Annotated in this window: 43 protein-coding genes and 4 tRNA genes (2 of these 47 cut by a window edge); 11 read left to right on the forward strand and 36 right to left on the reverse strand. The window is 39.5% G+C overall.

Translation table 11 applies throughout. The features are described 5' to 3' along the window. The 3 genes in view from M9949_01115 to M9949_01125 are tightly spaced (at most 25 nt apart) and all read left to right on the forward strand, a layout consistent with a single transcriptional unit that may run on beyond the window. Positions 1 to 244, forward strand: the 3' portion of a protein-coding gene (locus M9949_01115) for a sugar phosphate nucleotidyltransferase (GenBank protein MCO5250004.1). It extends 737 nt beyond the left edge of the window; 244 of the gene's 981 nt are visible here — the last part of the coding sequence; its start codon lies off the left edge, out of view; the stop codon is at positions 242 to 244. A gap of 24 nt (positions 245 to 268) precedes the next feature. Next, complete coding sequence (gene metK, locus M9949_01120; protein ID MCO5250005.1) at positions 269 to 1414, forward strand: methionine adenosyltransferase; 1146 nt, start codon at positions 269 to 271, stop codon at positions 1412 to 1414. Between the two features lie 25 nt (positions 1415 to 1439). After that, entirely contained in the window at positions 1440 to 2753 is a 1314-nt protein-coding gene (locus M9949_01125) for an adenosylhomocysteinase (GenBank protein MCO5250006.1), read from the forward strand. A gap of 63 nt (positions 2754 to 2816) precedes the next feature. On the opposite strand, the gene M9949_01130 is transcribed toward M9949_01125, so the two are convergent. The 7 genes from M9949_01130 to M9949_01160 form a co-directional block, all read right to left on the reverse strand. Next, positions 2817 to 3779, reverse strand: coding sequence for a DNA-processing protein DprA (locus M9949_01130; protein MCO5250007.1), 963 nt, complete (start codon positions 3777 to 3779; stop codon positions 2817 to 2819). Position 3780: 1 nt separating this feature from the next. Continuing rightward, on the reverse strand, positions 3781 to 5802 hold the full coding sequence (locus tag M9949_01135) for a RecQ family ATP-dependent DNA helicase (GenBank protein ID MCO5250008.1): 2022 nt from the start codon (positions 5800 to 5802) through the stop codon (positions 3781 to 3783). Between the two features lie 168 nt (positions 5803 to 5970). Then, entirely contained in the window at positions 5971 to 9063 is a 3093-nt protein-coding gene (locus tag M9949_01140) for an efflux RND transporter permease subunit (GenBank protein ID MCO5250009.1), read from the reverse strand. Between the two features lie 27 nt (positions 9064 to 9090). After that, positions 9091 to 9450 carry a four helix bundle protein gene (locus M9949_01145; GenBank protein ID MCO5250010.1) on the reverse strand — a complete coding sequence of 120 codons (360 nt, stop codon included), beginning with the start codon at positions 9448 to 9450 and terminating at the stop codon, positions 9091 to 9093. A 151-nt stretch (positions 9451 to 9601) separates the two neighbouring features. Then, the gene (locus M9949_01150) at positions 9602 to 10660 is read right to left on the reverse strand and encodes an efflux RND transporter periplasmic adaptor subunit (GenBank protein MCO5250011.1); all 1059 of its coding nucleotides are present in this window, start codon (positions 10658 to 10660) and stop codon (positions 9602 to 9604) included. A 210-nt stretch (positions 10661 to 10870) separates the two neighbouring features. After that, positions 10871 to 12205, reverse strand: a complete 1335-nt coding sequence (locus M9949_01155) for a TolC family protein (GenBank protein MCO5250012.1) — start codon at positions 12203 to 12205, stop codon at positions 10871 to 10873. Positions 12206 to 12319: 114 nt separating this feature from the next. After that, positions 12320 to 12904, reverse strand: coding sequence for a TetR/AcrR family transcriptional regulator (locus M9949_01160; GenBank protein MCO5250013.1), 585 nt, complete (start codon positions 12902 to 12904; stop codon positions 12320 to 12322). A gap of 193 nt (positions 12905 to 13097) precedes the next feature. On the opposite strand from M9949_01160, the gene M9949_01165 reads away from it, so the two are divergent. Further along, complete coding sequence (locus M9949_01165) at positions 13098 to 13859, forward strand: Fic family protein (protein ID MCO5250014.1); 762 nt, start codon at positions 13098 to 13100, stop codon at positions 13857 to 13859. 6 nt (positions 13860 to 13865) lie between these two features. Here M9949_01165 and rsmH read toward each other — a convergent pair whose 3' ends face one another. The 3 genes from rsmH to M9949_01180 all read right to left on the reverse strand — a co-directional run bounded on the left by rsmH (position 13866) and on the right by M9949_01180 (position 18227). Further along, positions 13866 to 14816, reverse strand: a complete 951-nt coding sequence (gene rsmH / locus M9949_01170; GenBank protein MCO5250015.1) for a 16S rRNA (cytosine(1402)-N(4))-methyltransferase RsmH — start codon at positions 14814 to 14816, stop codon at positions 13866 to 13868. After that, on the reverse strand, positions 14817 to 15260 hold the full coding sequence (gene mraZ, locus M9949_01175; protein ID MCO5250016.1) for a division/cell wall cluster transcriptional repressor MraZ: 444 nt from the start codon (positions 15258 to 15260) through the stop codon (positions 14817 to 14819). It abuts the gene before it with no gap. A 174-nt stretch (positions 15261 to 15434) separates the two neighbouring features. Continuing rightward, a complete protein-coding gene (locus tag M9949_01180; GenBank protein ID MCO5250017.1) occupies positions 15435 to 18227 on the reverse strand; it encodes a choice-of-anchor D domain-containing protein in 2793 nt (930 codons plus the stop codon). A 485-nt stretch (positions 18228 to 18712) separates the two neighbouring features. Between M9949_01180 and nifJ the strand changes: the two genes are divergently transcribed. The 4 genes from nifJ (at position 18713) to M9949_01200 (ending at position 26403) form a co-directional block, all read left to right on the forward strand. Beyond that, entirely contained in the window at positions 18713 to 22294 is a 3582-nt protein-coding gene (gene nifJ / locus M9949_01185; GenBank protein ID MCO5250018.1) for a pyruvate:ferredoxin (flavodoxin) oxidoreductase, read from the forward strand. Positions 22295 to 22361: 67 nt separating this feature from the next. Further along, on the forward strand, positions 22362 to 23360 hold the full coding sequence (locus M9949_01190) for a dihydroorotate dehydrogenase-like protein (protein ID MCO5250019.1): 999 nt from the start codon (positions 22362 to 22364) through the stop codon (positions 23358 to 23360). Between the two features lie 149 nt (positions 23361 to 23509). Continuing rightward, positions 23510 to 25357: a 2-oxoacid:acceptor oxidoreductase subunit alpha gene (locus tag M9949_01195; GenBank protein MCO5250020.1), complete on the forward strand. Its 1848-nt coding sequence runs from the start codon at positions 23510 to 23512 to the stop codon at positions 25355 to 25357. After that, positions 25354 to 26403 carry a 2-oxoacid:ferredoxin oxidoreductase subunit beta gene (locus M9949_01200; GenBank protein ID MCO5250021.1) on the forward strand — a complete coding sequence of 350 codons (1050 nt, stop codon included), beginning with the start codon at positions 25354 to 25356 and terminating at the stop codon, positions 26401 to 26403. The genes M9949_01195 and M9949_01200 overlap by 4 nt, the downstream gene beginning before the upstream one ends. A 433-nt stretch (positions 26404 to 26836) precedes the next feature. On the opposite strand, the gene M9949_01205 is transcribed toward M9949_01200, so the two are convergent. The 16 genes from M9949_01205 to rpmI form a co-directional block, all read right to left on the reverse strand. Beyond that, entirely contained in the window at positions 26837 to 28453 is a 1617-nt protein-coding gene (locus M9949_01205; GenBank protein MCO5250022.1) for a T9SS type A sorting domain-containing protein, read from the reverse strand. A gap of 451 nt (positions 28454 to 28904) precedes the next feature. Continuing rightward, a complete protein-coding gene (locus M9949_01210) occupies positions 28905 to 29534 on the reverse strand; it encodes a hypothetical protein (GenBank protein ID MCO5250023.1) in 630 nt (209 codons plus the stop codon). A 94-nt stretch (positions 29535 to 29628) separates the two neighbouring features. Then, a complete protein-coding gene (gene rpoC, locus M9949_01215) occupies positions 29629 to 33909 on the reverse strand; it encodes a DNA-directed RNA polymerase subunit beta' (protein MCO5250024.1) in 4281 nt (1426 codons plus the stop codon). Positions 33910 to 33958: 49 nt separating this feature from the next. Beyond that, positions 33959 to 37744 carry a DNA-directed RNA polymerase subunit beta gene (gene rpoB / locus M9949_01220; protein ID MCO5250025.1) on the reverse strand — a complete coding sequence of 1262 codons (3786 nt, stop codon included), beginning with the start codon at positions 37742 to 37744 and terminating at the stop codon, positions 33959 to 33961. A gap of 333 nt (positions 37745 to 38077) precedes the next feature. Next, the gene (gene rplL, locus M9949_01225) at positions 38078 to 38461 is read right to left on the reverse strand and encodes a 50S ribosomal protein L7/L12 (GenBank protein ID MCO5250026.1); all 384 of its coding nucleotides are present in this window, start codon (positions 38459 to 38461) and stop codon (positions 38078 to 38080) included. A 41-nt stretch (positions 38462 to 38502) separates the two neighbouring features. Then, positions 38503 to 39033 (reverse strand): 50S ribosomal protein L10, encoded by a 531-nt coding sequence (rplJ, locus tag M9949_01230; protein ID MCO5250027.1) that lies wholly within the window; start codon positions 39031 to 39033, stop codon positions 38503 to 38505. A gap of 87 nt (positions 39034 to 39120) precedes the next feature. Beyond that, positions 39121 to 39819 (reverse strand): 50S ribosomal protein L1, encoded by a 699-nt coding sequence (gene rplA, locus M9949_01235; protein MCO5250028.1) that lies wholly within the window; start codon positions 39817 to 39819, stop codon positions 39121 to 39123. A 27-nt stretch (positions 39820 to 39846) separates the two neighbouring features. Further along, the gene (rplK, locus tag M9949_01240) at positions 39847 to 40272 is read right to left on the reverse strand and encodes a 50S ribosomal protein L11 (protein ID MCO5250029.1); all 426 of its coding nucleotides are present in this window, start codon (positions 40270 to 40272) and stop codon (positions 39847 to 39849) included. A 31-nt stretch (positions 40273 to 40303) separates the two neighbouring features. Then, complete coding sequence (nusG, locus tag M9949_01245; GenBank protein MCO5250030.1) at positions 40304 to 40873, reverse strand: transcription termination/antitermination protein NusG; 570 nt, start codon at positions 40871 to 40873, stop codon at positions 40304 to 40306. Between the two features lie 15 nt (positions 40874 to 40888). Further along, a complete protein-coding gene (gene secE, locus M9949_01250; protein MCO5250031.1) occupies positions 40889 to 41071 on the reverse strand; it encodes a preprotein translocase subunit SecE in 183 nt (60 codons plus the stop codon). A 65-nt stretch (positions 41072 to 41136) separates the two neighbouring features. Then, a tRNA-Trp gene (locus tag M9949_01255) sits at positions 41137 to 41209 on the reverse strand. A 9-nt stretch (positions 41210 to 41218) separates the two neighbouring features. Continuing rightward, positions 41219 to 41291 (reverse strand) — tRNA-Thr (locus tag M9949_01260). A gap of 66 nt (positions 41292 to 41357) precedes the next feature. Further along, a tRNA-Gly gene (locus M9949_01265) sits at positions 41358 to 41430 on the reverse strand. Positions 41431 to 41455: 25 nt separating this feature from the next. Further along, positions 41456 to 41542: transfer RNA gene (locus M9949_01270), tRNA-Tyr, on the reverse strand. A 56-nt stretch (positions 41543 to 41598) separates the two neighbouring features. Then, on the reverse strand, positions 41599 to 41946 hold the full coding sequence (gene rplT / locus M9949_01275; protein MCO5250032.1) for a 50S ribosomal protein L20: 348 nt from the start codon (positions 41944 to 41946) through the stop codon (positions 41599 to 41601). A gap of 67 nt (positions 41947 to 42013) precedes the next feature. Then, complete coding sequence (rpmI, locus tag M9949_01280) at positions 42014 to 42211, reverse strand: 50S ribosomal protein L35 (GenBank protein ID MCO5250033.1); 198 nt, start codon at positions 42209 to 42211, stop codon at positions 42014 to 42016. A 200-nt stretch (positions 42212 to 42411) separates the two neighbouring features. Between rpmI and M9949_01285 the strand changes: the two genes are divergently transcribed. Next, the gene (locus M9949_01285) at positions 42412 to 42708 is read left to right on the forward strand and encodes a cell division protein FtsL (protein ID MCO5250034.1); all 297 of its coding nucleotides are present in this window, start codon (positions 42412 to 42414) and stop codon (positions 42706 to 42708) included. A gap of 6 nt (positions 42709 to 42714) precedes the next feature. Then, positions 42715 to 44811 (forward strand): penicillin-binding transpeptidase domain-containing protein, encoded by a 2097-nt coding sequence (locus M9949_01290; protein MCO5250035.1) that lies wholly within the window; start codon positions 42715 to 42717, stop codon positions 44809 to 44811. A gap of 8 nt (positions 44812 to 44819) precedes the next feature. Here M9949_01290 and M9949_01295 read toward each other — a convergent pair whose 3' ends face one another. From M9949_01295 to M9949_01320, 6 genes are all read right to left on the reverse strand, one after another. Further along, positions 44820 to 45938, reverse strand: coding sequence for a DegT/DnrJ/EryC1/StrS aminotransferase family protein (locus tag M9949_01295; protein MCO5250036.1), 1119 nt, complete (start codon positions 45936 to 45938; stop codon positions 44820 to 44822). 238 nt (positions 45939 to 46176) lie between these two features. Continuing rightward, entirely contained in the window at positions 46177 to 48255 is a 2079-nt protein-coding gene (locus tag M9949_01300; protein MCO5250037.1) for a T9SS type A sorting domain-containing protein, read from the reverse strand. A gap of 199 nt (positions 48256 to 48454) precedes the next feature. Further along, complete coding sequence (locus M9949_01305; GenBank protein ID MCO5250038.1) at positions 48455 to 49225, reverse strand: hypothetical protein; 771 nt, start codon at positions 49223 to 49225, stop codon at positions 48455 to 48457. 98 nt (positions 49226 to 49323) lie between these two features. Continuing rightward, positions 49324 to 50724 (reverse strand): glycosyltransferase family 2 protein, encoded by a 1401-nt coding sequence (locus M9949_01310; GenBank protein ID MCO5250039.1) that lies wholly within the window; start codon positions 50722 to 50724, stop codon positions 49324 to 49326. A 104-nt stretch (positions 50725 to 50828) separates the two neighbouring features. Beyond that, complete coding sequence (lptE, locus tag M9949_01315) at positions 50829 to 51317, reverse strand: LPS assembly lipoprotein LptE (GenBank protein ID MCO5250040.1); 489 nt, start codon at positions 51315 to 51317, stop codon at positions 50829 to 50831. A 48-nt stretch (positions 51318 to 51365) separates the two neighbouring features. After that, positions 51366 to 51995: an MBL fold metallo-hydrolase gene (locus tag M9949_01320; GenBank protein ID MCO5250041.1), complete on the reverse strand. Its 630-nt coding sequence runs from the start codon at positions 51993 to 51995 to the stop codon at positions 51366 to 51368. Between the two features lie 155 nt (positions 51996 to 52150). On the opposite strand from M9949_01320, the gene M9949_01325 reads away from it, so the two are divergent. Continuing rightward, positions 52151 to 53323: a thiolase family protein gene (locus M9949_01325; protein MCO5250042.1), complete on the forward strand. Its 1173-nt coding sequence runs from the start codon at positions 52151 to 52153 to the stop codon at positions 53321 to 53323. A 221-nt stretch (positions 53324 to 53544) separates the two neighbouring features. Here the strand turns inward: M9949_01325 and M9949_01330 are convergent, their stop codons facing one another. From M9949_01330 to M9949_01345, 4 genes are all read right to left on the reverse strand, one after another. After that, positions 53545 to 55569, reverse strand: coding sequence for a TonB-dependent receptor (locus M9949_01330; protein MCO5250043.1), 2025 nt, complete (start codon positions 55567 to 55569; stop codon positions 53545 to 53547). Positions 55570 to 55610: 41 nt separating this feature from the next. After that, entirely contained in the window at positions 55611 to 55883 is a 273-nt protein-coding gene (locus tag M9949_01335) for a carboxypeptidase-like regulatory domain-containing protein (GenBank protein ID MCO5250044.1), read from the reverse strand. Between the two features lie 58 nt (positions 55884 to 55941). Continuing rightward, positions 55942 to 56307: a hypothetical protein gene (locus M9949_01340; GenBank protein ID MCO5250045.1), complete on the reverse strand. Its 366-nt coding sequence runs from the start codon at positions 56305 to 56307 to the stop codon at positions 55942 to 55944. A 131-nt stretch (positions 56308 to 56438) separates the two neighbouring features. Then, positions 56439 to 57671 carry the 3' portion of an alginate export family protein gene (locus M9949_01345; protein MCO5250046.1) on the reverse strand. 21 nt of this gene lie beyond the right edge of the window, so 1233 of the gene's 1254 nt are visible here — the last part of the coding sequence; the start codon falls outside the window, past its right edge; it ends in the stop codon at positions 56439 to 56441.

A 57671-nucleotide genomic window follows, 5' to 3' on the forward strand; every position in this document is an offset into this window, starting at 1 on the left:
TATCATTCCGCCATCATTTGTTGCAGCAACAGCTGTTATCGAACGTTCGGTAATCGGACCCTATGCGTCAGTCGCAGATGGTGCAGTTGTCAAAGATAGCATAGTGCGTGATTCGATTATCAGTAACTACGCCAAAGTTCAATCCTCTTTGCTCGAACAATCAATAATTGGGAATGAAGCCGAAGTAAAAGGTCATTTTAATCGTCTAAATGTTGGCGATTCGAGCCAAATATCAGAAACTTAAAATTATTATAAAAAGGTCTTTATAATGTCAAAAAAAACGTATTTATTTACTTCTGAATCAGTTTCCGAAGGACATCCCGATAAAATTTGCGACCAAGTATCCGATGCGGTTCTTGATGCTATGCTTAGAGATGACCCCGAAAGCCGTGTAGCATGTGAATGTTTCGCATCAACCGGATTAATTGTTGTCGGTGGTGAAGTTAGAACAGACACTTACATAGATTTACAACAACTCGTTCGTGATGTAATTAAAGATATTGGCTACAACAAATACGGATTAAGATTCGATGCAGAATCTGCCGCTGTAGTGAATGTGATTAATCATCAATCTCATGATATCGCTCTTGGAGTTGATGTGGGTGGAGCCGGAGACCAAGGGATGATGTTCGGCTATGCAAATACCGAAACACCAGAATTGATGCCTGCTCCGATAATGTTCTCGCATCAATTAGTACGCAAGTTGGCTGATATCAGGAAAAATTCCAATTTAATGCCATATCTACGCCCTGATTCCAAATCACAAGTCACAATCGAATATAGCGATACTGACGAAATTATTCGTGTTGACACAGTTGTAGTTTCGACTCAACACGACCCCGACGTCGAACAAAGCAAAATCAGAGAAGATGTAATTGAAAAATTGATTTATAAAGTCATTCCAAACGAATTGCTCGACGAAAATACAAAATTCCACATCAACCCAACGGGGAAATTTGAGATTGGTGGACCACATGGCGATACCGGTTTGACCGGACGCAAAATCATCGTGGATACATACGGTGGTAGAGCGCCTCACGGTGGTGGAGCTTTCTCAGGTAAAGATGCTACAAAAGTTGACCGCTCGGCTGCATATGCAGCAAGACATTTGGCGAAAAACATCGTAGCTGCCGAAATCGCAAAAGAATGTACGATACAATTATCATATGCAATCGGTGTAGCCCAACCTGTCTCAATCAACGTCAAAACACATGGCACTTCGATGGTGGACGAAACTGAATTAGCATCATTCATACTGAAGAACATAGATTTATCGCCGAGAGCCATAATCGAAAGATTAGACCTCAAAAAACCGATATTCCGCAACACAGCTGCTTATGGGCATTTCGGACGAAATGAATTCCCTTGGGAACAATTAAGCTTTGTAGAATTGTTCAAGAAAAATTTTAATTAGAATTTTAATAATATAGGATTTATAAATGTCAAATATACCATCAAAAGCCGCAACCGGCAACTTCTCCGAAGTTTTAGGGCAATATTGCGTTCGCAATATCGAACTTGCCGATGAAGGCAGAAAATTAATTGATTGGGCAGAAGCAAATATGCCTGTTTTAATGGGATTGCGTAAAAAATACAGCGAAACTAAGCCTTTTGCAGGTTATACTATCGCAGGCTGTTTGCACGTAACCAAAGAAACTGCTGTTCTAATCAAAACACTCAGAGATGCCGGAGCCGAAGTGCTTTGGTCAGGATGCAACCCACTTTCGACAAGTGACGCAGTAGCTGCCGCTTTGGCTGCTGACGGAATCAAGATTTACGCTTGGTACAACAACAAGGAAGATTTTTACTGGTGCATAGAACGTACGATTGACGGAAAGCCACATCTGACACTTGATGACGGTTGCGATTTGATTGATACAGTTCATGAAAAATATAAAGAACTCGCAACTCAGCACATAGTCGGTGGCTCGGAAGAAACTACAACCGGTGTAAGCCGTTTAAGAGCTCGCGAATTAGCCGGACAATTGCTCTATCCCGTTTTTGCCGTCAATGACGCTGAAACAAAATGGGACTTTGACAATGTTTATGGTACAGGTCAATCCACTATTGACGGTATCATCCGCGCAACTTCGGTAATGCTTGCCGGCAAGAATTTTGTCGTTGCAGGTCACGGACATTGTGGCTCGGGTGTTGCCAAAAGAGCGAAAGGAATGGGCTCGAACACTATCATCACCGAAGTAAAAGCAACTGCTGCACTCAAAGGTTACCTCGAAGGACACACTGTAATGACAATGGAAGATGCAGCCAAAGTTGGCGATATTTTCTGTACGGCAACAGGTGTCAAAGATGTAATCCGCAAAGAGCATTTTGAAGTAATGAAAGACGGTGCAATCGTTTGCAACACCGGACATTATGACGCTGAAATCAATATTCCCGAATTGGAAGAAATTGCTGTAAGCAAGCGTACTATCCGCGCCAATTGCGAAGAATACACTATGAAAGACGGCAGAAAGATTTATCTTTTGGCTCAAGGCAGATTGATTAACTTAGCCGCAGCCGAAGGTCACCCTTCAGAAGTTATGGACATGTCATTTGCGAATCAATTCATGGCACATCTCAACCTCGTCACTATGCACAAATCAGGCGACCCGATTCCTGTCAAAGTTATCACTCCTGACCCGGCTCAAGACGAATACGTAGCCGAAACAAAATTAGCTATGATGCACATGAAAATTGACCAACTCACTCCAGAGCAAATCGTTTACATGAACGATTACAACGCCGGCACATAATAGTTCACGGCAAAAATCTTAAAAAGAGGCTCTCGAGCCTCTTTTTTTTTTGTGTGGGGTGTGTTATTCAAACAATATCGTTTGTTTTGTTTCTTTCAACGATTCACTATCATTTGGAGCATTATTTGATTGGTCGTCACTCTTGGGCAATTCAGCCCCATTGAAGTCCACAGCAATTGCACCTTTTTGAATCAGGAGATTATTCGCATTATTTTCGTCCGTGTCGGGTTGGCGGACATAGATTTTTCTGTCCTTGCGTAATCCATCAACCACACCCGACCAAGTCCCGCTATTTTCGGCTGATTCGGCTACATAAATTTCGTCGGCAAGCCCGTAAATAATTGGATTACGAGCCATTGCTAATCCGGCATTCCAAGGTGCTTTCGGGAAGAATGTGCTCAAAACTAAGACATTTCCCTCGATTATTTGCTTGTAATATTTGTTGAATCCCGAACCGAATGTCATAATGCCTTGCGGAAGCACGATTATACTTTGACCGTTGTAGTTAATGGCTGAATCAAGCGCTTGTTTGTCAACGCCTTTGGCAAAGCCACTAACTACCACTTTATATTCCACACTTGCAAGTTTCGCAATGTTGTCCGTGAACTTCAAGGCTGTTTCAGATGCGTTCCTCGAACCTACGATGGCGATTGATTTTTCCTCGAGAATTTTCTTATTCCCTTTGACATAAAGCACAGCAGGGGAATAGGCTGTTTTCAAATTATTTTTTAAAGTCTTGGAATATTCGGGCGAAGTAATAGGGATAATTTCAAATCCTTGACTAATAAAGGACTCGGCTAAAAAAGCGTTACTCGCTATTTCCGATTTTGCTTGGTTTAAGTCTGAAATTTGCTTTTCATCTAACTGGTATTGATTTTTCCAATCACTTTCACTTAACTGAAAAAACTCCTCTATTGAAATCTTGTTCTCGTGAAAAAACTCAATGATAAGGTTGTTTATTTTCAAATGCCCCCATCGTGGCAGGTGCGCCAATGCTAACCAATAAGGTGTTTCCTCATTTCTCATATTATACTATATCTCCTCCTACTGTTTTAGCAATGACTATTGGGGCAATTTTTATTGCTCCCAGCTCCGTTAAATATTTACCAATTTCTTTTACCGTTGCACCGCTATCAAATATATCGTCAATTAGTAGAACGCTTTTGCCGCGTACTTCATTTGGATGCGGCAAAAAGAAAGCTCCTTTTACATTTTCAGACTTTAGATAATTGTTCTCGAATACTTTTTGCTTTTCTGTTTCCCTGCTTTTTATCAATTCGTGAGAGATTGGGAACTTCAAAACCTGAGCAATTTTTGTGGCAAAGTTCTTCACCAAATCGCCCGATTGCGTTGGTGGAACATGAATCACCAAATCAAATCTCTCTTGCCCGAATTTATTCCTGAATGCTTTCAGCACCAATTTCAAAAGAAAGTCGGGATAATCACCGCCGCTTTCATATTTTGAAGCATGCAAAGCAGCACCGACATTCGAAACGCCATAATAGGAGGCTGCCACTCCATTTACGATATTTGAACCTTTTGTTTCGACTTCTAAGACAGGGAAATAATTTTCCCAAAAATTCTGCAATTTCTCCGACCATTCGGGAGTGACCGTCACTGTAATTCGCTTTTCGCCCGTGTTGTCACAATTGGTGAAGGTATGATTAGAAGTATCGCCCAGATAATCACAGAGAAATTTCATTCGTGATTTATCAGTTTCAACATATTCAATCATACTATCCAAGTCATCAAATTTAGCTTTTCGCAAATCTTCGAATGCTGCAGTATTTAATGGTTGAGAATTTCGCACGTACTCATATTTCTTACTCCGTCCAATCATTACTTCCCTGATTATTCCTTGCTCCATCAGGTCAGCTTTGATTACTCTGATTTGATTTTGCTTTAAGTTGCTGCGTTTCATTATGTCTTTTTCGCCGAGTAACTCAGATTTAACGACTTCAATCACTTTTTCATATTTTTTAATTGAGGGTCTGCCGCCTTCAATAAATGCTTCGGGCAATTTTTTATCATCGGGATTGTAGAACAAAACAATATAGCAGGGCTCACCATCTCTGCCTGCTCTGCCAATTTCTTGGTAATAGTGAATTGGTGATTGGGGAATTTGAGTATGAATTATAAATCGGATGTCGGGCTTGTCTATTCCCATGCCTAATGCGTTGGTAGAAATTATGCACTTCCATTGGTTCGACATCAATCCATTTTCTATGGCAATTCTTGAATTCGGGTCTAATCCTGCATTGTAGGCAGTAGATGATATATTCAGATGCTCAAACCATTTCGAGAAAATTTCGGTATCAACCCTTGTACCGGTGTAAAGAATTCCGGTGCCGGGAATCTTGTTCATGTACCTACCGAGCCAAATCATCTTTTCCTCTTGGGACGAAACTTTAATAACGTACAATTTGAAATTGTCTCGCATTAAATTTCCGCGAATTGTCTGAATGTTGTTTCCGATTTGTTGGGCAACGTCAAGTTCAACTCTTTTTGTGGCTGTTGCCGTGGTTGCAAGTACGGGAAGTCCTGTTGGCAGCAGCTTAACGAGATTAATTATTCTCTTGAAAGCAGGTCTGAAGTCGTGCCCCCAAACCGAAATACAGTGCGCCTCATCAACCACAACCATTGATAAATTTATTTGGCGTGTGGCTTCAATCCAATCACTATTTTCTTGCCTTTCGGGAGCAATATAAAGGATTTGAATTCTGCCCTGTTTGGCGTCGCTGATTATTTGAGCGTTTTCTTCTGGAGTTTGCTCGCTATTGATACATTTTGCTTCTATCCCAAGTGCTGTTAATTTGCTGACTTGGTCTCTCATCAGTGCAATTAACGGAGAAAATATTACAGTTGTCCCTTTGAAAATCGTCGCCGGAAATTGGAAACAGAGCGACTTCCCAAAGCCCGTCTTTTCAATGAGCAATACTCTTTCTCCTTTCAAAATTTTATCAATAGTGAGCCATTGCTCATCATAAAATCTTGAAAGCCTAAATGTCCGCTGCAAAATTATTTCTGCTTCTTCTCTGGTCATATTCATAATTAGAATATTATTGAATAAACAAAATTAGCAAAAAAAATTAAATAAATACAAATCAATTTTCTGAACAGGATTATCAAGATTACAGCATGGACAGGAGTAATTTCATCCCGTCTTTGTAACAACTGACGGAACAGAAAGTGTAGAGATGCTAATTTGCAAATGTTTCTATTTGTTTTTGCTAAATTTTTCTTTCGCAGTGTCAACCCAATAATAAACCATTGGTACTAAAAACACTGTCAAAATTAGCGAGGAAAGCAGACCTCCAATAATGACCCATGCTAAACCGTTTTTCCATTCCGCTGCGGTACCTGTTGCCAATGCAATCGGTAGCATTCCAAAAACCATCGAAAGTGTTGTCATCAGTATGGGTCTCATTCGCTCTTTTCCTGCAATAATTAAAGCGTCTCTAAAGTGTTTGCCTCCGGCTTTTAATTGATTGGTAAAATCAACAATTAGAATGGCGTTCTTGGTCACTAAGCCCATCAACATTATCAGCCCCAATAGGGCAAATAGACTTAAATTGCTCAATGTTAGGTTTAATGCTAAGAAAGCACCAATGGCAGCCACAGGAATGGAGAACAAAACCACAAAAGGATAAATGAAGTTGTCATATAAGGCAACTAAAATAAGATAAATCAACAAAAATGAAATAAGCAATACTGAACCTAATGCACCGAAACTATCATTTTGTCTTTTGATGTCGCCACCCCAAGTCATTTCCACTTCTTTAGGCAAAGGATTATCTTTCAGATAAGCTACTACATCGTCGGCAACAGTTCCGGAGGGTCTGCCCAATGCGTCAGAAGTCAGAGTAACAGCCGGTTGGCGGTCTTTTCTTTCTAATAATGATGGGGAATTGTCATGCTGAACGCTCGCAAATTGTGAGATTTTCACAGGGATACCCATTTGATTCGTTATGGTTAGTTGTTGTACATCTTCAAAATTTTGCCTACTGAACTCATTTAAGCGAATTCTAATGGGATATTCTATACCTACTTCAGTTAAAGTAGCGTCATCATTACCTGTATAAGCGGCTCTAAGATTTAATCCAACATAAGCGGTATTCAACCCCAGCCGTTGCATCTTATCTTTATCGGGGATTATTTTGAATTCGGGACTTCCCTCTTCGACCGATAAGCGAACATTATCGGCACCGGGAATAGTTTCAATTACAGACTTTAATTCTTTGGCATGGTGCATAACCAGATTTGAATTAATTCCACTCAATGTAATTTCGATTGGTGCAGAGCGAGGAACTAACCCCAAAGCTGCCATTGAATAATTTATACCCGGGAAATTCATTTGCAAATCACTTCGCAATCGTCGCATGAATTCTTCGGTTCTAATATTATTTCTTTCTTTCTTAGTTTTTAATTGAATGGTAAATTCAGTCTTATTGGGCGAACCAACTCCCAAACTTCCAATTCCGGTGCTAGGACCACCTATGTTGCTGAAAACCGTTGATACTTCCGGTTGAGATATTATGAATTGCTCAATTTCGGAGGATACTAAATTATTTTGTTCGATAGATATATACTTATCATATTCCAATGCTAACCTGAATTTTCCTTGGTCACCCGTAGAAATCAATTCTTTTCCAATTATACCTTGCTTAAGTATACCAAATGTCATCACAAAAAGTAGCAGGACAATTCCCGAAAAAATAAGTTTATGACTCAGAACCCATTCCAATTTTCTACCGTACCAATTGATAAAGACTTCCAATTGCTTTTCGAACCAAAGTAAGAAGCGATTAAAGAGATTTGTCGCTTGCAAATCTTCTTTTTTCCCAATTCGTGAAGCCATCCAGGGCGTAAGAGTGAATCCCACTAATAAGCTGGTAAGAGTAGAGGTTACAACTACTACCGAAAATTGTTTGAGCATATCTGCCACGAATACCTGTAGAAACAAAATGGGTATAAACACTACAACATCAACTAAAGTGATGGAGACTGCCGAGAATCCAATTTCCATTCTGCCCTCCATAGCAGCTGTTCTTTTCTTTTTACCCATATCTAAGTGACGCTGGATATTTTCCAAAACTACGGTGGCATCATCAACCAATATGCCAATGATTAATGACATGGCTAAAAGCGTCATTAGGTTCAAGGTGTATCCCAATATCCACATTACAGCAAATGCAGTAACCAAGGAAGTTGGGATTGCCACAAGAACTATGATTGAATTTCTCAGACTTCGCAAAAATAGTAGCATTACAAGCGACACTAAAAATACTGCCAAAATTAAGTCTATAATCACAGAATTTACTGCGGCAATTGTGTTATCTGTACTGTCGTCGGCAATGATGAATTGTAATTCCGAATCAGGATTCTGTGACTCTATTGCTGCAAATTTTTCTCTTACCAATTCCGAAACGTCAACAGCGTTGGCATCACCTTGCTTTTTCAGAAGAAGACCAATACCACCTATGCCATTGTATCGGCTTATGGATGTGGTTTCTTTTATACCGTCAATGATATCAGCCACATCTTTTACATAAATAGGGCTACCCTGAATAGGCATTGCAATCTGTACATTTTCAATGTCTTTTAGTTTTGTGAATTTCCCTGTTAATCGAACTGAATTGCTTTCTTTATCAGTTTGAACCTTTCCGGCAGGCAAATCTAATCCCGAACGATTAATCGCTTCAACCACCTGATACAATGAAATTCTGTACAATTCCAGTTTGTCCTGATTCACTTGCACTTGTATTTCTCTTTCTTCCCCACCTAAAACCGTTATCTCTGCCACACCCTTAATTTGTTGAATTTGAGGCAGATAATCATCAATCATTTTTTGATAAAACTCTGTGGCAGGCAAATTACTTGTTGCACTGATAGACATTATTGGTAAATCGTTAGGCGAAACTTTGCTCATAACAGGGCTTAAAATTTCATTCGGCAAATCTTTGCGAATATTGTCAATGTACCGTTGAGCATCTTGCATTGTTTTGTCTAAGTCAGTTCCATATTTTAGATTAGCAATAATGATGGAGGCATTTGGTAACGACTTGGTAACCAAGTAATCAACGCCTTCCAAATTCGATAGGGCATCTTCGATTTTTCTTGAGACCGAACTCTCTACTTCGTTTGGCTCGGCTCCGGGATATACCGTTTTGATTACAACTACCGGTTGGTTAAAGTCCGGCATTAATTCATAACTCAAATTCTTATACCCGATATAACCTAATAAGATAAATACACTGAATAATACTATTATCAGCGATGGTCTTTTGATTGAAATTTCTGTAATGTTCATAATCAATTAAAAATTAGTAATTAAAAATTAAGAATTAGCTTCCTTTGAGGACAGGAGGATAGAAGATAGAATTTTACATAATTCTTCTACATCATGCAGAATACTATCAGCTTCTTTTTCTTCTAAATATTGAGTGGCTTTTAATAATTTCAGCCAATACATTGTTTCTCTCGCTTCTTTGTATGCGATAGAAATTTTGGCTATAAAGTCTTTTTTAGATTGACCTCCGATGGCTTCTTCCACATTTGCTCCAATACTTGTACCACTCCGAAGCAACTGTTTTGATAAAACAAATTCTTTCTTTTCAGCCAATAAGTATTTGTAGAGATTGACAATTCTGATAGCAAAAGCAAATGATTTGTCTTGAATGATATTGTTCGTTTTCATATTATTATTTCTTAATTTTTATTTGACAATTCTTAATTCTCAATTCTCAATTCTCAATTCTTAATTCTCAATTCCTAATTCTCAATTCCTAATTCTCAATTCCTAATTCTCAATTCCTAATTCTCAATTCTCAATTCTTAATTCTTAATTCTTAATTCTTAATTGAAATATTAGCGCCGTCATATAAATTGATGAATCCATTTGTGATAATAACATCGCCTGCTTTCAAACCATTCGATATAAGCGCTTTATTCTGAATTCGTTCTGAAACGCTTATGTTCTGCAATACAGCCTTATTGTCTTTTACCAAATATACTTGTTGCTGATTTGAAGTACCTACGATAGCTGAAGCAGGAATCATGATGCCTTTTTCTTGATTTTCGTTCGATAAAAATGCTTTTCCAAACATTCCGGATTTAATTTTGAAATCGGAAGTGTTTTTCACTTTAAACTGAACCGGAAAACTACTACCCATATTTGCCTTACTGCCTACCATGATAAGCGAACCATCGAGAGCAAAGTCGGGATAAACATCAGCTTTGATTGAGTAAATATTATCCAATTTGAAATTTGATAATGCACTTTCCGGTATATTTACAGTGAATTTTAAAGTTGAAATGTCCGTTAACTGAAGTAAGGGTACTCCAGGCGCTGCGAATGAACCTACTTCACTCAGTTTTGCTGTTATCACACCGTCAAAAGGTGCTTTGATGATGGTTTTGCTTATTTGCTCCAATAGTGTAGCCTTTTGGACTTTTGCGGATTTCAAGCCTAATTCAGCTTTTTCTAATTGGACACCTTGAATGGCATCTGCTTTAACTAAAATTTGATAGCGTTCAAAGTCTGCTTCTAATCCTTCAATCTGCACTTCAACAGTCTGTAGTTGTAGTTTTAATAGAGAATTATCTAACTGTATTAACGACTGACCCTTTTTGACATAGCTTCCAACATCTACAAAAATTCCATTGATTTTACCCTGTAATTCAGAGCTCAATTTCGATTCCTTATTTGGCTCGAAAGTCCCGCTATAACTCAATTCGTCCCCAATAAATTCATTTCGAATAGAATCTACCCGGACATTGATTGCTTGCTCTTTATCGTATTGATAAACTCTATCTTGAGCAATTTCTTTGTTGGATATCAACTTAATGACAACGAAGGCTATCAATGCAGCCCCCAACAACAATCCAATTATTCTTTTCCAATTCATATTATTATTAATTTATAGTTGATAATTCTTAATTCTCAATTCTCAGTTCTCAATTCTCAATTCTCAATTCTCAATTCTTAATTCTTAATTCTCAATTCTTAATTCTTAATTCTCAATTCTTAATTCTCAATTCTCAATTCTCAATTCTTAATTCTTAATTCTCAATTCTCAATTCTCAATTCTCAATTCTCAATTCTCAATTCTTAATTCTTAATTCTTAATTGATAAGTTTCCGCTTACTTTTTTCAGTTCTAAATCAGCTTTCAGATAATCTATTACTGAAGACAGGTATGATTGTTGTGCTTCACGCAAAGTATTGTCAGCTAATATCACATCCGTGAGATTTGCCAACCCCTGTTTCTGCTGTAATATCGTTTGTTGGTAAATCTCAGTAGCAAACTTGATTTGCTCTTTTGTCTTTTCAATAGAATAATATGCAACTTTTATTTGCGATTTTGCGTTTTCTGTCTGCATATTGCTCTGGTCAGTGATTAAGTCAAATTGAAGCTCATTGTTTAGTACTTCAATATTTTTTTGATTAATTTTTTGTTTCGTTACTGTACCGTTGAACAGAGGATATGAAAGTTGAATGCCTGCAAAACCGATTGGGTAAAAATTCAAGAAACTATTAGGCTGCTTATCATATCCAAAACCGCTTGCTCCATAAGAAGCTATGAGATTAAGCGAAGGTAAAAATCTCGATTTATTCAATGTGCTTATCTCATTGGCTAACAAATTGTTTTGAGTCTTCACAATTTGCATATCCAAAGTAATTGACTTGCTGTATTCGTTACTTTTTTGAAATTCAATTTCCGGTTCAATCTGAAGATTTTGCTCGATTGGAATGCCTATAGCGAATTTCAAAGCATTCAGGACTTGGTTGAATTTACTTAATACAATTTCTTTCTGTGTTGATAATTGTGCCACTTGCAATTCCACTTTACCAACATCTGTACCTTTTGCTAAAAGTTGCTCTTTGAGCAATTGCATATTTATCAAAAGCCTTTCTGAATTCACAAGATTGCTGTCAATAAAAATCATTTGATGATGCAAAATTTGTGCGTTGTAATAGAGATTCGAGATTTCAAAAAAGATTTGCTCCTCGGACTTCCGAAATTGCAATTCTGCTAATTCCGTAGCTACTTTCGTTGTTTTAATGGAACCATAAACTTGTGGATTATACAATATCATCGAAAATTGCAAATTCGCATTGATGTTATGCGGAACACCAAACTGAGCCTCTCTAAATTGACCTTCTTCTGCTGCCGGATTAAAGGTTGATAGAGGCATCAGTTGGTAAGGCAGATTTGTAAAGTATTTGTAATCAACATTGGCGTTAACTTTGGGAAGCAAATTAGCTTTGGATTCCTTATGCCGGAACTCACTAATAGCAATATTGTTTTTACCGATTTGAAGGCTCTTATTGTTCTCTTGTGCTGCCTCAATACATTGATTCAGTGTCCAAACTTGTGCTTGAACTGTATTCAATCCCAACATGAGAATGATGAGGATGAAGAAATGTTTGTGAATATTTACTAACTTCATGGTTTAAAATTTTTTATTTTTTAAAATTATTATTACAATTCCTTGTGACTTTTCCTTGCATCGTACAGCTTTGGATTAGAATTGAGGCTGCAAAGATTCTTACTCTGTTCATGATTATTTATTCCTTATTATTGTTAAAATTGACTGAATTAAGTTGTTTCCGGTACGTTGGATGTCAAATTGATAATTCGCTAGCCGCCATTTAAACATTTGTAGTCTGAACGTTCCCATGACGATTTGCATCAATTCCTCAGTTGTTACTGAATTTGTGAATACTTGCTTCTGTTGTCCTTCGATTAATATAGGCATCAAATGCTTCATTTTAACCGAAAAGATTTTCAGTATAGTTTGGTTTATTCGTTCACTTTCTTCCATAAGCCCATCTGAAAAAACAGCTACAACAAAATGAGGATTTTCTTTAAAAAACGAAAGCTGATATTGGAATAGTAATGTGAACTTTTCCTCTGGCGAATTACCTAATGAAGTTGCAATAGTGCATCGTTCGTCAATAATCTGTGCAAGGTATTCAAGTAAAGCTACAATAATCTCCTCCTTGCCGGTAAAGTGCCTGTAAATAGCACTTTCAGAGAATTGCATTTCTTTGGCTAAGTTTTTTATGGTCAATCCGCCGGTACCCGATGAGGTGAGTATTCTACCGGCGGCTTCTATGATTTCCATTTGTCTGTCTGTTATAGTCATTGTCATTTTACAATATCCATTCTTAAAGTTACTTTTATGTAAGTGAACGTTCACTATGTAAAAGTATTGTAAAAAAATTAGATATACAAATATTTTTCTTCAAAAGTTTTGTTCAATACAACAAACAAATTCAATCCTGCTATATTCGTCAGAATGAAATGTGAAATTTCCTAAATTATTATGAGTGAGATTCATGAAAATCACTGAGCAAACATATTTGAAGGATTACGAAGCAAGTGTTGGCGATAAAATTGCGAACTATTCGGCAATTTCGTCCCGGACTGATTTGAAGATTGACTTGGGATACAAAAACCAAGCGTCAGCGGTATATTCAGCAAATATCGAAGGCAATAGCATTGATTTGAACTCCTTTATGAATTATGCTTTGTTGAAAGCAAAAGGCAAAAATAACAAGGAAATAGTAGAAATTGAGAATTTGGTTGCGGCATATGAATTTGCACAAGGCAATCAGCTGAATGCAAAAAATCTGTTGCATTGCCACGCAATTTTGTCCGAAACATTGCTAATCAAAAGCAAGCGTGGTCATTTCCGAAATGAAAAGATTGGAGTTTTCGACCAATATGGATTGGTTTATCTGGCAATTGAACCGGAACATGTTGATGGCAAAATCAATGAATTTTTCGCCGATTTAGAAAATTTGCTCAATACACATTTATCTCCAACAGAAGTTTTTTACCATGCTGCGTTGATACATTTGGTTTTTGCTCATATTCATCCCTTCAGCGATGGGAATGGACGAGTAGCCCGATTGCTCGAAAAGTGGTTCATTGCAGAAAAGCTTGGTAAAAGTTATTGGAATTTGCAAACTGAAAAGTATTACAAGGAGCATCGGCAAAATTATTATGAAAATATCAAACTTGGTGCAAATTATTACGAATTAGATTATTCTGCTTGTCTTCCCTTTCTGCTAATGTCGGTCAATTCCCTACCCTAAGCACCCTCACAACACTTCGGCAACTCTCAACTTGGCGCTGCGTGCTCTGGGATTGGTGGCGATTTCCTCTTCACTTGGTATTATTGGTTTTTTGGTGATGAGTGCTAATCTGTGGTTGTCTTTGGTGGCATTTGTACGCATGAAATGTTTGACAATTCTATCTTCGAGCGAATGATATGAAATTACCACGATTCTTCCGCCGGGACGCAAATTATCAATGATGCAATTCAGCGTTCTTTCCAAAATGTTCAATTCATCGTTTACGGCGATGCGAATAGCTTGGAAAACTCGCGAAAGGGTCTTGTAGTGTAGTGGAACGGGAACAACGGAGGTGATAATATCGCGAAGTTCGAATGTTGAATTCAGAGGAATCACGCGACGCATTTCGACGATACGTCGCGCAATTCTTGCTGAATTTGGTTCCTCGCCATAAAAGCGAAGAACATGGGTCAAATCTGCTACCTCAGCCGTCTTCAGTAGTTCTTCGGCAGTTTTGCCGTGGTTACCGAACCGCATGTCGAGAGGCGAGTCAACTCTGTAACTCAGCCCGGCGGATTCAGTATCAAGTTGCTTCGAGGAAACGCCCAAATCAAGCAATAAACCACTGAATTTCCCCCAAACTGCTGATTTCTCGCAGACATTGCTATAGCACTCATTATAGATAGTAAGTTTAGGAGCAGCATCTTTTGTAACGTAATGCTTTAACTTCCTCTCGCAGTGTTCTACCGCATTTCTGTCTTTATCGAACGCTATCAGACTCCCCCCGAAATCTAATTTCGATAATATCAGCTCTGCATGCCCGCCGCCACCTAATGTACCATCTACATAAATACCATTAGCATTTTGAACCAAATTGTCAACACTTACATCAAGCAATACCGGCAAATGATAGTCATATTCTATGTGCCGACTCTTGTCGGTACGCACTCTTTGCGGTTTTGCTCTTTTCTTCTTCATCTATTTTACCATCACTTTCGCCGCTACTTCTTCGTAACTTTCGTCGTGATTGTTCAAATATTCTTCGAATTTCTCCGGATTCCAAAACTCAATGTGGTCCACCATCCCAACTATCAGCACTTTGCCTTCGATTCCCGCAAAATCTGTCAATTTTTTTGGGAGCATTATGCGTTGTTGTGCATCAAGCAGCACTTCTTCCGACCACATCAAGATTTTACGTAAGAAAAATCTGTTTTTTGAATCATACTGGTTAAGTTCTTCGAATTTTTCCTCGTAATTTTTCCATTCATCTAAGGGATACGCCACGATGCAATCATCTTGCCCGCGAGTAACGGTAAATGTATCATTGGCATCCGGCGATATGCTGCGACGCATCTTTGCCGGAATATTCACTCTACCTTTGTTGTCGATAGAATGTAATTCTTGCCCTTTGAAAAATGCCATTTACCACTCCGTTATCAATTTATGAAATTGTTAGGGAATTTTTCCCACTTTCACCCACTTTGACACACGAAACTATAAAAATTCTACAACATGACCAAATTATTTTTTATTTTGTTGAAAAAAAAAGAGCTTGCCCTTGGGAGGCAAACTCTTTTTACGAATCTATTTGTAAGATTATTCGATTACAATCACTTTGTCGAGCACGACTGAGCCGTTGATTTCGAGCATAATCAAATATGTTCCGGCACTTAATGATGTGCCGGTGCTTATATTCCAAGTTAAATTATTATTTCCCTCCAAAGCATAACCATTTTTGGTATTGAGTAATTCACCTTTTGGGTTGAATAATTTCAAAGTGTATGACAAATCATGTTTTGCCGATAACTCCAAATTCAAATGTTCGGCAGTCGGATTCGGGAAAATTCTCAAATCGTTTATGTACGCTTTAATGTCTTCGACTGATGAAAGAGAAGATACTGCTTTCAACTCAACAGAGATTTTTTCAATTTCGTCAAATTCGATTTCCAACATTGCCGAATAATTTCCTTCCACGTCGGACATGAATTGGGTATTGATTGTCAATTCTGCACCGGCATCAATCACAGTACCGTTGTAATCTTGAGCAATCGAGAACACATTTTCATCATCACCTGATATTGAAACCATGCTGATTTTGACAGATGAATTGCTGTTATTTTTAATGGTCAATGACTGCGTAAGAATGTCCTCAACTAAAACAGTTCCGAAGTCCAACAATTCAGTTGAAAGTTCAATCGAATATGAAACTGCAAGTGCTGTCATTACAATTGTTGATTCTTGCCCGTCGTCAGTTACGAAAGTTAACTTATAACTCTTTGGTCCTATTGTGGTCGGAGTTACATCAACTGACAAATCGGCTCTTTCACCTTCGCCTAATTCCTGAGGAACAGGGAAGTTGATTGTCATTGTTCCGTCCATTAAATCATCTTCCATGACAAGTTCATTAATCAAAATTGGCTTACTACCGACGTTTCTGACTAATTCTACGATTGTAAATTGGTGATTCTTATTTAGCTCGATTATTCCCAAATCATATGTTTGCGTCGAAAGTGATAACTTGCCATCTGCAATTACATCTACCGTCACAGTAACGACTGAAGATTTGACAGTTCCGCAATCATTTATAACATTGACATAATAAGAACCGGCATCTGTAGAAGCGGCGCTTGCAATGCTCAAAGTAGCGGCAGTTTTGCCTTCTAATTCAGTATCATTATGGTACCACTGATAATCGAGTTCGCTTCCTGTTGCAACAACAGTGAGCTCGAGCATTTCACCTGCAGCGACTGTTTTTGAACTTGGCTGAGTCGAAATCATAGGAAACGAATTCATAGTTACGTTGGCAACTGATGATTCAACCGCATCGCCACAAGTGCCTTGAACGACTACTTGATAATTTCCGGCGTCAGATGCTTGGAATGCTGAAATAACAAAAGTAGAATTCACAGCATCAGTGATATCAACACCATCCTTTTTCCATTGGTAACTAATACCGGTGCCCATCGCAACAACTGAAAGCTTCAGTTCTTGATTTTCGCAGATGGATTTGCTTTGCGGATGAGACGTTATCTCTGCACTTACACCCAAAGCCAAAACCGCAGGAACGCTTGTAACTGCCGAACCACAATCTGCTGAAACCTTTGCTGTATAGCTGCCGGCATCAGAGCTTGAAATGCTAAACAATTTCAATGTATCTCCGCTTTCACCTGCTATCAACTGACCATTCTTGAACCATTCTACTGTTTTATTCAGACCTGCAGATTTGATTATAATCTCTACATCACTTCCGGCACAAGCTTCTTTTCCGGTAGGTTGCTGAGTGATTTTAGCGTTTTCGTTCACAGTCAGTTTTGCAGTATTACTTGTAATTTGTTCACCGCAATCAGGTGTAATGACTAGAACATAATCACCGGCACTTTGCATTGTAGCAGGATTTATTGTTAGCGAAGCTGAGTTCGAATTTGGAACAGCTGTTCCATTTTTTCGCCATTCATAAGACTCAACACCACCATTAACAGTCGCTGACAATGTTACAGATTCTTGTTCGCAAACAGCCATATCTGTAGGTTGTACAGTAATAGACGCAGGACCTGAAATAGTGAAGCTACTTGATTTACCCGAAATATTAGCATCAGAAACATCAGTCAAACGAATCTGATATTGAGTACCGGATGCTAAATCCGCCGGAATGCTCCAATTATAAGAGCCTGATGAGGCACTGACACTATTGGCAATAACTGTCGGGAATGATGAACCACCATTTGAAGAAAGCTCAATTTTGAGATTATCAATACCCGATTGAGTCCACTTAATTTCTTGTGTAGTTCCGGCGCACCATGTTGACGAGCTTGTTGGGGCAGTGACCGTAGCACCTGCCACAATAAGAGTTTGTGGTGTCATCCAATTCCAAAGGTCTCCACTTGTGTTTCCACTTTCGTTTACTGCATTACCGATTGCCCTTAGATAATAAGTCCCCGGTGTAGTGGGAGCCTTCCAAGTAAATGTAAATTCAGCATATGTCAAATCACCAAATGATTTAGGTGATGAATGTGTAAGCTCGCTTGATTCAGTCCTTAAACCCGAGCCGGTCGCAAAACTTAGAGTGCCTGCGTTTGTATTACCGGTTTCGGTAGTCTTAACAGCTATATTAACTCCTGCTGCGGATTGATTTGAGTTAGTCACTCTAACGACAAAATCAACTTCTTGGTCGGGACTAAACTTAAAACTGCCTGTTGAACTTGTAGCTTGCAACGTAGTTGTGCTACTTGATGAAGAACCATGGCAGTTGCAACCATTAGAATTAGTTGCTGTCAATCCTGAAATACCACTGCCTCCGCTCCTGGAGTAAACTTCTGCCCCAAACCACATAAAAAATACAATTAATATTATGGGAATGGAGATGCGTGTAAAGGTGTTACCTTTTTTCATATTATATATCCTTAAATTTGTAAATAAATTAAATTTCGTTTGCCTTGTATTATGATAAAAGAATCATTGTTTTATAAGTGATGGAGGTACCATTCTTATACAAATATTGTTCGTCCGTATATGCAAAAGCCGTCATATGTAAGTCCTATCATCTGAATAAGTAAAAAATATAAATTTTCAAAAACGCAAAAAATAATTTATCTTTTGCATGGTTTATATTTTATAAACAATTAATTTTACAAAAAGTTTCATGTGTATTTGGTTTATCTTAATCTTATTTTGAAATATATGCTAATATATATCTTATACACAGCTAACATTAACTTTAGCAAAGGCTCATTAACTCATTAAATTATAATGACTTATGCAATATTTTTCTTGAGAATAAAGAAATATTTCGTACTTTTATAAAAGATTATTGAACAAATTATGAAATAAATATCATAATTGAAATTATACTTTACAGATTGAATAAAGGTATTAGTATGAAAGAAAGAGAGTTTATAACGATAGACGGCAACGAAGCCGCCGCCTATGTAATGTACCGCGTAAACGAAGTATGTGCCATTTATCCGATTACTCCATCGTCCAACATGGGTGAATGGGCTGACGAATGGGCTTCGAAAGGCTATAAAAACATATGGGGTAACATCCCTGAAGTTTGCGAAATGCAAAGTGAAGGTGGCGCCGCCGGTGCTGTTCATGGCTCCTTACAAGCCGGAGCACTCACCACTACATTTACTGCTTCTCAAGGTTTGCTACTTAAGATTCCTAACATGTACAAAATTGCAGGCGAGCTAACCTCGACTGTTTTCAATATAACTGCTCGCTCATTAGCGACTCATGCACTTTCGATTTTTGGCGACCATAGTGATATTATGGCTGCTCGTGGAACAGGCTTCGCCTTCTTGGGTGCCGCTTCTGTTCAAGAGGTAATGGACTTTGCACTGATTTCGCAAGCGGCAACGCTTCGCTCAAGAATTCCTTTCCTTCATTTCTTTGACGGCTTCAGAACTTCACACGAAGTTTCAAAAATTGAAGTAATTCCTGATGAAGTAATGAAAAAATTGATTACTGATGACTTAGTTCAAGCTCATCGTAATAGATGCTTAACACCGGACAAACCCGTTCTTCGCGGAACTGCTCAAAATCCGGACGTATTCTTCCAAAATCGCGAAACAATCAACAAATACTACCAAGGATGTCCTGATATTGTTCAAGATGTTATGAACGAATTTGGTGATTTGACCGGAAGATATTATAAATTATTTGAGTATGTCGGCGCTCCGGATGCTGAAGAAGTTGTAATTTTGATGGCTTCAGGTTGCGAAACAGTACAATCAACAGTTGAAACTTTGAACAAACAAGGACGCAAAGTCGGAATGTTGAAGATTCGCTTATTCCGTCCATTTGATTTCAAACGCATGTTGGAAGCATTACCCGCTACAGTTAAGAAAATTGCTGTACTTGACAGAACAAAAGAACCCGGTGCTCCTGCCGAACCATTATATTTAGACGTAGTTTTTGGTCTAAATCAAGGGCTCGAATTGGGTTATGGAAGTATTAAAGAGATGCCGAAAGTTATCGGTGGTAGATTCGGTTTATCATCAAAAGAATTTACACCTGCTATGGTAAAAGGTGTTTACGATAATTTGGCATTGGATAATCCTAAAAATAATTTCACAGTCGGTATCAACGATGACGTCACATTTACAAGCATTGATTACGACCCGAGTTTCGATATTGAAGCTGATAACGTTGTTAGAGCAATGTTCTACGGACTTGGTTCTGATGGTACAGTCGGTGCAAACAAAAATTCGATTAAAATCATTGGCGAAAACACAAATAATTACGCTCAAGGCTACTTTGTGTATGACTCCAAAAAAGCCGGCGCCGTTACAGTTTCTCACTTGAGATTCGGACCGGACGTAATCAGAGCGCCTTATTTGATTTCTACGGCTAATTTCATCGGCTGTCACCAAACAGTATTTCTCGAAAAATTCGATATGATTAAAAATCTTCGTCCGGGCGGCGTATTCTTAGTCAATACACCTGTACATATGAACGAAGTATGGGACAGCTTACCGAAGTCACAGCAAAAACAAATTATTGAAAAGAAAATTAAGTTATATGCTATAGATGCACAAACAGTAGCCGAACAAAGCGGCATGGGACGCAGAATCAATACTGTAATGCAAGTTTGTTTCTTCGCAATATCGGGTGTTTTACCTCGTGAAGAAGCAATCGAAGCAATCAAAGATTCAATCCGCAAAACATACGGCAGAAAAGGCGAAGAAATTGTAGCAATGAATATCCAAGCAGTTGACAACACACTCGAAAACTTACATGAAATTGCTGTTCCGAATGAAGCCACAAGCAGCTTTGACCTTCACGCTCCAGTGTCAGCCAAATCACCGGCATTTGTACATGACGTTTTGGGTCAAATCATTGCCGGAAATGGCGATTTCCTACCTGTCAGTGCATTCCCACAAGATGGTACTTACCCAACAGATACTGCAAAATGGGAAAAACGTAATATTGCACTCGAAATTCCGGTTTGGGATATGGACACTTGTACACAATGCGGTAAATGCGCCTTTGTATGTCCTCATGCAACAATCAGAATCAAAGTTTACGACCCGAAATATCTCGAAAATGCTCCTGAAACATTCAAATATACAGATGCTAAAGATAAAAATTGGAAAGCAAACGGCTGGAAATATTCTATACAAGTAGCTCCGGAAGATTGTACAGGTTGCGGCGTTTGTGTCGAAGTTTGCCCTGCTAAAAACAAATCTAATGTCAGCTTGAGAGCATTAAATATGGAAAATCAAATTCCATTACGTCAACCTGAAGCGGAAAATTGGGACTTCTTCTTACAAATCCCCGACCTTGACAGAACTCAAGTCAATATCAATAATATCAGAAGCCAACAAGTGCTTCTCCCATTATTCGAATTCTCGGGTGCATGTGCAGGATGCGGCGAAACACCATATATCAAATTGATGTCGCAATTATTCGGTGATAGAGCAATCGTTGCAAATGCAACAGGCTGCTCATCAATCTACGGCGGTAACTTGCCTACTACTCCTTGGGCTAAGAACTTGGATGGCAGAGGTCCGGCTTGGTCAAATTCATTATTTGAAGACAACGCCGAATTTGGTCTTGGATACAGATTAGCGATTGACAAACAAAAAGAAGTCGCAGTATTTTTACTCGAAAAATTGGCAGATGAATTAGGAGCGGATTTTGCAAATGAATTGATTAATGCAAGCCAAAAAGACGAGCAAGAAATTGCTGACCAAAGAGCTAAAGTTGAAATATTAAAAGAAAAATTAAACAAAATAAATGACCCATTGGCTAAGAGATTAGCGACAGTTGCGGATTATTTAGTCAAGAAGAGCGTATGGATTGTCGGTGGCGACGGTTGGGCTTATGACATCGGTTACGGTGGATTAGACCACGTATTGGCATCCGGTAAAAATGTGAATATCTTAGTTCTCGATACCGAAGTATATTCAAATACCGGAGGTCAGACTTCAAAAGCAACACCTTTAAGTGCAGTAGCAAAATTCTCAGCCGGTGGCAAAGCAACTCAGAAGAAAGATTTAGGTTCGATGGCGATGGCTTACGGCAATGTCTATGTAGCATCGGTAGCCTTCGGAGCTAAAGACGAGCATACTTTGAAAGCATTCCTCGAAGCTGAAGCCCATGATGGTCCTTCGATAATCATTGCATATAGTCATTGTATCGCTCACGGTATTGATATGAGCCGCCCACTTGCACAACACAAACTTGCAGTTGATTCGGGTCAATGGTTACTTTACAGATACAATCCGAATCTGGTTGACCAAGGTAAAAATCCTTTGATTTTAGATTCGAAGCAACCAAAAATTGGCGTTCGTGAGTTTATGCAAAGCGAAGGAAGATTCCAAATGTTGATGAAGAGCAACCCCAAAGTAGCAGAAGTTTTATTCAAAACTGCACAAGAACAAGTGAACGAAAGATTCGCTAAATATAAATTCATGGCTGAACGTACTAATGCTCCTGTTGAAGAGCAAAAATAAATCCGGAAGCGGAGCAATCCGCTTCTATAATTCTATTGAAAATTAAAAAATTTAATTGGAGTAAATTATGGACTTGAAAACAAAATACATGGGCATGACTCTTAAGTCGCCACTTGTCGTATCTGCTTCGCCATTATCAAGAACTTTGGACGGTATCAAGAAAATCGAAGATGCCGGCGCTTCAGCTCTCGTGATGTATTCAATCTTCGAAGAGCAAATCAAATTCGACCAAAAGGAACTCTTTTATCATACCACACAAGGTACAGAAGCTTTTGCGGAATCATTGAGCTATTTTCCCGATACAAGTGACTACAATCTTGGTCCGGACGAATATCTTGAGCTTATTCGCAAAGCAAAAGAAAGTGTGAAAATCCCTGTCATTGCCAGTATTAACGGCACTACAGTAGGTGGATGGACTGACTTTGCAAAGCAAATGCAAGGTGCCGGTGCCGATGCTATCGAATTGAATATTTACAATATCCCAACCGATTTGGACAAAACAGGTGCAGAAATCGAAAACGATTATGTAGAAATCCTGAAATCTGTGAAAGCAGCTGTCAGCATTCCTGTCGCACTCAAACTTAGCCCATTTTTCTCGAATATGGCAAATATGGCTAAAAGATTTGATGCCGCAGGTGCAGATGCACTTGTCCTATTCAATCGCTTTTATCAACCCGATATTAATTTGGAAGAACTCGAAGTAGAGCCACATATAATATTGAGCAACCCAACCGATTTGCGTTTGCCAATGAGATGGATTGCGATACTTAAGGGCAGAATCTTCTCTGACCTCGCAGCTACAAGTGGCATCCACTACGGCGAAGATGTAATCAAAATGATGCTCGTTGGAGCTAACGTTACTATGCTTTGTTCTACATTACTCCGCTACGGTGTAGATTATATCAAAGACATCGAAGAAGAAATGGTAGAATGGATGACCGAACACGAATACGAATCAATTATGCAAATGCAAGGAAGTATGAGCCAACTCAACATCCCCGACCCAAGTTCTTACGAAAGAGCCCAATATATGAAAGCTTTGAATAATTACGTATTGAATTATTGATTAAATTTGTAATTAGCAATGTAAAATTGTCATTCTTATCATCTTTATGGTAAGAATGACAAAATTTTTGCGACTAAAACCAATACATTGCTCAACAGTTATATTAGAAGTTAAGTTATTTGCTTGTTTAAAAAATAAAAAAGTTTGACATGGAACAGCAATTTGTAGAAGTCGAAAAAGCTGTAATTCGATTTGCCGGAGACTCCGGTGATGGCATGCAGCTGACAGGAACTCAATTCTCGGATACTTCCGCAGAAATGGGTAACATCGTTAACACCTTTCCTGATTACCCGTCAGAAATCAGGGCTCCCGAAGGGACTTTGTATGGCGTCAGTGCCTACCAAGTTCATTTTGGTGCAACAAGAACAAACACCCCGGGTGATAAAATAGATGTGCTTGTGGCTATGAACGCAGCGTCACTCAAGGTAAATTTGAAAGACGTCAAGAAACACGGTATCTTACTTTTGAATAAAGCCGGATTTAAGGATAAAAATCTTAAATTGGCAAAGTACGAAAAGAATCCAATCGAAGACGGTAGCCTTGCAGATTACCAGGTTTTTGCATACGACATAAACGAACAAGTACGCAGAGTACTCGAAGATTTTGATTTGCCGCCGAAAATGATAGACCGCACGAAGAATCTTTTCGCACTCGGTCTTGCATATTGGCTATTCGACAGACCATTAGAACCAACTCAAATTTGGCTCAATAAGAAATTTGGCAAAAACGAAACAATTCGCGATGCAAACCTGAAAGTATTCAAAGCCGGTTACAATTTTGGAGCAATGGGTCAAGATTTGGCTGTTCGCTATATCGTTAAACCTGCAGATTTGCGAAAAGGAATTTACCGCAACATTACAGGCAATAATGCAGTCGCATTGGGCTTGGCAGTTGCTGCAAATAGAGCAGGTTTACCATTATTCTTAGGCTCTTACCCTATCACTCCGGCAACTGAAATTTTGCATTTCATCTCCGGATATAAGCAATATGGCGTAAAGCATATGCAAATGGAAGACGAAATCGCAGGTATTACATCGGCAATCGGCGCCTCCTATGGTGGAGCATTAGCCGCTACTACAACCAGCGGTCCCGGTCTGTCTCTCAAGGTGGAAGCAATGGGTCTTGCTGTAATGCTCGAATTGCCATTGGTCGTTGTTGATGTTCAAAGAGCCGGTCCGAGTACAGGTTTACCAACTAAACCGGAGCAATCCGATTTGTTGATGGCACTTTGGGGTCGCCATGGCGAAGCACCAATTCCTGTCCTTGCAGCAAGCACAGCAACTGATTGTTTCGATATGACAATCGAAGCAGCAAGAATTGCAATCAAATACATGACTCCTGTTATTTTGCTTACAGACGGTTATATTGCACAAGGCTCGGAAGCATGGAAAGTTCCGACATTAGATGAACTCCCTGAAATCGGGATTAAATTTGCTACAGATAAAGAAACATACGCTCCATACAAACGCAATCCTGAAACTTTGGCTCGTCCTTGGGCTGTGCCCGGCACACCGGGATTGGAGCACAGAATCGGCGGATTGGAAAAGGATAATATCACAGGTTTAGTATCTCATGACCCGATGAATCACCAAAGAATGTGCGAAATTCGCGCCGAAAAAGTCGAAAGAATCGTTCAAGATATTCCCGACTTAGTGGTTGATGGTGATGAAAGCGGAGAATTACTCCTTGTGACATGGGGCAGCACTTGGGGCTCGGCAAGAAATGCTTTGGCATCGCTCAGAGAAAAGGACGTGAAAATATCTCACGTACACTTGAAATATCTCAATCCATTACCTGCTAATTTAGGTGATATTATGAGTAATTTCAAGCAAATTCTTGTTCCTGAAATGAATCTCGGACAACTCAAAATTTTGCTACAATACAAATACATGCGTCCTATCATCGGTCTGAACAAAGTTCAGGGAAATACTTTTACTGCAGAAGAAATTGCCAATAAAATTGAAGAAATATTACTTTCCGAAGGAGTCTCAAAATGACAACCCAACTTGATTTATTGATACATAAAGAATACGGCGAAATACCGCAATACACTCCCAAAGATTTCAAAGCGAATATTGATGTGCGTTGGTGCGCCGGATGTGGTGGATACTCTATTTTGGCTCAAGTCCAAAGAATAATGCCGGATATCGGTGTCCCCAAGGAAAAAATCGTATTCGTCTCCGGAATTGGCTGTTCGAGCCGTTTCCCGTACTACATGGATGTTTACGGATTCCATTCAATCCATGGGCGTGCATTAGCAGTAGCTTCCGGGCTGAAAGTGGCTCGTCCTGATTTATCGGTATGGGTGGCAACCGGCGATGGCGATTGCATGAGTATTGGTGGCAATCACATGATTCATGCTTCTCGCAGAAATGTGGACATCAACGTGATTATGTTCAACAACGAAATTTATTCGCTCACCAAAGGGCAGTTCTCCCCCACTTCACGCGTTGGGCAAAAGACGAAATCGTCACCATTCGGTGTATTAGACGACCCGTTCAACCCATCGTCATTGGCATTGGGTTCGGGCTCTACATTTGTAGCCCGCGGATATGACAATAATCCTTCGCACATGAAGCACCTGTTCCAAAGAGCAGCGCAACATAAAGGATTTTCTTTTGTAGAAATTTATGCAAATTGCGTGATTTTCAATGACGGTGCTTTCGACGAATACACTCGCAAAGAGACTCGCCCAACAAGCACAATCAATTTGGAACACGGCAAACCACTCGTTTTTGGATTCAAAAACGAATTAGGTATCATCATGGACGGCTACAAACCAAAAGTGGTCAATCTCGACGAAGGTAAATACTCAGTGAACGATTTGATTGTCCATAACGAGCAAGATTCAACATTAGCATTAATCTTGTCCGATATGTCATTCAATCCCGAATTACCACGTCCGATGGGCGTAATTTATGCTGAATCGAAACCAACTTACGACCAAAAAGTTACTTGGCAAATCAATGATTTAATCGAACGCAAAGGTGAAGGCAACTTAGACGACCTAATGCGCGGCGATGAATGGTGGGAAATCAAGTAATCATATTTTTTTATGATTTTTATAAAAGGGGCTGGAAGCAGCCTCTTTTTTTTTTTTGCTTCCTCCGTCCTAAAAAAGGTTTACAGAACACCTACTAACCAGATGATTGTAGGGATAGAACAGCGTTCTGTCCAATGATTACAGACTCAATATTCATCCGATGACTTGGAGTCATCGGATGAATTAATCTACAACATCAATTTTCCTAACCCACGGTTGAAACCGTGGGCTATGTTTTGGTCAGAACGCTGTTGCAATCCCTACATTTCAGTTGTGCCTCGTCATTCCGAACGAAGTGAAGAATCAAGTTTTCAAGAAAGGCATGGATTCTTCACTTCGTCTTTCAGAATGACAAATACTTATCCCGTCAGGTGTAATACCTGACGGAACAAATTGTAATCATCAAAATCATTTTAATCAAAAAAATCATAGTTCAGACTTTCACAAACTTCCGGGTTTTGTCGCCAATACGGAGGAAATAGACTCCGGGCGGAAGGTGCGAAACGTCAATTCTTTGTAGAGACACGGCATGCCATGTCTCTACGGTCATAACACAATCGCCTAAAGTATTGAGAATTTGAATCTCAGAATCATTTTCAACCATACGGTTAACCGTATGGTTGATAGAAGAGAATCTAATTTCAATATATTCCGTTGCGGGGTTGGGGAATATGCCAAAAGCAATATCAAATTCTTCGACTGAGACTGCATCTTGATTGACGTTGAATTCATAGGCGCCAATGTCAATTGTCCCTTCAGTTCCATCATGACCGTTCAATTTTCGTGGAAATTTTGAACCGCGGATGTCGAAAGGCTCATTATTAGCATGTAATGGAATTGACGACCCGGCATCTAAGCAAGGCGAGGTCTGCTGTATCATGTAAGGATGCTCCCCTGTACCGACAAATTTCGGGTTTTGACTTTTCGTATCTGATATCACAAAACAATTACCTGACTGTGAACTATATCCACCACCTAAGATACTATGATGTATATATACTTTGCCCGTATTTTCCGAAGTTGTGGAACTGACATAGACACCAAAGATTTCATTAGATGCACTATGAGTGGCGGTAATGTTTCCGAAAATTATAGAATTGAGTATAGTAACATCGCCGGCAGGTAACACCATTTCTTGTGTATTTTGCGACCATAAAAAAAGTCCACCACCAAACTCATTTGAAGTATTGTCGGCAATTGTACAATTGTATATATTGAGACCTGATGTTTTCGTAGTATTGAAATATCCATCAATACCACCACCGCTTTTTTCAATCGCTCGATTACGTGCAATTACACAATTCACTAATTTGACATCAGCATAAATACTCATCCCACCACCGCTTTGTTGAGCGATATTATCAATAAGCATAGAATTATTTAATTCCAATTTTGCATTTCCTGAACTTCTGTTGGCATTAAAAACTCCAATTGCAGCACCGTAATCGGCAAAGTTATGCTTGAAGATACAATTATTTATCTGTAGTATGTTGCCCATTAAAAATACTCCGCCTCCAAAGCCAAATGGGTTTTTATTTTCATCTGTTTTCAGTGCATGCCCGTTTCTGATTACAAAACCATCTAAAACGTTTTGAGCGTTTAAATTTAAAAAATCAGGCATGTAAAACACATGAAAACAGTTATCTTCCCGATTTTCCCACATCATTTCGGTCTCGTTCCAATGGTCATCGTCGTTCAAATCACCACATAGAATCGTTTGGTGCTTATAGTGGTCTCTATCCTCGAAAGTTGGCTCACAATCGGCAGGAAATCCACCAAATAAACCAACACCGGACTTCAATTTAAAATGCTTGCCCTGCTCTCCAATGTTCAATCCGTAATCATATGTAGGTTTGTAGATTCCTTCGGCGACCCATATTTGGTCACCTTCTTGAGCCATATCGAGAGCCTTCTGTAAAGTTAAAAAGGGTTCATTCCAAGATAGCCCGCTGTTTTCATCGTTGCCATCTATTTTGACGTGGTAAATCGAACAAAAGGCATTAATTGATAAAATCAAAAAGATTGTAAAAATTGTAGATAGAGACTTCATCTATGACTCCTAAGCATTGTTAATAAGCTCAATTCACATAAATCTCGAATTTGTTAAATTCGTACTAAACTTATATACCATAAAAAAAGAAATCGGACAAAATTTGTAAGCATTTATATATTTTAAGGTTCTAAAGAGAAAATAAATACAGGAACACCCTAATCAAATGGTTGTCTCAATATTCATCCGATGACTTGGAATCAACCGATGAATTATCTCAAACAAATGTGCTGCACATGTGAACTTGGAGTCATCGGATGAATTAATCAAGGTTGAAAGTCATGGATTCTTCGACTTCGTCTTCAGAATGACCAATACAACTCTTAGAGTTCTTTGCGAATTCTTTGTGGTTAAATGAATTCTCCACCCACGAATAAATTCATGGGCTATGTTTTGGACAGAACGCTGTTGCAGTCCCTACATTTCAGATGTGCCACATCTAAGACAATAGTTAATCCAACACTATGCAGATGATGTCGTGCTCGATAATTTGTTCGCTGATATTTTTGTGTTTGCTGATGAATTGTGACAAGGCTTCGATTGTAGGGTAATCGCCTTCGCCGTTGAAGTATGTCGCATCGTCAATCAGCAAAACATGCCCGAAGTCTGATTGGAGGATAGCACCTAATTCCTCGTAAATGGGGCAATCCTTATCGCCTTTGGCTGTTATGCCTTGTGAATAATGTCCGTCAAGCCAAAACAATGTCGGAGCGTTCAGCTTCGGCACCAAATCATATAGCACTTGACCGCTATCACCTTGCAAAATCGTAATATGCGGGAATTTTGCGAATCGTTTTTCTGCCATTTTAAATAGCTTCATATCCAATTCCACAGAGTAAATCGAGGTAAATTCTTCCCTCATAGCTTCTACCATGTCGCCTAAATAGGTTCCGGTTTCGACGAGATTATTGATTTTGTAGCGGTTTTTGTACTTTCTTAATACCGATTGCTTGGCGGAATGTGGCACAGGGGGCGCTTCATTTCCACTATTGTTTTTATCTCTGAAAATCTGTCTGACACTCTTGAGAAAATTGATTGCCCACGTAGGCAAAAATCTTTTGATGTAAATTACAAGGCTCATTTTTTAACTCTTTTTAAGGTTATTATAATATGAATTTGAAATGAAAAAACCGCTCCTAATGGAACGGCTTTTTTATAAATAATTACACCACTAATTAAGCGTGCGAAGGATTTTTCACTCTTGGTTCAGCTTCGTAAGCCGGAGCAATAACGTCATCTGCACCGTAAGTTTTTCTGCCGAAAATATTGCCAACTTCGGAATGAACCGTCATTTGTTGGTAATGTCTCAAACCTGTACCAGCCGGAATAAGTTGTCCGAGTATGATATTCTCTTTCAATCCGATTAAATGGTCAACCTTAGCAGCAACTGATGCATCAGAAAGTACACGTGTAGTTTCTTGGAATGATGCGGCAGACAACCAGCTTTCGGTAGTCAAGGATGCTTGAGTAATGCCAAGCAAAATCGGCTCGGAAATAGCAGGTTCCGCCTGACGATATTCGCCTTCGCGTAAGCTGTGTTGGACACGGCTGGCGTTTTCTTCGCGAACTTTACGCTTAGGCACAATTTCATTTTCCATGAATTGAGTGTCGCCGGCGTCAGTGATGACAACCATTGATTTGATTTTCTGGTTTTCGTCAATAAATCTGATACGGTCGATGTTTTCGTTATCCAAGAAAGCAGAATCGCCGGAATCGGCAATTTTTACTTTTTGGAGCATTTGTCTAACGATAACTTCGATGTGTTTGTCATTGATTTTCACACCTTGCATACGATAAACTTCTTGAATTTCGTTCACAAGATATTCTTGGACTGCGTTTGCACCCTTGATACGAAGGATATCGTGAGGATTAATCGAGCCTTCGGTCAATCTATCACCCGAACGCACAAAGTCTTCTTGTTGGACTAAAATGTGCTTACCGACTGAAACGCCGTATTCAATGACAGTTTTGCCGTCAAGTGATGTAACAACGATGATACGTTGACCACGTTTGTGACTGTCGAATGATACAATACCGTCAATATCACTGATTACGGCAGGGTTTTGCGGTGAACGAGCTTCGAAAAGTTCAGTTACACGAGGCAATCCACCTGTGATATCCTGAGTTCTGCCGCGGTCGCGAGCAATCTTAACAAGGTCAGTACCAATGCCGACAAATTCGCCGTTATCAACTTTAAGTTGAGCTCTTGACGGAATATTGTAGCTACGTAGCACTTCGCCTGCATCATCAATGATGTCAATTGTAGGAATTTTTGACTTATCTTTTGAATCAATTACGATTTTTGTAATGTGACCTGTTTGCTCATCATGAACTTCGCGATAAGTGATATTCAACACCAAATCACGATATTTAACACGTCCTGCAATTTCAGTCAAGATTGTAGTGTTGTATGGGTCCCAAGAATAAATTTGGCTACCTTTTTTGACTTCTTCGCCATTGCTAACCAATAATTGAGCACCGTAAGTCAAATCATATTTAGTTAGAATTCTGTTGCTTTCGGGGTCAATTATATTTATGATACCGCTTCGGCTGGTAGCCAAAACGATTTTTTCTTCATCTCCTTCGTAACTAACAGTTTTGACATTTTCGAATTGGATGACACCATCGAATTTAGCCTGAACAGATGATTGCGAAGCAACCAATGCAGCAGTACCACCTGTGTGGAATGTTCTGAGAGTAAGCTGCGTACCGGGTTCGCCGATTGACTGTGAAGCAATTGTACCAACTGCTTCGCCTGTATCAACAATTTTGCCAGTAGCAAGGTTACGACCGTAACATTTAGCACATACACCGCGTCTGGATTCGCAAGTCAATACTGAACGAATCAAAACAGATTCCACAGAAGATGCATCAATTTGAGAAGCCACTTTTTCGTCAATTACTTGAGCTGCTTTGCAAATTATTGTATCAGTAAGTGGGTCAACCACATCACGAAGAGCAACTCTGCCCATGATACGTTCTACTAAAGGCTCTTTGATTTCCTCGCCATCTTTCAATGCAGTCATTTCCACACCACGAATTGTACCGCAGTCAGATTCGGAAATAATCACATCTTGGGCAACGTCATGAAGTCTTCGAGTTAAGTAACCTGCATCGGCAGTCTTAAGTGCAGTATCGGCAAGACCTTTACGAGCACCGTGAGTTGAGATGAAGTACTCAAGGATAGACAAACCTTCCTTAAAGTTAGAAATAATCGGGTTTTCGATAAGTTCGCCTGTCGAACCGGACAAAGATTTCTTAGGTTTAGCCATCAAACCTCTCATCCCTGCAAGCTGACGAATCTGCTCTTTTGAACCACGTGCTTTAGAATCTAACATCATCCAAAACGTGTTGAATCCGGATTTGTCACGTTGCATTTCACTATACAAACGGTCTGCAACTAAGTTAGTAGCAGTTGACCATGTATCAATGATTTTGTTGTAACGTTCACCGGCACTAATAACACCGTTTTGGTAAGCATCTTCAAATTTGTCAATATTGTTTTGAGCGTTAGTAATGATACTTTTCTTAGCGTCAGGAATGATAACATCATCCACACTAACGGAAAGCCCACCTTTTGTGGCATATGTAAAGCCCATTTCTTTCAAATCATCAAGGAACTCTACTGTTTTAGCCAATCCGGCAGCACGGAAGCAATTACCGATTAATTGTCGAAGTCTGTTTTTAGTTAGAAGTTCATTGATATAGCCCATTTCTTCGGGGACAATTTCATTCAAAATGATTCTACCGACAGTAGTATCGAGCATTTCGCCACGATAACGGACTTTGATTTTTGTATTTAATTCGACAATATTGCAATCATAAGCAATAATAACTTCTTCGGGTGAAGCAAATACTTTGCCTTCGCCCTTACTTCCGGGTCTCATTTTTGTCAGATAATACACACCAAGAACCATGTCTTGTGATGGCACCGCAATTGGGTCGCCATTTTGTGTGTGCATGATATTGTGAGGAGCCAAAATAAGAAGCATAGCTTCTAACTGTGCTTCGAAGCTAATCGGCAAGTGAACTGCCATTTGGTCACCGTCAAAGTCGGCGTTGAACGCTGTACAGACGAGTGGGTGCAATTGGATAGCTTTACCTTCGATTAGACGAGGCTGGAACGCTTGAATACCAAGTCTGTGCAAAGTCGGGGCACGATTAAGTAATACCGGATGCCCGTCAATTACTTTATCTAAGATATCCCAAACTTCGTTAGTTTTGCGTTCGACCATTTTCTTGGCACTTTTCACAGTTTTAACGTGACCTCTTTCTATCAATTTTCTGATAATAAAAGGTTTGAACAATTCAACCGCCATATCCTTAGGCAAGCCACATTCGTGAATCTTAAGCTCAGGACCAACGACGATAACCGAACGACCTGAATAGTCAACACGTTTACCGAGCAAGTTTTGGCGGAATCTACCTGTTTTACCTTTCAAAGTATCAGCAAGAGATTTGAGCGCACGTTGAGATTCGCTTCGGACAGCACGACGACTATTATCAAATAGTGCGTCAACTGCTTCTTGGAGCATTCTCTTTTCGTTACGCAAGATAACTTCAGGGGCGCGAATATCAATGAGGCGCTTAAGTCTGTTATTTCTGATGATAACACGTCTGTAAAGGTCATTCAAGTCGGAAGTTGCAAAACGACCACCTTCGAGCGGCACAAGCGGACGCAAGTCGGGAGGAGTAACAGGAACGATATCCAACACCATCCAACTTGGTTCATTCGGGTATTCGCTCTTCATACTTGAACGGAATGCATCAAGCACACGAAGACGTTTGAGCAATTCAGTTTTTTTCTGTTGTGAAGTTTCTTCTTTAAGTCTCGCTTTCAATTCGTAATAAGTACGTTCAGGCTCGACTTGTTTGAGTAATTCTTTGATGGCTTCGCCGCCAATAAGGGCTAAGAATTTGTTTTTGTCGTCGAAATCTAAATCAAGTTCATCTTTCGGCAAATTCTCAACGATGTCTAAATATTGTTCTTCAGTCAATAAATCACGCGGTTGCAGTTGGGTGTTGCCCGGTCTGACCACAGCATAAGATTCATAGTAAACAATTCTTTCGATATCCTTAGTAGGCATACCGAGAACTGCACTAATTTTGCTTGGCAAACTGCGTAAGAACCAAATGTGAACGACAGGAACAGCCAATTGGATGTGTCCCATGCGTTCGCGGCGCACAGATTTCTGAGTAACCTCGACACCACATCGGTCGCAAACTATACCTTTGTAGCGAATACGTTTGTATTTGCCGCAGGCACATTCCCAATCGCGTATAGGACCGAAGATTTTCTCGCAAAAAAGCCCATCTTTTTCAGGACGAAACGACCGATAATTGATAGTTTCCGGTTTAGTGACTTCGCCATGTGAACGATTTAATATATCATCCGGCGAGGCGATTTTGATAGAAATCTTTCGGAATCCTCTTCTCGGGATTTGCAATGGTTGCATTATAAATCTCCCTTATATTTATTATTAATTTTTGTCGTTTTAATTTATTCTACTCAATATGTACTTCAAGGCACAAGCCTTGTAATTCGCGAATCAATACATTGAATGATTCGGGTATATTCGGGTCGGGCATATTATCGCCCTTCACGATAGATTCGTACATACGTGCTCTTCCTTGGACGTCGTCAGATTTGACCGTAATCATTTCTTGCAGAGTATGTGCAGCGCCGTAAGCTTCGAGTGCCCATACTTCCATTTCACCAAGTCTTTGACCACCAAATTGGGCTTTACCGCCGAGTGGTTGTTGGGTGATTAGAGAATATGGTCCAATCGAACGAGCGTGCAATTTATCTGCAACCAAGTGAGCGAGCTTAAGAATATATATGATACCGATAGTAATCTTCATATCGAATCTGTCGCCGGTACGTCCGTCGAAAAGGTAAGTCTTACCATCTCGTGGTAGCCCTGCTTTTTCGAGATAATCGCCAACTTGATCCCATGTAGCACCATCGAAAATCGGAGTTGCAAAGTGCAAACCTAATTTATTACCTGCCCATCCGAGAGCGGTTTCGTACAACTGCCCCAAGTTCATACGTGATGGTACGCCGAGTGGATTCAATACGATATCCACTGGAGTTCCGTCTGCCATGAACGGCATGTCTTCGGGAGCAACGATTTTAGATACGATACCCTTGTTACCGTGACGTCCCGCCATTTTATCACCGACTTGCAATTTACGTTTCTTAGCAACATAAACTTTAGCCATCTGAAGAATTCCGGGTTGGAGTTCGTCACCGGCAGCTAATTTGTTTTTCTCTGCTCTGAATTTAGCTTGCTCATCTTTACGTTTCGATAAAAAGTTAGATAGCATGTTGATGAGTAAGTCATTTTTGACATCATCGGATAAAATCGGTTGGTCGTCTGTGATTAATTCAGGCTTAAGTAAGCCTTCGGAATAAGCACCGATAACATCTTTGACAGTAACTTTTTGACCTGCTCTGAAAACAGTAACACCGTTGACTAATCTCAAACCGAGTAATTTTTCGCCGTCAATAAGGACTGAAACTCTGTTTACACATTCGTCGTCCAATTTTTTGATGGTTTCTTTTTCCATCTTATTAATCATTTCTTGACGTTTTTTCTCTGAGGCGCGAGTGTCTTTATCCATAGTAACTAATCTGCGAGTAAACAATTTAGTATTGATTACAACACCTTTTAGTCCGGGTGTAGCTTTGAGCGAAACGTCTTTAACGTCGCCGGCTTTGTCACCAAAGATTGCACGCAATAATTTTTCTTCAGGAGTCGGGTCAGTTTCACCTTTTGGAGTGATTTTACCGATAAGAATATCGCCTTCTTGGATATTAGCGCCGATTCTGATTATACCGGTTTCGTCTAAGTCTTTAACTGCTTCTTCGCTGACGTTCGGGATTTCGCGAGTGAACTCTTCTTCGCCGCGTTTTGTATCACGAACTTGAAGAGTGAATTCTTCGATATGTATAGATGTGAAAATGTCTTCGGCTACCATTCTACGTGAAATGATAATCGCATCTTCAAAGTTATAACCACGCCAAGGCATAAATGCAACCATAACGTTTTGTCCCAAAGCTAATTCGCCTTGGTCAGTCGAAGCGCCGTCAGTAATAGGTTGCCCTTTGACCACTCTTTGACCCGCTGAAACGATTGGTCTTTGGTTGATACAAGTATCTTGGTTCGTTCTGAAGAATTTCAACAATTTATAAGTAACGACTTCTTTGCGGTCGAAATTTAACATTTTGTCAATATCCGACCTGTTATCTTCGTAACGGATACGAATCATTTCTGCACTTACGTATTCGACGATTCCATCTTCTTCGGCAAGCATCAAAGTTCTCGAATCTTTTGCAACTCTTGCTTCCATGCCGGTTCCGATTACAGGAGCAGCCGGACGCAGAAGTGGAACAGCTTGACGTTGCATGTTTGAGCCCATCAAGGCACGGTTTGCATCGTCATGTTCGAGGAAAGGAATCAAAGATGATGCAGGACTTGTGATTTGGTCAGTCGAAACGTCAACATAGTTAACCTCTGACGGGTCAACTAATACGAAGTCACCTGATTTTCTTGCTCTTACTTTTTCGCCGACTATCCTGTTATTTTCATCTAAAGGTGATGATGCAGGACAAATGATTTTCATATCTTCTTTTTCGGCTGAAAGGTATTCGATTTCCGAAGAAACAATACCATCACGTACAATACGATAAGGTGTTTCGATAAAACCCAAATCATTGATACGGGCATGAATTGCCAATGATGAAATAAGACCGATATTCGGACCTTCAGGAGTTTCAATCGGGCATAATCTGCCGTAGTGAGTATAGTGAACGTCACGTACTTCAAAACCGGCTCTTTCACGCGTCAAACCACCGGGACCCAAAGCTGACGTACGTCTTTTGTGCGTCAATTCGGCAAGCGGATTAGTTTGGTCCATGAACTGGGATAGCTGATTAGTCCCAAAGAATTGGTTAATCACAGAGCTAATTGTACGAGCGTTTACTAATTCCGAAGGTGTCGGCACTTCTTCTTCGTGCAAACTCAATCTTTCGCGAATTGTACGAGCCATACGTGCAAGTCCCAAATTGAATTGGGTACTGAGTTGCTCGCCTACTGTACGTACTCTTCTATTGCCCAAGTGGTCAATGTCATCGCCTGTTAATTTATTATCATGAAGATAAATCAAATGCTTGATAATTGTGATAATATCTTCAGTTCTTAATGTCGTTTCGTCGTATGGAATTTCTAATCCCATTTTTTCGTTAATTCTGAATCTACCTACCAAACCTAAATCGTAACGTTTTGAATTGAAGAACAATTTGTCCAACAATGCTTCTGCTGTTTCGATATCGGGAGGGTCACTCGAACGAAGTTGTCTATAGATGTGCTCAAGAGCGTCTTCACGAGTTCTCGATGGGTCTTTAGTCAATGTACGAGCAATTACCGGCTCTTCAGTAGGGTCGGTATATTTATAAACTTTGAATGGAGCCAACTTTGTGGCGTTCATCATTTCGAGTATTTCGGGCGAGATAATCATATCTCTGCCGCCAATGATTTCGCCTGTAGTTAAGTCAACAAGGTCGTTGGCAATTTTCATACCGAGGAGTGATTCGTCAACTTCGTCCGGTTCGATTTCATCAGTCAAACCGAAAAGTTCGATTATATTTTCGTCAGATGAGTAACCTAATGCTCTGATGAGTGTAGTGACAGGGAATTTCTTCTTTCTATCGATATAGGCATACATTACGTCATGAATATCGGTAGTAAACTCTATCCATGAGCCTCTGAACGGAATAATTCTTGCAGTATAGATACGTGTGCCGTTCGGGTGGACAGCATCATCGAAGAATGCTCCCGGTGAACGGTGAATCTGGCTTACAATAACTCTTTCAGCTCCGTTGATGATGAATGTACCGCGTGAAGTCATTGAAGGAAGATTGCCTAAATAGACTTCTTGCTCGATTGCTTCGAAATAATCGTCAGTGCTTTTATCGGCTTTGCTCGATAATCTCAACTTGGCTTTCAAAGGTTTAGCATAAGTAAGTTCGCGTTCACGGCATTCTTCTTCGCTATATTTTGGCTTTTCGATGCTATAATCAATGAACTCAAGTTGGAACATTGATGAGGCATCTTCGATTGGGAAATTCATCTTAAAAGCCGCTTGCAAACCAACGTCGCGGCGTTTGGAAGCAGGAGCATATTCCTGCATAAATTCTTCGAATGAGTCTAATTGCACACTTAGTAAATCGGGATAAACCGGTGTAACTAAGGAGCGAGAAAAGCTCACTCTTTTACGAAGTCTGAAAATACCGTCTCCGGTTTCGAGGAGTTTCAAATCAAGATTACCATAGGTTTTGTGACCTACCAAATAATCTAATCTGTTATCCGTACCGATGTTGCTAGTATTTACGTCCACTGAGCACCTCCTGTTAACGCTTTAGGACAAAAAATAAGGGATTTTATGATGTCGCTGCCGTTAGCAGAAATATCATAAAAACCCTTTTTTAGTATATATTTATTCATCAATTGATAATTATAAATTTATATTTTGATTAATTAAAGTGACCAACCCAAAATAAGAACAAAAGGGGGAAGCGAGTAAATATTACTCACTTTCCCCGTTGATACGAGATATAACAAGCTATTTAAGTGTAACCTTAGCGCCTGCTTCTTCCAATTTCTTTTTAATATCCATAGCTTCATCTTTCGAAGCTCCTTCTTTAACAACTTTAGGTGCAGCTTCTACAAGGTCTTTAGCTTCTTTCAGACCAATGCCTGTCAATTCGCGAACGACTTTGATAACGTTCAATTTCTTGTCGCCGGCTTCAGTCAATTCTACGTCAAACTCAGTTTGTTCTTCTTCAGCAGGAGCTGCAGCAGCTGCAGGAGCAGCCATAGCACCCATCATCATAGGAGCAGCGGCAGTTACACCGAATTTGTCTTCCATTGCTTTTTTAAGTTCTGATGCTTCGAGAAGTGTCAAAGAAGCAATTTCTTCTAATAATTTTTCTATTTTTTCTGACATTATAAACTCACTTTTTTAAAAATATTTTACAAAATAATTAATTACGCAGCATCATTCTGCTTTTTAGCAACTTCTTCTATTAATGATGCGACATCACTCAATACAGAGTTAATAGTACCGACGATACCGGATGCAGGAGCACCGAGGCTGCCAACAATAGCTGCCATTAAATCGTCACGAGACGGCAACGAAGCGACTACACTTAGTTGCGAACTGCCAAAGAATTGCCCTTCGATGACTGCTGCTTTGAAAGCAGGCTTGCCACCTTTTTCGGAGAATTCTTTGATAACCTTTGCGGGCTTAGTCGGGTCCTTATAACCAAAAACGATGGCGGTCTGACCTTTCAAAACGTCATCAGGGACATCGAATTTGCCGACTACGTCTAAAGCTCTGCGAAGCAAAGTATTTTTAGCCACTTTGTACTTCAGCTCTTTCTCGAAAATTAATTTACGGAATCGGTTGGTTAACTCAACGTCCATAGATTCGAAATTTACAAGAAAGATGCCTTCAGCTTCCTGCAGTTGATTGACAAGAATGTCAACTAATTGCTGTTTTTTCTTTTTTGTTACCATAAATATATATTACCAATTATATGTTTAATCTCAGACACAACCCCGTTTTGGGGCGAGAAGCGAGCCTGAAATTAGCGCGTAATAGTCTTATTCGTTATTAAAAGTTGACTCTTTGACGTTTACGCCCGGACCCATGGTCGAGGAAAACGCAACTTTTTTAATGTATTTGCCTTTAGCCGTCGAAGGCTTTGCTTTCAATATACTTGAGTATAAAGCATTGGCATTGTCAGTAAGTTGTGCTACATCAAATGAGCACTTTCCGATTGCGGCATGAATGTTACCGGTTTTATCAACACGATATTCAATTTTACCGGCTTTCAATTCTACGACTGTTTTCGCTACGTCGAAAGTAACAGTACCGACTTTGGGGTTCGGCATCAAGCCACGAGGACCTAATATACGACCGAGTTTACCAACTTCGCCCATAACATCGGGAGTTGCGACAATAACGTCAATGTCTGCCCAACCACCCTTAATTTTTTCGACATATTCATCAAGACCTGCATAATCGGCGCCTGCGTCTAAAGCTTCTTGATCTTTCGGTGTTTTTGCCAATACGAGCACTCTGACGTTCTTACCTGTGCCGTGGGGCAGCGATACAGTACCGCGAACCATTTGATCTGCTTTACGAGGATCGACACCGAGATTCATGACCATTTCAAAGGACTCGTCGAATTTTGCAGTAGCATTTTTCTTAACGAGCGGAATTGCATCATTTACATCATATATTGCGTCTTGGTCGTAACTTTTCAGCAGTGCGCTGAATCTTTTTCCTCGATTTTTCATGTTATTAATTATATTAAATTACAAAAATTAGTCTTCGACTACTATACCCATGCTTCGAGCCGTTCCGGCTATCATGGAAACAGATTTTTCAATATCATAAGCGTTGAGGTCATTCTTTTTGATTGTGATGATATCCTCAATCTGTTGGCGATTTACTTTTCCAACTTTCACTTTGTTCGGTTCTTTCGAACCACTTTTTAATCCGGCAGCTTTAGCAAGCAAAACTGAAGCGGGTGGGGATTTGATAACAAAAGTAAACGACTTATCACTAAAATAAGTAACTAAAACGGGGAATATCGTGCCGATATCCTTCGAAGTTTTACCGTTAAATTGCTTTACAAATTCCATACCGTTAAGGCTTCGCTGACCGAAAGCCGGACCTACGGGCGGCGCCATTGTTGCTTCCCCAGCTTTGAGCTGCAACTTGAACGAACCAATTACTTTCTTTGCCATATAAGTGCTTTATTTATACTTTACTAAAATTCTATATTTCTAATTCAACTTGGCTGAAATCAAGCTCGACAGGAGTTTTCCTGCCTAAGATTCCGACTTCAACTTTGAGTTTTTGTTTTTCGAAGTTAATTTCTTTTACAGTACCGTTGAAGGAGTTGAATGGTCCTTCGATAACCCTGACAGGGTCACCAACGGCAAAAGAAGTTTCGACAGTTGTAATATCCTTGCGTTCTTCGACTCTTCCGATAATTCTCTCAACTTCGTGTGGTTGCAAAGCAACGGGCTCGCTGCGACGACCAACAAAACTAACGATTGATGGTACTTGGCTTATGATATCCCGAGTTCTGCGATCTAAAATGGCTTTAATGAGAATGTATCCGGGCAAAAAGTTCTTAATCCGAGTTCTTCTCTTGCCATTTCTGACTTCAAAGACGGTTTCTTGCGGAATGACAATTTCGAGAACTTTCTCTTGCAAATTCATTCTTTTGATTTCGGCTTCGATACCCGTCTTGACTTTAGCCTCGTGACTTGTGTAAGTCCGAATAGCATACCATCGCGGTTCAATCTTGGTTTCGTCTATATGTTCGCCGTAATCAGTCATACTTGTATCGCCGGATTAAAAAATTGATTTCATGAAAAAAGTCATTATTTCATCAATAATGAATGTAAAAACAGTGAGTATGCCGGTGACGACTACCACAACAATAGTTGATTCACGCAATTGCTCTCTTGAGGGCCATGAGACCTTCTTCATTTCGGAGACAACTTCACCGGTGAACTTTTTTATTTTACCAACCATTTTGAACTTTATTAATTAACGTAAAAAATTCGGCATAACCCATAGGGCACACCACGAAAAATTTGCACGGGTGGTAGGACTTGAACCCACAGCCAACGGTTTTGGAGACCGCTACTCTACCAATTGAGCTACACCCGTATTCAGCTGAGCTGATGACGGGACTTGAACCCGTGACCTCGTCCTTACCAAGGACGTGCTCTACCAGCTGAGCTACATCAGCATAATGCCAATACTCGCAAACCGCGATGCCATTTAGCAATATGCTGAATGACTTCTCAAATTTTCGAGCGGGAGACGAGACTCGAACCCGCGACCCTCAGCTTGGAAGGCTGATGCTCTACCAACTGAGCTACTCCCGCAAAAGCTGTCAATTTAAAATCTTGGTGGTGGGCAGAGAAGGATTCGAACCTCCGTAAGGTGTTACCTAGCAGATTTACAGTCTGCCCCGTTTAACCGCTTCGGTATCTGCCCAAATTGAATAGCTTACAAAAATACTAAAAATATTTCAAATAACAATACAAAAACTCTTAATTCATTGCATTGCGAATAATCGCTTGGAAGACTTCAGGTTTGTTCATAGCGAAATCTGCTAAGATTTTACGATTCATCTGAATATTCTTCATCTTCAAAGCATGGATAAGTTGTGAGTATGTAGTACCGTTCTCACGAGCAGCAGCATTAATACGCATTATCCATAAGCTTCTGTAGCTACGTTTCTTTAATTTACGTCCTACAAAGGCATGAAGTAAACCTTTTTCGATATGATTTTTGGCAATGGTCCAAGCATTCTTTCTTAGTCCCCAATAGCCTTTGGCAAGCTTTAAAATTCTTTTTCTTTTATTGCGAGCCGCTACTTTATTATTTGCTCTTGGCATGGTTACAAACCTCCTAATATTTTAGGGCTGAGGGAGAGCCGCTACCCCTTTTGCCCGATTTAGCCGTTTAGGCTTTTGCTAATAATCTTTTTACACCACGAACATCAACATCACTGATGACTGTTGACTGCTTCAAATTTCTTTTGCGCTTAGAACTTTTTTTAGTCAAAATATGACTTCCATAAGCTTTGCGTCGCTTTATAGTACCGCTTGAAGCGATTTTAAACCGCTTCTTGGCAGATCCGTTTGACTTCATCTTAGGCATCGTTTATCCTGTTTATTATTATTCTCATCTCAAATAGAGAACTACAAAAATAGCAAGATTTTTTTATTTACAAAAACTTTTTTTTCAAATATTATATTTTTTTCTGTTTTTTATTCATCTTTCTTGTTTGTATGTTTGTATTAGTATGGGGGAATACTTTTTCTTTTCTTTTTTAGGCATTATGATGCAGATTTATTATCATGTTTAATTTTACAACGAAAATAACTGATTGGCTCAAGGACAACCGTTGGTTAGTGCTTGTGTTCATCGTTGTTGCTGCGGCAGCGGCATTAGTTTTTGTTTCCAATGTTAGGAGCATTAACGGTTTGCTTGTGCAAAAACGTGAGTTGGAAAAGCTTGCAAATGAACTGAGAGACAAAAATAAGCGACTTCAATCGCAAGTAATTCATTTGCAGTCAGCAGAGCGCATTATCAATTATGCAACCGAAGAATTAGATATGGTAACCCCTGATGTTGCACCGCAGGTAATCGAATAACGCTATATGAACGCTCCTGAAAATGAAATAAGGCAAAAGAAATTTTGGAAATTCTGGTTGGTTTTGATTACTGTCAATATCGGAATGGCAATAATTATCTGGCGATTGATTGATATTCAGGTCATTTCAAATGAAGAATACAAGTCAAAAGCTAAACGCCAACACGAATCAAAAGTCAATCTGACACCGGAACGAGGCATTATTTATGACCGTAATGGCAAAGTAATCGCATCAAATTTTGAAAGCGTTTCGATAGCTATTGACCCTCGCCATATCCAAGATTTGAAGGGTTTTGCTAATGCTGTCGAACATGATTACGGATACAGTGCATCGGGAATTATTTCAAAAGTTAAAGCATCAAAAAAATCATTCGTTTGGATAACACGCAGGGCTGACCCTACAAAGTTTAACAAGTTGGTAGGATTTTCCGACAAAGGTTTGATTCTTATTCGCGAGCCGCGACGGATTTATCAATATGATAATATCGCATCGCAGCTAATAGGCTTTACGGACGTTGATAACCATGGTTTGAGCGGCTTAGAACTCAAATGGGATAGTTTGTTGAAAGGTCGCGATGGTTATATGATAATGAATCGTGATGGTGCAGGCAGGTTACGTCCGGCAGCAGATTTACCATTGATTCCGGCATTCGATGGTTATTCGATGAATCTTACTATTGACATTGATTTGCAGCGAATTGTCGAGCATGAATTGAAAACCGGTGTAGAAAATGCCGGTGCCGAGAGCGGTACAGTGATAGCTTTACACCCGAAAACAGGCGAAATTATCGCCATAGCATCATACCCAAGTTACGACCCACACAAGCCCGGTGGCATGTCCTCCGCCTTTTTGCGAATGCGAGCGATTACCGATACATACGAACCCGGTTCGACGTTCAAGCTGATTACGGCAGCCGCTGCTTTAGAAGAGAATATCATCAAGGAAACTGATACGTTAGACGGTCACCTTGGCACTCTCACAATGAGAAGCTACGTAATTCGCGATGTAAAGCCCTTAGGGAGGATTTCTTTCCGTCAGGCGATGGAATATTCATCTAACATCATACTTTCAACTGTGGCAAATATGATGAGCGATAATAATTTCTACAAATATTTGCGAGATTTCGGTTTCGGCATCAAAACCGATGTTGATTTCCCGGGTGAAGTGACCGGAAAATTACCCAAACCAAAAAATTTCACATCTTCTACAAAACGCTATTTGGGTTTTGGTTATGGTTTATCGGTGACGCCGCTTCAAATGGCAAACGCATACGGTGCTGTAGCTAATGGCGGCACTTTGATGAAACCCTATTTAGTAAGTTCAGTATTCGATTCGGAAGGGAGAGAAGTCTATTCGCAGAATCCTGTAGTAGTCAGACGTGTAATATCGGAGGAAACGGCTGCAAGATTGACTGACATATTGAAAGGCGTCGTAAGCCGAGGAACCGGCAAAGCTGCAAGAGTTGACGGATTGGAAATTTGCGGGAAAACGGGTACTTCGCAACAAATCGTTGACGGTAGATATTCTAAGGAAAATTATACAGCTACGTTTGCGGGTTATTTTCCGGCTAACGACCCACAAGTAGCATTAATCGTGATGTTGGACAAACCTCGCACGAGCATCTACGGTGGTGCTACTGCTGCTCCAATTTTCAGAGGAATTGCTTCCAAATGGACGGGAGCAAATCCAAATACTGCAATTGCTAATAAATTTGTTGACAGTACCAAAACTAACAAGGATTCCGTTTTAGTACCGAATATTGTAGGATTGAAGTCCGAATTAGCCGAGGATTTGCTCAAAAATCGCGGATTTGGGCTGACTTATTCCGGCAATTCGCAAGGAATCGTGTTGGCGCAAAATCCCAAAGCACATAGCCGAACAATAAACGGGAAAATCGTTGATATGACAATCGTAGCCACTGACACTGTCCAAAGCCCTGATGCAATAGTTGTGCTGAAAGGAATGCCACTCAGAAGTGCTCTTGCAATTTTGAATGCCGGTGGTGTAAAGACTAAAATTGTAGGCAACGGAAATATCGTTACAGACCAAAAATGGTCTCGAAATTCCGACGGTAGCTCAAATTGTATTATCTATTCCAAATAATTGCTAATTCATTCATACGAATTCACCACTTCGCATACTTGCTTGATTTCCGTTTCGGTCAAATATGGGTGCATAGGTAAACTGAAAATGCGTTCTGAAATCATTTCGGAAATCGGAAAATCACCCTTTTTATAGCCAAGGTCATCAAAGGCTTTTTGCAAGTGTAGAGGCTTCGGATAATAAATAACACTCGGAATGCCCTGACGGCTTAATTTTTCCATTATGATTCGGCGATGCTCGCTATCTTTTGCGAGCACTGAATACAATGCCCAAGCACTTGAATTACTTTCAGGAATGAATTGAGTTTTAACAGTTTTGAGGCGCGTAGCATATGAATTAGCAATTTTATTCCGCATCAAAAGTTCTTCATCGAAAATTTTCATTTTTTCAATTAAAATCGTGGCTTGAATAGTATCCAATCGCCCATTAATGCCTATTCGGTCATTGTTGTACTTATCTTCGCCCTGACCATGAACTCTGATTGATTGCAGTAGCATTGCTGTTTCCGGGTCATTTGTGAAAATTGCCCCACCATCTCCGTAGCATCCGAGCGGTTTTGCAGGATAAAATGATGTGGCTGCTACATCCCCGAAACTACCTGCTTTCTTTGCGGATTGCGTAGCTCCGAATGATTGTGCCGCATCTTCGATAACTTTGAGTCCGTATTTTGCGGCTATTTCGCTAATTTGGGAATAATCCGGCATCAATCCAAATAAGTCCACAGGTATGATTGCTTTAGCTTTCAAATTCCCGTGGGAAATGACTTGTTTGATTTTGGATTCGAGCTCATTTGTGTCAATATTGAACGATTTGGGGTCAATATCTACAAAAACGGGTGTAGCTCCTGTTAGAGCAATTACTTCAGCTGTGGCTATGAATGTAAACGGTGTAGTAAATACGGCGTCTCCCCTGCCAATGCCCCATGCCATAAGTGGCATTAATAGTGCATCTGTTCCGGATGCACAAGATATGCAATGTTTCACTCCAACATAGTCGGCTAATAGTTGCTCCAATTCCGCTACTTTGCCACCCATGATGAAGGCGCCCGAATCAAGCACTTTTGATATTTCGGTGTCTATGGAGTTTTTTAGCCGCTTGTATTGTGTATCGAGGTCAATGAATTTCATATTTTTGGATGATTAATTTCAAAATATTTAAGAGATTTTTACAATCATTTTGTAACATGTATTCAATAGGGAAATCGAGTTTTAAAGCCTCCTGAACGGATAAATTGACGCAATGAGAATGCAAAGATTTTACTCTGCAATCGCATGGAATCGTCCGAGAGATTTTGATATACAATTTTGAGCAAAAAAAAGGCTGCCCTTGTGAGACAGCCTTGAATTTGGAATTCAATTCTAAGAATTAACGAGCAATGTGCATTGTTTTTGTTACAGATTTGCCATTGAAGGTCAAAGTGTAGAAATAAGCACCTGATGGTAATTCTGAAGCTGAGAAATTAGCTTGCCATAAGCCTTGGTCTGTGAATGCATTACGTACGTTCATGACTTTTTGGCCTAATGAATTGTGAATGTCGATTGTTACATGACCGGGAGCATCTAATTGATAGTTGATGTAGCCTTCGTTATCAACAGGATTAGGGTTCATGTTGAACACTCTGAAGTTATAATTTTCTTCATCAACACTTGCACCAGCGACGCCTTCTGGAATTTGAATCTGTTCGTTACGGATATTGCCGGGATTAAGCCCGTCAAAAGTAGCAACAAGAATATGATTACGAATACTTGCTTGTACAACATAATTTTGCATAAAGTAAGGATAATTAAGTCTTGGATTAGCAGGATTTGTAAATCTAACAGTTGCATGTTCGATGATAGGTATTTGGTTGATACTTGGAACAATATTTGGAATCCAAGTACCTTTGTTCATCCAAACGTCATCAGTCAAATTATATGCCGGTGACCATTGTGTACCATTAACTGCTCTGTATGAATAGAAAATATCAGTAGTTAACATTGAATCAACTACACCTCCACCTACTAAAGTTTGTGGTGTTTCCAATTTAACTAAATTATCGCGGTTGTCCATCCATTTTGCAATAAGGTATTGACCATCTGCAGTAATAGCAAGTTGAACTTCTTGTTGTCTTGAATTATTAAAGAACTCATCTCGTGGTGGTGCTGAAGCTGCATTCGTATCTTGAATCACATATGGGATTCTCCACTTGTGTCCATTAAATGTAGAAATTTCTCTCATTCCCCATTGACCATCTTTTCTAAATGCTTCTACGATAAATGCAGCACCGGATTCTGTTGATGCCCAACTAAATATTCTATAAATAAAGCTGTATTCGTCTTCCGCTGTAACTCTGAAACCATTGGAAGCATAAGGATATAAGCCGGGTTGAGCTGAACCAATTGCAGTGCTTCCACCCTTGAATGACACAAAGTCCTCAATAATGGACAATGACATTTTATTGAATTCGGAGAAACTTTTACCATTGTCAGCGGATTTTGAAACGCCAACAACACGAGCCGGGTCATCAGTATTTGGTTTAAAATGATTATTAACGGCTGCATAAACATTGCCTTGAGCGTCAACGTCAAGATTCATTTGGCTTGTAAATGAAGAACCTAAGCCACCTGAACTTGGTTTGAATTGGTCGTAATTAAATTGAGGAGGAATTGAAGAACCAACATCGGAAGTTTCAAGTTCAATATAACCAAATCCATAGTAACCATATTGAATAAAATTATTAGCCGGTGTCAATAAACCGCCCGAATAAAAGTGATTGCCACCCTTTGCACTTGATGCAGTCATATTGGTCATACTCCAAAGTTGGTTTGTGCCCGGGTTATTCGACAAAGGTCCTGCTTCAGGATATTCAATATATGAGAAGTTGTTTCCTTCGTAAAGCAAGAAGAGTCCACCTTTTCCGGCATAATCATCAGGTTGTCCCATTTCTCTCACCAATTCAAAATGTCTTGTTGAGATTACGTACTTAAAGTTCGCAGGATTTGTTTCATTGTTAGGATTCAATACAGCGATTGAAGCATTCACAGGAACAGAGCCCCATTTGCGGTAAATTTCGTGAGTTTGCCAATTGTTGCCACCGTCTTGTGAAGTATAAATTCTAACGATACCTGTCAAGGCTGCAGAGTCGGAGCCTTCGGGAACTCTGATTCTATCAGTTTGGACATAAATCAAAGTACCTGAATTGGGTTCGTAAACAAAAGGAGTTACGCCCGAGTAATAAGTGTTGAAAATCAAGTCAATCGTGATACCGATTTCCTTGAATTTACCTTGACTAAATGGTGCCAATTGTTTGTCATAACTGACTTCCGGAATTATTTGCAGAAGTTCAGATTCGTTCATATGATTTTGGGCAGGCGAAGTAGATGCTTCGTTTAGGAAAAGGCCTTGTGAATACACGAGGGCAGGAAATACTACCATCACAAGTAAAGTGTAAAAGAATCTTTTCATTACGTTTCCTTAAAATGTTTTAACAAAAATAAATTTAAAAATGTTCTAATTGTAAATAGCAAAGTTAACAAGTTTCGGTAAATCCACAAAATGCTTTTGAACAATTTCAGATTATTGCTTTCATAAAAGACACATGAAGTTATCAGAAAGTTACAAGTAATTTCAATAAATTTCACTTTTTTTTGAAAATAGTTACTATTTAGTGCTTTTTATTTGATGATTCTTCAAAATTTACGAAGAAAACAGAGAATGCAACAACGAAAAATGAAGATAAAATCGAAACTAATGTGTTGAAAGTAACTTCCAAAACCACATTTCCACCTAACAATGAAAATGGTATAGCTGAAAAAATCACGACAACTAATGACAATAAAAATAAAGATACTGTGTATAAGAATACTTTGCTCCATCGCCCATATACCACAGCATAACTATATTTCAGTGATTCATATAGGTTCAAATCACGCATAGCGAACGAATAAATCCCAAAAACCCAATAAACGAGTAGGATTATTGCAGGCACTGATACCAACAAAAACAAAAAAGCGTTAAGAAAAATTGACGTTAGCCACAACAAAGCCGCTACAAAAAACACTCCTATAACTAATATATTGACGTACCAATCTTTTAACATTTTCGAGAGGAATTGCATTAATACACTTTTCACGGATTCGCGCTGCTCAAACACAATTTGGTTGATTGCAATGGCAATAGCTATATTTCCGCCGAATCCTAAGAGCATTGAGCTAATCAAAGTAGCCGAGAAGCCCAATCTTGAGATATAGTCTGCACCCAAAAGATGTTCGATATTGATATGTGGCATTGTTGCCACAAGAATATTCGACGGCAAATAAACTAAAAATCCAATCGAGAATAAGAGATAGTATTTAGCTCGGTAAATATTCCAAGCTATGCCGAGTATTTCGGTAATGTCATATTCTCTTAAATTATCTTGGCTGATTGTGTCCACCTAAATCCCATATCAAGAGTCACAAATTTGAATTGCAAATATATAAAAAAAGAGACAGAAAATAATATCTGTCTCCATATAAATATTAAATTTTCTTACTACTTGGCAAGTGCATGTCGCAAAGACAAGTATCCAACTGTGCCAAATCCAAATAAGAAGAGAAGTTGGAACGGAATAGCTGCAATTTCGAGATATGCTGCCGAAATAATTATACCTGCAACATAATAGAGCGCCAAAAGCAATTCGACGATTACAGTGCCACTAATTTTGCGTTGGAAGTACGATTTGGCAGTGCCTGATTTCTGCATCCCGACGATGCCTTCCTTTGGTGTACGTGCGAATGCAGATTTTTTGCCGATGAGAGCCTCGATTACTGCTTTGGAGTTATTTACCGCAAATCCCATACTTCCGGCAAGAAAGACCGGAAACAGCAATAAACGATTCCTCCAATCCAAATGCAAAGCTTTTTGGGCATAAGTATAAAACAAAAATGTTGACACCGATGCAAGAACAAAAATTGACATCATAGAATAATATTCGTCAAATCCGCCAATTGTGTTTTTGATTACAACCAGTGGAATATTGAGCAATGCTACGACAATAATGAATGGAAATACAATATTTGATGTTAGATGAACAAAGCACTCAAACTTCACTTTCAGCGAAAGATTAGATTTGAAAACTTTGGGTAACATCTTGATTGCAGTTTCGACCGCACCCTTCGTCCAACGAAATTGCTGTGTCTTGAGAGCATTGATGTCTGCAGGTAATTCAGCAGGCGAAGTAACATCATTTAGGAAACGGAATTTCCAACCCTTAATCTGAGCACGGTAGCTCAAGTCAAGGTCTTCTGTGAGTGTATCAGCTTGCCAATTACCGGCATCGAAAATATAATCGCGTCGCCAAACGCCGGCTGTACCGTTGAAATTGATGAAGAATCCGGCTTTATTCCGCACTTGTTGTTCAATCACGAAGTGACCGTCCAAAGCGAGTGCTTGAGCCTTCGTCAAGAAGGAATACTCCGCGTTAAGATGTTCCCATCTTGTTTGGACCATGCCAATTTCGGGATTATTGAAATGTGGAATTGTTTTGAGCAGAAAGTCACTATTAGGGACAAAGTCTGCATCAAAAATTGCTACAAATTCCCCTTTCGCAAATTCGAGCCCGTATTTAAGTGCACCTGCCTTGAATCCATTGCGACTTTTTCTGTTGACATATACAATATCGTATCCTTTAGCGGCATACTGATTGACCAAATCTTGTGCGATTTCGGTTGTATTGTCTGTCGAATCATCGAGAACTTGGATTTCAAGTCTGTCTTTTGGGTATTCTATCTCACAAATCGATTTAATAAGCCTTGCTACAACGTATTTCTCGTTGAAAATAGGCAATTGGATTGTGACAAGAGGGAATGTTTCAGGCATTTTCTCGTTCGGATGATTTGCAGCGTGTGTTTTGCGGTAGTAATAGAGCAAAATCACGCCATGAATACCGAACATAAATAAAATGCTTAGAGAAACGAAGTAAATAATGAGTATAATATTTTCCATATACAATGACTATTGCCAATAATTATTTTTACAACACAAAAATATGAAAAAAATCACCAACCCGATACAACTGCCAACAATATATCATCTGCAACTTGAGTTAGCGCGGTGGTAATAGCTTGTGTACGCCCTGTTATAGCGTCAGATACAGGATATATGTCATAAGTCATAAAATTTTTCTTGAAAATCACGCTTTTCTTGACATTATCATAATATTCGACATCGCAATGAACTTCCACTTTACGTTCTGTTTCTAATTCACCCGGGCTAACAGTAACAGGATTTTCGCGAATTGCTGTGATTATAACAGTCAAGCGAGCATCACCACCAAAATCCACTTGAGAAAATGAATTGTCAGTACGAAAAACATTAATCAAATTATCAGTCAACAAATTTCGATATTCAGGATTTCCAAAGCCACTATTGTCGTTTACAGCCGCTATATAAAGAGTCTTGAGATGCGACGGAATCGAGCCACCTGTAAACGAATAGCAGGCTTGTAAAAAGCATACAACAGTTAAAAGTATCGCTATTTGTATCAAATGAATCTTCATAGAATCAACGCTTGATTAATGATTTCTGTCATAAGACTAATTCAAAAAGGGATTGCGACGGCGCTCCCATCCAATCGTAGTAGCCGGACCATGTCCGCTGTAAATTTTGAAATTGTCAGGCAAGCTCATCAATACAGTTTTGATTGAATTCAAAAGAGTGTCCATCGAACCACCCGGCAAGTCAACTCTGCCGATACCTTCGTTGAAGATGGTATCTCCGGCGAAAATGATTTTGTGGTTGTGTTCAATCAAACATATGCCTCCTTCTGTATGACCCGGAGTATGCACAACTTTGAACGATAAGTTGCCAATTTTGATTTCGTCATCGTGAGTGATAAGTTTGTAGTCCTCGACCGATTCAATATTGAAAGGCAGAGGAATTATAGTATGATTCATTGGCTCAGTCAATCTATATTCGTCTTGTTGGTGAACGTAAACTTTTGCTCGTGTTAGTCGCTGTAGCTTTGCTAAATCTGCAACGTGGTCCCAATGAGTATGAGTTAAAATTATAGCTTCTACTTTGATTTTATTTTCCGTGATTAGAGAGTCAAAATATGTAGTGCTTTCAAGGGGCGCATCAATGATTGCTCCTTTTTTGGATTTTTTATCTATAACCAAGTAACCTATCGTGGCTACCGGTCCCGCTTCAATCGGTATAACCTGCATGTTTTCCAGAAATATTCCAATACAAAAGACAAATATACGGCAAAATATTTGATTTACCTATAAAAACGACTAAATTTAAAGAACTTACAAATCGTAGAAAATATCAAAATAGATACATCGTTTTAAGACCTTATTGATAATTCTTCAGGAAAAACATGAACTCAGTAATCTTATCAGCAACAAGAACTCCAATTGGAGCCTTCATGGGCTCACTTTCACAACTTACTTCACCACAATTGGGAGCTATCGTTATCAAGGAAGCAGTCAACAGAGCAGGAATTAGTCCTCAAGACGTTGACGAAGTAATAATGGGTAATGTACTTGCTGCAGGAGTGGGACAAGCTCCGGCTCGACAAGCATCCATTTATGCAGGTCTGCCCGAATCAGTCGAATGTATGACAATCAACAAAGTCTGCGGAAGCGGATTGAAAGCTGTGATGCTTGCTGACCAAGCTATCAAATGCGGCGACGCTAAGGTTGTAGTTGCCGGAGGGCAAGAGTCAATGTCGAACGCACCATATTTACTTCAAAATGCCCGTACAGGCTATCGCATGGGAAACGGAGAATTAATAGATTCGATGGTCCATGATGGCTTGTGGGATGTTTACAACAAATTCCACATGGGAATAGCCGGAGAATTATGCTCGACTGAATGTGATATCACTCGCGAATCGCAAGATGAATTCGCTATCCAAAGTTACAAACGTGCTTTAGATGCCCAAAAAACAGGCAGATTTGCAAATGAAATCGTAAACGTTGTAATTCCAAATAAAAAGGGCGATATTACTGTTTCGGAGGACGAAGAACCGTCAAAAGTCAGGTTTGAAAAAGTGCCGGAACTCAAAGCAGTTTTCAAAAAAGATGGTGCAATTACAGCCGCGAATGCTTCTTCGATTGATGACGGGGCTGCTGCGTTGGTAGTTACTTCGGATGTTTGGGCAGAATCTAAGGGGCTGAAGCCATTGGCAAAAGTCATTGCTCATTGCTCACATGCTCAAAAGCCGGAATGGTTCACAACCGCTCCAACTGCCGTAATCAAGAAAATATTAGACAAAACGGGTTTGACTGTGGATGATATTGACTTGTTCGAAATTAACGAGGCATTTTCATGCGTACCGATGCACTCTATTCGCGAACTTGGCATTCCACACGAAAAAGTAAACGTCAATGGCGGAGCAGTTGCATTAGGACACCCAATTGGTGCATCCGGTGCAAGAATTCTCACTACTTTGATTTATGCTTTGAAGGAAAAAGGTTTGAAACGTGGCTTGGCTTCATTGTGTATTGGTGGTGGAGAGGCAAACGCTTTGATAATAGAAATAGTCTGATTGTAAATTTGATAAAATAAAACAGCGGGAGTTGTTTTTAACGCCATACCGAATTTTTTTCGATTCAGGGAGTGCTAATGAAGAGATAAAGAAATTCAACATGGCAAACGTTAAAAGCTCCCGCTTAATTTTATATATTTTATTTCAATTTACATTTTTGTTTCTTATACTATAGACACATGAAAAGCTAAAAAGTTACAAATTATTTTTATTTATTTTAATCAAATTCCTGCCTTTAGATTTAGAGCGAAATATCGGGGTCTGGTAGGTCCATAGATATACCCTGCGTCACTATTCATGCCTCTGTCAAAGTCATTTTGGAATGAATTCAGAAGATTGCCAACCGTTAAACCAAGTTCCAAATTAGGCTGAGAAAGGATTTGATATGATACCTTTAAATTTACGTCCACAAAAGTCGAAGTTTCTACCAATTTGTCATCTACATTTTCAAAACCATCAAGCCCTATTCCACCTGCATAATGCGGTACGAGCATTGGTCCTGTTACAACTCCCGAAGCTGAAAAATTCAAATTTGATGTGATTTCAGTTGAAATTGTAAAGAATCCGTACAAATTAGGAGTCCGAAGCATTCGGTCTGTGCTTGATTCACCTCTTTCAACTCCTTCCGACCATTCGATAGCTTCAGAATATTTTGAAGTTTGGTATGTAAATCCGGTAGAAAAATTCAAAAAGTCCCAAGGTTCCAACATAAATTCCGCAGTCATGCCTCTTACAGTGGCATTTTCCGCATTGACTCGTACCAAAAGCATGTCACCATTTTCGTTTGTACCTGTATTTTCCAATACAAAAGCATTGTTTAAATTTGTCGAGAAGAATTCCAATGAGTAAGATGAGCGAACGCTGCCGGAACTTATATTGTGGTCTAAAGATGCACCATAGGAAATCGAGCGTTCCGACTTAAGGTCAGGGCTGTTTGATATTACCATTCCGCCGCCATTCACTTGTGTAAGGTGCAAATCTTCATCGAAAACTTGTGGTGCTCTGAATCCTGTTGAAAAATTCGTACGAAGCGACATATTCGATGATAACTTCATCAGCACATTAAATCTCGGGCTAAGAATGATATCCTCGATAAAATTGCTTTTGTCAAATCGTACACCGCTCAAAATACTGAACATATCAGAAAGCATCCAATCATTTTGCAAATACAATCCAAAATCATCCGATTTTTGGATGATTGCCCTATTATACGCAGGCGATACATCCTTCAAATCATCATGCTTATATTCAAATCCGGTCGTAAAAACATGTTCTCCGGCAAATTGGCTGATAGCTTTGGTGTATTGCAAGCCAAAAATCATACTGTAATTATCGGTAATTCCATAAGCATTTTCGTCGCCTCCACTGCCGTAATAACTGTCTCTATGAGTATTTTGGTATGAAAAATACGATGAGATTTTATCCGAACTATTAATATATCTTTCAGCGGTCAAACCGGCAGCGTTAATATTATGCGAGACCATTTCGGTAACATCGGTCTGATGCGGCTTTAGATGAAATTTATTACCACCGCGGCGACTGTCATTGATATTATGATATTCCAAACCAATACGGGTAAACATGTCAGGTTTGTAGTTGATTTTGCCGCCGAAAACAGTCAAATCAATCGAGGGTATTTCGCTAAATCCGTCATTATTGGCATCCCAAGCATCTCTTGAACGATTCATGGCATGAACATTAACGCCCACTTTTTCATTATTATTGAGCAATTGACCCGATATTTTGAAAGTTCTGTCGGAACCTCCGAATGCTTCATCACTACGATTGCCGGGCAAAACTGCTTGGCTCATTTCAACATTTACGCCATCGGTATCCGGGTCTTTTGTAATTATATTGACCACACCCGCAATGGCATTTCCTCCGTATAATGTAGAAGCTCCACCGCGAATAATTTCAACACGCGAAATCATATTTTGGGGAATTTGCTCTAAACCATAGACGCCATTCAGAGCGGAAAAAATTGGCTTACTGTCAATTAGGATTTGCGAATATCTGCCGTCAAGCCCGTTGATTCGCACTTGGTTGAAACCACAATTTTGGCAATTGTTTTCGATTCGTAGTCCCGGGCGGAATGCTAAACCTTCGTTTAGAGTAATTGCGGAAACAGAGGAAAAAATTCTGTCGTCAAGTACGGAAACTTTGACGGGCACATCTTCATAGATTTTTTCGGAACGAGTTGCCGTTACGATAATGTCGGATGTATTGATTGATGATTCTTCGAGCACGATACTGCCGATTTCAAAAGTTTTTTCGGAAGTTTGGATGTTTACTTCAAATTCTGACTTCTATAACCAATTGCGGAAATCAAGAATTTGACATTTCCTGATTGAACTCTTTTAACATTAAAATTGCCATCTACATTAGCGACAGACCCAAGTACAGTATTTGGGATACGGATTGTTGCTCCGGGAATTCCTTTGCCGTTTTTCTCGGTAACTTGCCCGAGCACAGAGACTTCCGTAGAACTAATTAAATTGTTTGTGCTGCCTAACATTATAAGCAAGCATAAAAATACGATATATTTTTGATACTTTTTCATAGTATTAACTTTATAATAATATTTAAAAATGATTAGAACAAATGAGAAAGGGGTTTTTTTAGAGTGCAGGAGGAGCGCGTAATTGAGGAGACAGCATATCAACTGATGTGACATGTGGTATAAAATCTATGATTTGTAGCTCTATTATGGATTCATTCAGATTATGGAGTATGACTACTGCTAGTACGATGCAGAATCGTATATGAGTATTGCTCTCGAGATTGACGAATTGTAATTGCGTATGTGTGTGTTTGCTTTGGCTCGAATCGCTGTCTTCATCATGCTCATAGGGATGATAATGATAAATCAATACACCTTCTTCAGTACGATGATAATGTCCGTTTAACGTGAAATTATAGGTCGTAAAGACAATTGCAATCAGCAAAATCAATGCTGCAGTTCTATATAAAGTGCTGTTAATCACTTAATCAATTCCAAATAATACTTTTTATGTATTTGTTATAACTACAAGTGCAAAATAATCACAAAAAAAATAGGATGCAAATATTATTTAATATTGCATCCCAATTTAATTGTTTAGTCGTGGCTAATATTTTACAGTCTCGCTGTGAACCTCAAATAGGTAACTAAGGCAGGGTCGCTGTGTCCGGGTCCAAGTGCAGATTCGAACATGTCAATCATCAAATCATCCGGCAAGAATACTCCGTTGCCGAATTCCACAAAAATTTTCTTGTCCAAATTATATCTAATTGTCAAATCTATTTCAGTGCCATAATTCAATGCTTCCTTGTTTGAGATGAATTGGTGTCCGTAAAGAGTCATATTCCAATCTTGGGCAAATTTCCATGCAAAACCCGCGTAGTAATCATCAACTCCGAGCGGATAATTTGAGCTCGCTGTCGTGAAATAATCCATCAGCCCAAAGAAACGATGCTTCGCTGCAGGATAATTATTGAATGTATTGACTTCAGCTGAATTGGGCGCTGTTCCCGAATGTTTATCATTGGCTATAGTAAAAGTGAAATCGGAGATTTTGTAATCGAGTTTAACGCTTGTGAGGTATGCGGCGATGTTGCGACCTTGGTTTTTGCCACCTTGGTAAGCGAGTTCGACCGTGACGCCGAGCGGTTTGGCAGATTTGAGGAATGAAAGCGTACCGGTAAAGCGTTCCAACATTTTCACACCCTGCGCATTTTTTACATTATTAAGTTCCATATAACCCAGAGCCTGAATTTTCATGTCCTCGGATAGTTTCTTTTCGCCAAATAATCCCGCCATATCATAATCATTATATTCAGTGAGTTTGAAGATGCTCGCAGAGGGAAAGGCATTTCCGTTTTGTGATTTTGTTTCCGATGTATGCTTAGCATAAAATGCTTCGAGCATCAGGTCATTATTATCATACTTCAACTTGAAACCGTCAAATGCTCGCTCGACATAATTCCATGGGCTTACACTAATAAATCTGCCTGTGCCGTAATCCGACTGATACCTGCCGACTTTGAAAGATAGCGGTTGATTTAGGATATTCTTAAATTCGAGATAGCCTTGAATCATGAAAATATGGGAATTGTTTGTGGTAATTGCCCCTTCTTGCCCGAAAACACGAGAATTTTGGAATTGGACATTAAAATCGAGATAATCGCCAACACTTTTTTCAACTCCGAGCCGCAGTTTCATAGATGTGTAAATTGGCATATAAGTTTTGTTGGAAAAATCACGACCGTCAAGGTACGGAATGGTTTGCACGTAGCCGTTCAGTTTCCACCCGTCAGTCAATTCGTTTGAATTTGCACGAGGCAATATCGTAAGCAATACAATCGCCAG

The sequence above is a fragment of the Candidatus Kapaibacterium sp. genome (assembly GCA_023957315.1).
GTDB lineage: Bacteria > Bacteroidota > Ignavibacteria > Kapaibacteriales > UBA2268 > PGYU01.

Coding starts and splice junctions, on each gene's coding strand:
- M9949_01320 (MCO5250041.1), bottom strand. CDS start 51,995: ATGCAGGTTATACCGATTGAAGCGGGACCGGTAGCCACGATAGGTTAC.
- rplA (MCO5250028.1), bottom strand. CDS start 39,819: ATGAAAAATCGAGGAAAAAGATTCAGCGCACTGCTGAAAAGTTACGAC.
- rplK (MCO5250029.1), bottom strand. CDS start 40,272: ATGGCAAAGAAAGTAATTGGTTCGTTCAAGTTGCAGCTCAAAGCTGGG.
- M9949_01180 (MCO5250017.1), bottom strand. CDS start 18,227: ATGAAAAAAGGTAACACCTTTACACGCATCTCCATTCCCATAATATTA.
- mraZ (MCO5250016.1), bottom strand. CDS start 15,260: ATGGCATTTTTCAAAGGGCAAGAATTACATTCTATCGACAACAAAGGT.
- nusG (MCO5250030.1), bottom strand. CDS start 40,873: ATGACTGATTACGGCGAACATATAGACGAAACCAAGATTGAACCGCGA.
- nifJ (MCO5250018.1), top strand. CDS start 18,713: ATGAAAGAAAGAGAGTTTATAACGATAGACGGCAACGAAGCCGCCGCC.
- rplJ (MCO5250027.1), bottom strand. CDS start 39,033: ATGGTAACAAAAAAGAAAAAACAGCAATTAGTTGACATTCTTGTCAAT.
- M9949_01310 (MCO5250039.1), bottom strand. CDS start 50,724: ATGTTCGGTATTCATGGCGTGATTTTGCTCTATTACTACCGCAAAACA.
- M9949_01300 (MCO5250037.1), bottom strand. CDS start 48,255: ATGAAAAGATTCTTTTACACTTTACTTGTGATGGTAGTATTTCCTGCC.
- M9949_01130 (MCO5250007.1), bottom strand. CDS start 3,779: ATGAGAAATGAGGAAACACCTTATTGGTTAGCATTGGCGCACCTGCCA.
- M9949_01160 (MCO5250013.1), bottom strand. CDS start 12,904: ATGACTATAACAGACAGACAAATGGAAATCATAGAAGCCGCCGGTAGA.
- M9949_01190 (MCO5250019.1), top strand. CDS start 22,362: ATGGACTTGAAAACAAAATACATGGGCATGACTCTTAAGTCGCCACTT.
- M9949_01335 (MCO5250044.1), bottom strand. CDS start 55,883: ATGAAAAAGTATCAAAAATATATCGTATTTTTATGCTTGCTTATAATG.
- M9949_01210 (MCO5250023.1), bottom strand. CDS start 29,534: ATGAGCCTTGTAATTTACATCAAAAGATTTTTGCCTACGTGGGCAATC.
- M9949_01165 (MCO5250014.1), top strand. CDS start 13,098: ATGAAAATCACTGAGCAAACATATTTGAAGGATTACGAAGCAAGTGTT.
- M9949_01200 (MCO5250021.1), top strand. CDS start 25,354: ATGACAACCCAACTTGATTTATTGATACATAAAGAATACGGCGAAATA.
- M9949_01125 (MCO5250006.1), top strand. CDS start 1,440: ATGTCAAATATACCATCAAAAGCCGCAACCGGCAACTTCTCCGAAGTT.
- secE (MCO5250031.1), bottom strand. CDS start 41,071: ATGGTTGGTAAAATAAAAAAGTTCACCGGTGAAGTTGTCTCCGAAATG.
- rsmH (MCO5250015.1), bottom strand. CDS start 14,816: ATGAAGAAGAAAAGAGCAAAACCGCAAAGAGTGCGTACCGACAAGAGT.
- M9949_01145 (MCO5250010.1), bottom strand. CDS start 9,450: ATGAAAACGAACAATATCATTCAAGACAAATCATTTGCTTTTGCTATC.
- M9949_01295 (MCO5250036.1), bottom strand. CDS start 45,938: ATGAAATTCATTGACCTCGATACACAATACAAGCGGCTAAAAAACTCC.
- M9949_01135 (MCO5250008.1), bottom strand. CDS start 5,802: ATGAATATGACCAGAGAAGAAGCAGAAATAATTTTGCAGCGGACATTT.
- rplL (MCO5250026.1), bottom strand. CDS start 38,461: ATGTCAGAAAAAATAGAAAAATTATTAGAAGAAATTGCTTCTTTGACA.
- M9949_01195 (MCO5250020.1), top strand. CDS start 23,510: ATGGAACAGCAATTTGTAGAAGTCGAAAAAGCTGTAATTCGATTTGCC.
- M9949_01150 (MCO5250011.1), bottom strand. CDS start 10,660: ATGAATTGGAAAAGAATAATTGGATTGTTGTTGGGGGCTGCATTGATA.
- M9949_01155 (MCO5250012.1), bottom strand. CDS start 12,205: ATGAAGTTAGTAAATATTCACAAACATTTCTTCATCCTCATCATTCTC.
- M9949_01205 (MCO5250022.1), bottom strand. CDS start 28,453: ATGAAGTCTCTATCTACAATTTTTACAATCTTTTTGATTTTATCAATT.
- M9949_01325 (MCO5250042.1), top strand. CDS start 52,151: ATGAACTCAGTAATCTTATCAGCAACAAGAACTCCAATTGGAGCCTTC.
- rplT (MCO5250032.1), bottom strand. CDS start 41,946: ATGCCAAGAGCAAATAATAAAGTAGCGGCTCGCAATAAAAGAAAAAGA.
- metK (MCO5250005.1), top strand. CDS start 269: ATGTCAAAAAAAACGTATTTATTTACTTCTGAATCAGTTTCCGAAGGA.
- M9949_01285 (MCO5250034.1), top strand. CDS start 42,412: ATGTTTAATTTTACAACGAAAATAACTGATTGGCTCAAGGACAACCGT.
- M9949_01140 (MCO5250009.1), bottom strand. CDS start 9,063: ATGAACATTACAGAAATTTCAATCAAAAGACCATCGCTGATAATAGTA.
- rpoC (MCO5250024.1), bottom strand. CDS start 33,909: ATGCAACCATTGCAAATCCCGAGAAGAGGATTCCGAAAGATTTCTATC.
- M9949_01290 (MCO5250035.1), top strand. CDS start 42,715: ATGAACGCTCCTGAAAATGAAATAAGGCAAAAGAAATTTTGGAAATTC.
- rpmI (MCO5250033.1), bottom strand. CDS start 42,211: ATGCCTAAGATGAAGTCAAACGGATCTGCCAAGAAGCGGTTTAAAATC.